Annotated in this window: 41 protein-coding genes; 13 read left to right on the plus strand and 28 right to left on the minus strand. The window is 43.9% G+C overall.

Annotated elements, in window-relative coordinates; translation table 11 throughout:
* Positions 1 to 90 precede the first annotated feature (90 nt).
* Genes HMPREF0671_RS08245 through HMPREF0671_RS08285 form a run of 9 tightly spaced genes read right to left on the minus strand, consistent with a single transcriptional unit; the run spans position 91 to position 7,738 of the window.
* On the minus strand, positions 91 to 1,188 hold the full coding sequence (locus HMPREF0671_RS08245) for a DegT/DnrJ/EryC1/StrS aminotransferase family protein (RefSeq protein WP_052052945.1): 1,098 nt from the start codon (positions 1,186 to 1,188) through the stop codon (positions 91 to 93).
* Positions 1,189 to 1,200: 12 nt separating this feature from the next.
* Complete coding sequence (locus tag HMPREF0671_RS08250) at positions 1,201 to 2,139, minus strand: GNAT family N-acetyltransferase (protein WP_036899336.1); 939 nt, start codon at positions 2,137 to 2,139, stop codon at positions 1,201 to 1,203.
* Complete coding sequence (locus HMPREF0671_RS08255) at positions 2,127 to 2,543, minus strand: FdtA/QdtA family cupin domain-containing protein (RefSeq protein WP_036899339.1); 417 nt, start codon at positions 2,541 to 2,543, stop codon at positions 2,127 to 2,129. Before HMPREF0671_RS08255 ends, HMPREF0671_RS08250 begins: the two co-directional genes overlap by 13 nt.
* Complete coding sequence (gene purT / locus HMPREF0671_RS08260; protein WP_369793972.1) at positions 2,540 to 3,697, minus strand: formate-dependent phosphoribosylglycinamide formyltransferase; 1,158 nt, start codon at positions 3,695 to 3,697, stop codon at positions 2,540 to 2,542. Before purT ends, HMPREF0671_RS08255 begins: the two co-directional genes overlap by 4 nt.
* A gap of 21 nt (positions 3,698 to 3,718) precedes the next feature.
* Positions 3,719 to 4,039 carry a hypothetical protein gene (locus HMPREF0671_RS08265; RefSeq protein ID WP_231725592.1) on the minus strand — a complete coding sequence of 107 codons (321 nt, stop codon included), beginning with the start codon at positions 4,037 to 4,039 and terminating at the stop codon, positions 3,719 to 3,721.
* Between the two features lie 5 nt (positions 4,040 to 4,044).
* Positions 4,045 to 5,193: a dTDP-glucose 4,6-dehydratase gene (gene rfbB / locus HMPREF0671_RS08270; RefSeq protein WP_036899342.1), complete on the minus strand. Its 1,149-nt coding sequence runs from the start codon at positions 5,191 to 5,193 to the stop codon at positions 4,045 to 4,047.
* A 47-nt stretch (positions 5,194 to 5,240) separates the two neighbouring features.
* Entirely contained in the window at positions 5,241 to 5,738 is a 498-nt protein-coding gene (locus tag HMPREF0671_RS08275) for a metallophosphoesterase (protein ID WP_036899344.1), read from the minus strand.
* A 1-nt stretch (position 5,739) separates the two neighbouring features.
* Positions 5,740 to 6,378: an AAA family ATPase gene (locus HMPREF0671_RS08280; protein WP_036899346.1), complete on the minus strand. Its 639-nt coding sequence runs from the start codon at positions 6,376 to 6,378 to the stop codon at positions 5,740 to 5,742.
* On the minus strand, positions 6,371 to 7,738 hold the full coding sequence (locus HMPREF0671_RS08285; RefSeq protein WP_036899411.1) for an MATE family efflux transporter: 1,368 nt from the start codon (positions 7,736 to 7,738) through the stop codon (positions 6,371 to 6,373). Before HMPREF0671_RS08285 ends, HMPREF0671_RS08280 begins: the two co-directional genes overlap by 8 nt.
* A 143-nt stretch (positions 7,739 to 7,881) precedes the next feature.
* On the opposite strand from HMPREF0671_RS08285, the gene HMPREF0671_RS08290 reads away from it, so the two are divergent.
* Genes HMPREF0671_RS08290 through xseB form a run of 3 tightly spaced genes read left to right on the plus strand, consistent with a single transcriptional unit; the run spans position 7,882 to position 10,787 of the window.
* A complete protein-coding gene (locus HMPREF0671_RS08290; protein WP_036899348.1) occupies positions 7,882 to 9,279 on the plus strand; it encodes a S8 family serine peptidase in 1,398 nt (465 codons plus the stop codon).
* Positions 9,280 to 9,300: 21 nt separating this feature from the next.
* Positions 9,301 to 10,596: an exodeoxyribonuclease VII large subunit gene (xseA, locus tag HMPREF0671_RS08295; protein ID WP_036899350.1), complete on the plus strand. Its 1,296-nt coding sequence runs from the start codon at positions 9,301 to 9,303 to the stop codon at positions 10,594 to 10,596.
* Positions 10,596 to 10,787 carry an exodeoxyribonuclease VII small subunit gene (gene xseB, locus HMPREF0671_RS08300; protein ID WP_036899352.1) on the plus strand — a complete coding sequence of 64 codons (192 nt, stop codon included), beginning with the start codon at positions 10,596 to 10,598 and terminating at the stop codon, positions 10,785 to 10,787. Before xseA ends, xseB begins: the two co-directional genes overlap by 1 nt.
* A 204-nt stretch (positions 10,788 to 10,991) precedes the next feature.
* On the opposite strand, the gene cls is transcribed toward xseB, so the two are convergent.
* The 10 genes from cls to HMPREF0671_RS08350 all read right to left on the minus strand — a co-directional run bounded on the left by cls (position 10,992) and on the right by HMPREF0671_RS08350 (position 21,008).
* Positions 10,992 to 12,416, minus strand: a complete 1,425-nt coding sequence (gene cls / locus HMPREF0671_RS08305) for a cardiolipin synthase (RefSeq protein ID WP_036899354.1) — start codon at positions 12,414 to 12,416, stop codon at positions 10,992 to 10,994.
* A 5-nt stretch (positions 12,417 to 12,421) separates the two neighbouring features.
* A complete protein-coding gene (locus tag HMPREF0671_RS08310) occupies positions 12,422 to 14,131 on the minus strand; it encodes a hypothetical protein (RefSeq protein ID WP_036899356.1) in 1,710 nt (569 codons plus the stop codon).
* A 59-nt stretch (positions 14,132 to 14,190) separates the two neighbouring features.
* Entirely contained in the window at positions 14,191 to 16,134 is a 1,944-nt protein-coding gene (dnaG, locus tag HMPREF0671_RS08315; protein ID WP_036899358.1) for a DNA primase, read from the minus strand.
* Between the two features lie 361 nt (positions 16,135 to 16,495).
* Complete coding sequence (locus HMPREF0671_RS08320) at positions 16,496 to 16,786, minus strand: helix-turn-helix domain-containing protein (protein WP_036899359.1); 291 nt, start codon at positions 16,784 to 16,786, stop codon at positions 16,496 to 16,498.
* Positions 16,787 to 16,788: 2 nt separating this feature from the next.
* A complete protein-coding gene (locus tag HMPREF0671_RS08325; protein ID WP_036899361.1) occupies positions 16,789 to 17,139 on the minus strand; it encodes a type II toxin-antitoxin system RelE/ParE family toxin in 351 nt (116 codons plus the stop codon).
* Positions 17,140 to 17,344: 205 nt separating this feature from the next.
* Positions 17,345 to 17,890, minus strand: coding sequence for an RsmD family RNA methyltransferase (locus HMPREF0671_RS08330; RefSeq protein ID WP_036899363.1), 546 nt, complete (start codon positions 17,888 to 17,890; stop codon positions 17,345 to 17,347).
* An 8-nt stretch (positions 17,891 to 17,898) separates the two neighbouring features.
* Positions 17,899 to 18,717: a DUF3822 family protein gene (locus tag HMPREF0671_RS08335; protein ID WP_036899365.1), complete on the minus strand. Its 819-nt coding sequence runs from the start codon at positions 18,715 to 18,717 to the stop codon at positions 17,899 to 17,901.
* The gene (locus tag HMPREF0671_RS08340) at positions 18,698 to 19,180 is read right to left on the minus strand and encodes a hypothetical protein (RefSeq protein WP_036899367.1); all 483 of its coding nucleotides are present in this window, start codon (positions 19,178 to 19,180) and stop codon (positions 18,698 to 18,700) included. Before HMPREF0671_RS08340 ends, HMPREF0671_RS08335 begins: the two co-directional genes overlap by 20 nt.
* Before the next feature lie 61 nt (positions 19,181 to 19,241).
* Positions 19,242 to 20,249: an A/G-specific adenine glycosylase gene (gene mutY / locus HMPREF0671_RS08345; protein ID WP_036899369.1), complete on the minus strand. Its 1,008-nt coding sequence runs from the start codon at positions 20,247 to 20,249 to the stop codon at positions 19,242 to 19,244.
* 351 nt (positions 20,250 to 20,600) lie between these two features.
* Positions 20,601 to 21,008 carry a DUF4332 domain-containing protein gene (locus HMPREF0671_RS08350; protein ID WP_036899372.1) on the minus strand — a complete coding sequence of 136 codons (408 nt, stop codon included), beginning with the start codon at positions 21,006 to 21,008 and terminating at the stop codon, positions 20,601 to 20,603.
* A gap of 416 nt (positions 21,009 to 21,424) precedes the next feature.
* Here HMPREF0671_RS08350 and HMPREF0671_RS08355 point away from each other — a divergent pair, with 416 nt between their 5' ends.
* The 5 genes from HMPREF0671_RS08355 to HMPREF0671_RS08375 all read left to right on the plus strand — a co-directional run bounded on the left by HMPREF0671_RS08355 (position 21,425) and on the right by HMPREF0671_RS08375 (position 24,373).
* Positions 21,425 to 22,264 (plus strand): MotA/TolQ/ExbB proton channel family protein, encoded by an 840-nt coding sequence (locus HMPREF0671_RS08355; protein ID WP_036899374.1) that lies wholly within the window; start codon positions 21,425 to 21,427, stop codon positions 22,262 to 22,264.
* On the plus strand, positions 22,261 to 22,782 hold the full coding sequence (locus tag HMPREF0671_RS08360; RefSeq protein ID WP_036899376.1) for a hypothetical protein: 522 nt from the start codon (positions 22,261 to 22,263) through the stop codon (positions 22,780 to 22,782). The genes HMPREF0671_RS08355 and HMPREF0671_RS08360 overlap by 4 nt, the downstream gene beginning before the upstream one ends.
* Positions 22,783 to 22,784: 2 nt before the next feature.
* Positions 22,785 to 23,318, plus strand: a complete 534-nt coding sequence (locus HMPREF0671_RS08365) for a biopolymer transporter ExbD (protein ID WP_036899378.1) — start codon at positions 22,785 to 22,787, stop codon at positions 23,316 to 23,318.
* Positions 23,315 to 23,779: a biopolymer transporter ExbD gene (locus HMPREF0671_RS08370; RefSeq protein WP_036899380.1), complete on the plus strand. Its 465-nt coding sequence runs from the start codon at positions 23,315 to 23,317 to the stop codon at positions 23,777 to 23,779. The genes HMPREF0671_RS08365 and HMPREF0671_RS08370 overlap by 4 nt, the downstream gene beginning before the upstream one ends.
* A gap of 93 nt (positions 23,780 to 23,872) precedes the next feature.
* Positions 23,873 to 24,373: an Lrp/AsnC family transcriptional regulator gene (locus HMPREF0671_RS08375; protein WP_036899382.1), complete on the plus strand. Its 501-nt coding sequence runs from the start codon at positions 23,873 to 23,875 to the stop codon at positions 24,371 to 24,373.
* Between the two features lie 3 nt (positions 24,374 to 24,376).
* Here the strand turns inward: HMPREF0671_RS08375 and HMPREF0671_RS08380 are convergent, their stop codons facing one another.
* Both HMPREF0671_RS08380 and HMPREF0671_RS08385 read right to left on the minus strand, forming a co-directional pair.
* Positions 24,377 to 24,862: a dihydrofolate reductase gene (locus tag HMPREF0671_RS08380; RefSeq protein ID WP_036899384.1), complete on the minus strand. Its 486-nt coding sequence runs from the start codon at positions 24,860 to 24,862 to the stop codon at positions 24,377 to 24,379.
* Entirely contained in the window at positions 24,852 to 26,246 is a 1,395-nt protein-coding gene (locus HMPREF0671_RS08385; RefSeq protein ID WP_036899387.1) for a hypothetical protein, read from the minus strand. The genes HMPREF0671_RS08380 and HMPREF0671_RS08385 overlap by 11 nt, the downstream gene beginning before the upstream one ends.
* Before the next feature lie 123 nt (positions 26,247 to 26,369).
* On the opposite strand from HMPREF0671_RS08385, the gene HMPREF0671_RS08390 reads away from it, so the two are divergent.
* The 3 genes from HMPREF0671_RS08390 to HMPREF0671_RS11800 are packed head-to-tail and all read left to right on the plus strand — an operon-like array spanning position 26,370 to position 27,893.
* Positions 26,370 to 27,014 (plus strand): DUF6249 domain-containing protein, encoded by a 645-nt coding sequence (locus HMPREF0671_RS08390; RefSeq protein ID WP_036899389.1) that lies wholly within the window; start codon positions 26,370 to 26,372, stop codon positions 27,012 to 27,014.
* A 5-nt stretch (positions 27,015 to 27,019) separates the two neighbouring features.
* A complete protein-coding gene (locus tag HMPREF0671_RS08395) occupies positions 27,020 to 27,562 on the plus strand; it encodes an RNA polymerase sigma factor (protein WP_036899391.1) in 543 nt (180 codons plus the stop codon).
* Positions 27,543 to 27,893, plus strand: a complete 351-nt coding sequence (locus HMPREF0671_RS11800; RefSeq protein WP_052052947.1) for a DUF5056 domain-containing protein — start codon at positions 27,543 to 27,545, stop codon at positions 27,891 to 27,893. Before HMPREF0671_RS08395 ends, HMPREF0671_RS11800 begins: the two co-directional genes overlap by 20 nt.
* On the opposite strand, the gene HMPREF0671_RS08405 is transcribed toward HMPREF0671_RS11800, so the two are convergent.
* The 5 genes from HMPREF0671_RS08405 to HMPREF0671_RS08425 form a co-directional block, all read right to left on the minus strand.
* On the minus strand, positions 27,890 to 29,947 hold the full coding sequence (locus HMPREF0671_RS08405; protein ID WP_036899416.1) for an OmpA family protein: 2,058 nt from the start codon (positions 29,945 to 29,947) through the stop codon (positions 27,890 to 27,892). The genes HMPREF0671_RS11800 and HMPREF0671_RS08405 overlap by 4 nt on opposite strands.
* A gap of 36 nt (positions 29,948 to 29,983) precedes the next feature.
* On the minus strand, positions 29,984 to 32,050 hold the full coding sequence (locus HMPREF0671_RS08410) for a DNA topoisomerase 3 (RefSeq protein ID WP_036899393.1): 2,067 nt from the start codon (positions 32,048 to 32,050) through the stop codon (positions 29,984 to 29,986).
* A gap of 73 nt (positions 32,051 to 32,123) precedes the next feature.
* The gene (locus HMPREF0671_RS08415; RefSeq protein ID WP_036899395.1) at positions 32,124 to 32,759 is read right to left on the minus strand and encodes a lactate utilization protein; all 636 of its coding nucleotides are present in this window, start codon (positions 32,757 to 32,759) and stop codon (positions 32,124 to 32,126) included.
* Between the two features lie 361 nt (positions 32,760 to 33,120).
* Positions 33,121 to 33,918, minus strand: coding sequence for a Cof-type HAD-IIB family hydrolase (locus tag HMPREF0671_RS08420; protein WP_197421719.1), 798 nt, complete (start codon positions 33,916 to 33,918; stop codon positions 33,121 to 33,123).
* A gap of 14 nt (positions 33,919 to 33,932) precedes the next feature.
* Positions 33,933 to 35,678 (minus strand): SGNH/GDSL hydrolase family protein, encoded by a 1,746-nt coding sequence (locus HMPREF0671_RS08425; protein WP_036899397.1) that lies wholly within the window; start codon positions 35,676 to 35,678, stop codon positions 33,933 to 33,935.
* Positions 35,679 to 35,858: 180 nt separating this feature from the next.
* Between HMPREF0671_RS08425 and HMPREF0671_RS08430 the strand changes: the two genes are divergently transcribed.
* Complete coding sequence (locus HMPREF0671_RS08430; protein WP_036899399.1) at positions 35,859 to 37,040, plus strand: MFS transporter; 1,182 nt, start codon at positions 35,859 to 35,861, stop codon at positions 37,038 to 37,040.
* 55 nt (positions 37,041 to 37,095) lie between these two features.
* On the opposite strand, the gene mnmA is transcribed toward HMPREF0671_RS08430, so the two are convergent.
* Together mnmA and HMPREF0671_RS08440 are read right to left on the minus strand one after the other, a co-directional pair.
* Complete coding sequence (gene mnmA, locus HMPREF0671_RS08435) at positions 37,096 to 38,172, minus strand: tRNA 2-thiouridine(34) synthase MnmA (protein WP_036899401.1); 1,077 nt, start codon at positions 38,170 to 38,172, stop codon at positions 37,096 to 37,098.
* A 90-nt stretch (positions 38,173 to 38,262) separates the two neighbouring features.
* The gene (locus HMPREF0671_RS08440; protein WP_082721674.1) at positions 38,263 to 39,606 is read right to left on the minus strand and encodes a DUF389 domain-containing protein; all 1,344 of its coding nucleotides are present in this window, start codon (positions 39,604 to 39,606) and stop codon (positions 38,263 to 38,265) included.
* A 498-nt stretch (positions 39,607 to 40,104) separates the two neighbouring features.
* On the opposite strand from HMPREF0671_RS08440, the gene HMPREF0671_RS08445 reads away from it, so the two are divergent.
* Positions 40,105 to 40,656 carry an outer membrane beta-barrel protein gene (locus tag HMPREF0671_RS08445; protein ID WP_036899403.1) on the plus strand — a complete coding sequence of 184 codons (552 nt, stop codon included), beginning with the start codon at positions 40,105 to 40,107 and terminating at the stop codon, positions 40,654 to 40,656.
* Positions 40,657 to 40,985 lie beyond the last annotated feature (329 nt).

Here is a 40,985-nt window from a genome sequence, read left to right on the forward strand (position 1 = left end):
ATATATACATCTACAAAAAACACTATATATCTTTTTAATATACCTCTTAAGATTTCAAAATTCTTATATTTCTTCTAGTCTCTTATTTCATTATTTAGGAGCGGAATTTATCACTTGAACCACCTCTTCCACCTCTTCATCACTTAAAGCGGGATGAAGGGGCAAGCTCAATTCTTGTCGATGAATCTGCTCGGTAATGGGGAAATCAAGTTGATTCCAATCTACATAACACTTCTGCCTGTGCGGTGGAATGGGATAATGAATCATAGTTCCAATGCCATGTGCCTGCAAATAGGCCTGTACCACATTACGCCCTTCGCATAATATAGGGAAAAGATGGTACACATTATCTGCTGATATACGCGGAATATGAATCCTTAAATGATTGATATGGGTCTCGTAAAAGTGGGCAATTGCCTTGCGACGCGCATTCGTTTCATCCAAATACTTCAGTTTTACCGACAGAACGGCAGCCTGAATCTCATCCATTCGGCTGTTCACGCCTTGATATTCAAATACATATTTGCGATTGCTACCATAGTTACCCAATGCCCGAATACAGTCAGCCAAGGCTTGGTTATCGGTCGTAACAGCCCCGGCATCACCCAAGGCGCCTAGATTTTTGCCGGGATAAAAGCTGTGTGCAGCTGCATCACCCAGCGAACCCGTCTTCTTACCATGCCATGTACACCCGTGAGCCTGCGCATTGTCTTCTATTAATAATAGGTGGTGTTGCCGACAAAGTTCGGCTATCCGAGCAGTATAAGCACATCGTCCATACAAATGTACGATAAGAATAGCTCGCGTATGAGAGGTAATGGATCGTTCAATAGCTTGCTCGTCTATCTGCAAAGTCTCTATATTCGGTTCTACCAAAACCGGTTTCAACCTGCAGCGTGTTATAGATAAAATTGAAGCAATATAAGTATTAGCGGGCACTATGACCTCATCACCCTCGCGTAATAATCCCAATTCGATATAAGCACGGAATATAAGCGTAAGCGCATCCAACCCATTGCCACACCCAATACAGTGTCGGCTACCGATGTATTCGGCATATTCCTCTTCAAACCGCCGCGTAGCTGTACCTTGCAAATACCATCCACTCTCTATCACGCAGTTGATAGCATGTCGAATTTCCGCCTCGTAAGGCGCATTCACATCTTTATATTGAAGAAATGGTATCATACTGCCGCGTATTTAAAGTTGCCACTCATACCAGTCATAACAAACGCCTCGACCACCAAAACCTTCTTTCTGAAAGATTAGTTTAGTATTCAGATAACTGCCAAGTTGCTCTGTTGATTTTCCAAAATCAAAATATGGTACGTCTTTGAATGTATGATGAATGAGTGTATCGAAAAGTAAGTCCAATGCTCCTAAAGCCTTACCGCTTGGTGAGGCTGATATATACTGACAATGAACGACTTGATTTGACACATAAACAAGGACACCTCCAAGTGTTTCATCGCCTAATTTGGCCACGAAAGCACGAATATTTCGAGGAAAAAAATCTTTAAGTCGGCGTATTTCTGCCAACGTGTGTACCGGTGTCGCATGATACTTTGATTGCAAATTGGCATTAAGTACATCCCAAAAGGAAGCCAAGTCTGTGGTTTCTTCTATCGTTACCTGATGTTGCAAAGCTTTGCGACTGCCTCGTCGGCGCAGTTCTGTAAATTTCAAATTCGTAGAAGATACGATGGTACTGGCTATATCGCGTGCCATCAACCGTGCTTTACAGACATGGACAAGTGCGTATAAATCTTCCTCGGAAGGTAGCCGGTGGTAAATCCACGGAATGGCTTTATAGACCACCCGATGAATATCTTCGCACTTCAAAAAGTCGTTGATACATTGAAAAATCTCACACACTGTCTCGGCAGTAGCTTGCCATTGGGTGAGCAAACCGCCATAAGTAAGTCCCTGATGAGAATAAAGCATGTCACCATCGCGATTGGCCGGTAACACGGCAAAGAGCTTGTTCTTTACATAAATCATCAAAGAGAAGTCGGAAAAACGGTCGCAATGATAATCCATATAGTCGCGCTCAAACAAGAAAGTGCCCTGCCGGGATGTCTTGACAAAGCCATCCCAAGCCTCTTTCATATCCGGACTATATCGCTTTATTTCAAACATTCCATGTAATTGATATATTCGTTGTACTCCCGAATATAGTCGGACTCCTCGAAAGGTTCAGAAGCCAGCACCAAGCATACGGCTCCTGAAGAAAACTTTTCGAGCGTACGCCAAACGCCGGTATCGACTAATAAGCCCTGATTGGGATTGTTCAAGAAATATGTTTTCTGCTCTTTCCCATTGTCAAGCACCACTTCGAACGAGCCACTCACGGCTACTATTAATTCTAGACACAGCTTGTGGGCATGCCCACCACGGCAGCCGCCACTCGGAATATCGTAAACCCAATAAACACGCTGTGGCACAAAAGGGAGGTTTTCGCCCTTTTGTGCCACAGTAAGATTGCCCCGAAGGTCTCTGATTTTTTGTAAATGAATGAGTTTACCTAGCTCCATGATGTTCATAATACAGTTGCTGCCAATCGCTTAGCCTTATCACGCAGGGCATCCATATCGCACCCTATCTCGCCATAACAAAGCACCACACCCATGCGACGGCCTACGTGCTGGTCGGGCTTTCCGAAGATACGAATACGTGTATGGTCTTCTTTCAACGCTTCAACTAGATTAAATTCCGGTGCATGGTCGGCTTCTTCTTTCGCCAAAACCACGGCCGAACAACCGTAATGTTCCAAGTGTATGCCGGCAATAGGAAGTCCCATAACGGCACGGAAGTGCAATTCAAACTCGCTCAAATTGGTGGTATGCCCCAATGTTACCATACCGGTATCGTGCGGACGGGGCGATAATTCAGAGAAGATAACCTCTTTGTCCTTAGTCAGGAAGAATTCTACGCCCCATATACCGGCTCCCGTCAACGCCTTAGTCACCTTGTCGGCCATCTCTTCCGCGGCTTTCAAAGCCTCATCGGGAATGGCATAAGGCTGCCAACTCTCGCGATAATCGCCACCTTGCTGCACATGTCCAATAGGCGGACAGAACAATGTGGGACCACTTTTTTGCGTTACAGTGAGCAACGTAAATTCACTTTCAAAGTGTATGAATTCCTCTATGATGATTTCTTTTACATCCCCTCGACTCCCTTCCATCGCATTGTGGAAAGCAGCATCGAGTTCTTCGTCGCCACGAACAATACTTTGACCATGCCCACTCGACGACATCAACGGCTTCACAACGCAAGGGAAACCTATCTCGTCGGCTGCCTGTTTGAACTCATCGTAGGTCTTTGCATAGAAATACTTGGCTGTACGAATGCCCAACTCCTTAGCTGCAAGGTCGCGAATAGCCTTACGATTCATCGTATAATTGACGGCACGGGCACTCGGAACGACCTGTATGCCTTGCTTTTCGAAGTCGAAAAGTCGCTCGGTACGGATAGCTTCTATCTCAGGAACGATGATATCAGGACGGTGTTTAGCTACCATGGCAGCCAAAGCATCACCCTCTAGCATGCTAAAAACTTCGCGTTCATCGGCTACTTGCATAGCCGGAGCGTTGTCATACTTATCACATGCTATTACATACTGGCCGGCACGCTTGGCCGCAATCGTAAATTCTTTGCCCAGTTCTCCTGAACCTAGCAGCATAATCTTCTTCATTGTCATGACGTTGTGTATAGGTTATTGAGGGTGTATCAAATTCTTTACCATCTGCCACTCAGGCGTAATGGCTAGTTGACGTAAATGTTTTGCTATCTGTGCAGCCAATTCTTCCATCGATATCTTGCGTTCATCGGCCAACGACTTCAACGTTTCTTGCCGATGACCGAAGATACCATAGAAATGAAGCAAGGTTTCTTCATCGTCCGCACTCAACAGGTGAAGAATGTGTTCTACGTAATGTGCTGTCTTATGACTGACACAATCGGGCTTCTTCCCCAATTGGATGAGGAAAGCATGAAGTTCCGCTCCCACCGTATCTATAGCATGCTTGTCTGCCATTATCGTTATCTATTGCCGTACATCTGTTCGTAGTACTTCTGGTAATCGCCACTGGTTACCTCTTGAATCCACTGTTGATTCTCTAGATTCCACTTGATAGTCTTCACGATTCCTTGTGCAAACATCGTCTCAGGATACCATCCCAACTCGTTCTTAATCTTGGTTGGATCAATGGCATAACGCTGATCGTGCCCTAAACGGTCAGATACGAAAGTGATTAAATCGTCGTTAATCCAATCTATACGAATCTCTCCGTTTTCATCAAGTTCCTGCTTCTTCAATACTTGACGGAGACTCTTGTCGTCCATCATCATATCGTGGATGGTCTTAATGGTCAACTTCACGATGTCGATATTCTTCATTTCGTTATGTCCACCCACATTATAGACCTCGCCGTCGCGACCTTCACACACGACCATATCAATGGCCTTGCAATGGTCTTCTACGTACAACCAGTCGCGAACATTATCTCCCTTGCCGTAAACCGGGAGTTTCTTGCCTTCCAAGATATTGTTGATGATTAATGGAATGAGCTTCTCCGGAAAATGATAAGGGCCGTAATTGTTAGAGCAACGAGTGATGGTTACCGGCATGTGGTAGGTATCATGATAAGCCATCACAAAGAGGTCGGCACTCGTTTTAGACGCACTATAGGGGCTATGAGGACACACAGGAGTCTCTTCGGTGAAGTATCCTTCGGCTCCAAGTGAACCATATACCTCGTCGGTAGCAACCTGATGGAATCGCTTACCGGGCTTCCAAACAGGATACCCCTGTTCGTCTTTGCCTGTCACCCAAGCACGACGAGCTGCATCAAGCAAGTTCTGCGTACCGAGAATATTAACAGATAAGAAGAGTTGAGGGTCTTCAATAGAACGGTCGACATGGCTTTCGGCAGCGAAATTGACCACATAATCGATATCATTTTCAGCAAAAAGCTTGTCGGCTAGTTCCCTATCGCGAATGTCACCACGCACAAAAAAGCAACGTTTATTGTCGATATCATCCTTAATAGTGCCCAAATTTCCGGCATAAGTCAGTGCATCCAAGATAATAATCTTGATGTCTTGATCTTTATATTTCTTGTCAAGCAGGTACTTAATAAAGTTTGCTCCAATGAAACCTGCGGCACCTGTAACGAGATAAGTCTTCATTATCTAAATCTTTAAATGATTATATAATAATATTATCGTTCCTATATTTACCCCTTGGTTCCTAACGTCACCACTTCGCAATCAGTAAATTTACTACCGTCAATGGCTAGTCTTACGATGGTACGGTCGTGATGCCAACCTTGCATCCCGGCTGCTCCGGGATTGATATGCAACAGATTGAGCGATTTGTCGAACTTCACTTTCAAGATATGCGAGTGTCCACTGATGAACAACTGTGGCGGAGAGGCATAGATAATCTTGCGAATCGACCAGTCGTAATTGCCCGGATAGCCCCCTATATGTTTCATCAACACATCCACATCTTCGCATTTAAAACGAAGCGTTTCGCGATACATCAAACGTAAATCGCCACCATCTATATTGCCACAGACGGCTCTCAATGGGCGAAAAGCAGCCAACCGGTCGGCCAATTCCGTTGTTCCGATATCACCGGCATGCCATATCTCATCGCAAGGTTCAAAATACTTCAAGTATTGATCGTCCCAATAACCATGCGTATCGCTGATGATTCCAATCTTCTTCATGCTATTCTGCAACCTCAGCTAGGTCGAAACGCTTGCGAATATAGTCGGCAATCAACTGCACAGTACCTTCTATTCCCAAATGAGACGAGTTGATACACAGGTCGTAGCAGGCACCATGCCCCCATTTCTTGCCCGTGTAATAGTTATAATATGATGCTCTTTCGTCTTCTTTATACTCTATCAACTTGCGTGCTTCTTCCTCTGTTAAGCCTTTACGATCGCATACTCTCCGTACACGCTCATCTATATCAGCTGTGATAAAGATGTTAACACTGTCTTTACGATCTCGTAATACGTAGTCGGCACAACGTCCTACAAACACACAACTGCCACTTTCGGCCGCCTTTCTGATGGCATCACTCTGGAATTGAAACAGACTTTCTTGCGAAATATTGTTTCGATAGAAGTTACTTTCACCTAAAATGGGCACGTGGGCATGAAATAATACACGCATAAAACCTTTCTGCTCATCATTCTGTTCAAAGAACTTTGCACAGAAACCACTCTCCTTTGCTGCCAAATTCAGGAGTTCCTTATCATAGAGCGTACACCCAAATTCCTTGGCTAATAGGTCGGCTATGATGCGACCGCCGCTTCCAAACTGCCGCCCGATATTGATGATGATATGCTTATTATTCATGTATAGAGTCGTTAAATTGCTTTTTGAATTTTCTCATATAGACAACCATAATCCACGCGGCCACCACAGCTGCAATGAAATCTGATGCCGGTAACGATGCCCATACGCCATTAACATCGTAGAATTGAGGCAATATGGCCAACAAAGGCAGCAGAAACAATAGCTGTCGAGACAGCGAAAGGAAGATACTAATCTTCACTTTGCCAATACATTGGAAGAATGTCGTCACCACCATTTGGTACCCGATAATCGGAAATACTAACATCGTGATACGCAAACCATGGACGGCCTTATCTATCAAAGAGAGGTCGGTCGTAAACATACGAGCACACATCTGTGGCAGGAACATGGCCACCAACCATCCCACAAAGGTGATAGCACTGGCAGCTAACACAGAAAGTTTCAGCACACGTAGCATTCTATCAAACTGCAATGCCCCATAGTTATAACCCGCAATGGGCTGCATACCTTGGTTAATGCCCATGACAAACATCACAAACACGGTTTCAATGCTGTTCGCTATGCCGTATGCGCCCACCGCCATGTCGCCTCCATAACGCACAAACTGGTTGTTCATAAAAATGACAATGATGCAAGTACACACGTTCATGAGGAATGGTGAAATACCTATCCCAATAATATTCCTCACCAAACTTTCTTTCAATCGATATATACCCCGCTTCAAATGTAGCAATTCATCTTTGTTGCTAAAGAGTTTCAATTGCCATACGAGTACAGTAGCTTGCGACAATACGGTTGCCAAAGCAGCACCGCGGATTCCCCAATGCCACCACCAAATAAAGACAACATCCAACAATACGTTCATCACCACCGTCATAATGGTGGCCATCATCGCCTTTTGGGGCTTGCCGGCAGCACGCAGCATGGCATTCATACCAAAATACATGTGTGTAAAAACATTACCCAATAGGATGATTTGCATGAAGCTTCGTGCATAAGGAATGGTTTGGTCGCTCGCTCCAAAAAATCGAAGAATAGGGTCAAGAAACAACAAACACACTATCGTCAAGAAGCATCCGACCATCAAATTCAGCGTTACAGTGTTGCCAAGAATATTCTCTGCCGAGTCATAATCGCGCTGTCCAAGCTTCACCGAAACCGCCGTAGACGACCCGATGCCCACCGCAGCACCGAAAGCTGCCGATAAATTCATAAACGGGAACGTGATGGCAAGCCCCGAAATAGCCATAGGCCCAACCACCTGTCCTATAAATATGCGGTCGATAATGTTGTATAACGAAGCTGCCGTCATCGCTATGATGGCGGGCAAAGCATATTGCCAAAGCAGCTTCCCCACCGGTTGGGTACCTAATTCGAGGGTAGCCGCCTTATTATCTATACCGGTTGTCATTGTTGCAAAGTTACAAAAAAATAACACACATGCTATCGTCCCTATGCGATTTTATTGAAAAAGCGATGTATTCTTTTGTGTTTCAAATGGTTTTAATTATTTTTGCAAGTCAAAATATCAGTAAAATAGGCATGAGAAAGTATTTATCGCTAGCGTTTATCATGATGATAACGAGCCTTCAGATAGCTGCAAAAGGCTACGAATCGCATAAGATTTCCTACCCCGGCGGTAAATGTTTTATGTTCAGAATCATACTTACCGATAAGCAAGGTACCCCTTTTTCTATCCTGCATCCGGAGGAATTCCTCTCGCCACGAGCCATTGCTCGCCGCCAACGACAGCATATTGCCATCGATTCTACCGATCTTCCGGTGAGTCCGGGCTATATTCAAACACTCAAAAATAATAGACTTGAGGTTGTTGGCAAAAGCAAATGGAACAATTCTGTACTTGTGCGTTGCACCAAAGTATCACAGATTGACTGCTTGAAAGGTCTCCCTTTCATCCGCGACATCCGCCACGTTTTCTCCTCACCCGACTCTATCGAGCCCTCCCAACGCGTCAATTTCAAGAAAGATTTCAACCGTTGGGACACCGTTTCGCACAATCCTTACGGCATGGCCGAGGAACAAATCAAAGCCATGAACGGTATTCAGATGCATCGAGCAGGCTATACCGGCAAAGACAAAGTGATAGCCGTACTCGATGCCGGATTCATGAATGTAGACCGAATCCCCATCTTTCATAACATCAAATTGGCTGGATTGGCCGACTTCGTGGTTCCCCGAAGCACAGATATATTCGCGGAATTAGACCACGGTACGATGGTTTTATCAACCATGGCAGCCAATCAAGCAGACACATACAGGGGAACCGCCCCCGACGCTTCGTACATGTTGATACGTTGCGAAGACCAATATACAGAGAGTTTAGCCGAAGAAGACTACTGGGCTGAGGCTGTAGAGTATGCCGACTCAGCCGGTGTAGACATCATCAACTCCTCACTGGGCTTTCATGAATTTGACGACCGCACCACTAGTCATACTTACCAAGAACTTGACGGCCAGCAAACACTCATCTCACATACGGCATCTATGTTGGCCGGCAAGGGTATTGTACTGGTCAACAGTGCTGGAAACGACGGTATGGGAACATGGAAAAAAATCAATTTCCCAGCCGATGCTACCGATATACTAACCGTAGGCTCCATCAGTCCCAACGGTCTTAATGCGGCTTTCAGTGCCGTTGGCCCAACGGCAGACGGGCGCATCAAACCCGACGTAATGGCTTATGGAAGTCCCACAACTGTCATTTCAGGACGTGGAACCATCATCAACGATATGGGCACCTCGTTCTCTGCTCCACTCATATCGGGTATGGTAGCTTGCTTATGGCAGGCACTTCCCGACAAGACTGCACTCGAAATCATCGATTTAGTACGCAAGAGTGGCAATAACTTCGTTCATCCAGACACCATCATGGGATACGGTTTGCCCGACTTCTGGAAAGCTTTCCAGTCAGGTAAATAACCCTTTTATTCTCTCATCTCTATGCAGCATACACTCACTTTATACGAACTCAACCAATTGGTACGCGAGACTATTGAGACAACCCTGTCTCGCGAATATTGGGTAGAAGCCGAACTGTCAGAGGCACGCGAGGTTCGTGGGCACTGCTACATGGAGCTGATACAGAAAGACAACGCCACCAATACGCCCATCGCTAGGGCTTCTGCCAAGTGTTGGAAGAACACATGGGCATACGTACGACCACATTTCGAGCGCATCACCGGCCAGCAAATCCATCCCGGCATGAAAGTTTTGCTCAAGGTCTACGCCAATTTTCACGAAGCATACGGTTTCTCATGGATTGTCACCGACATCAATCCGGAATACACCATGGGCGACATGGCACGTAAGCGCCAAGAAATTATACGACAACTACAACAAGAAGGGGTCTTCGATTTGCAACGCGAACTACGCATCCCCATGTTTGCTCAGCGCATAGCTGTTATCTCTAGTGCTGGAGCTGCAGGTTATGGAGACTTCTGCCATCAACTATCGGACAACGAATATGGACTGGCTTTCTACCCAACATTATTCACCGCGACCATGCAAGGAGAAGGGGTTGAGACGAGTGTCATCACAGCTCTCAACCTCATCTACCATCGATTAGACGATTTCGACGTTGTTGTCATTATCCGAGGTGGTGGTGCTACGAGCGATTTAAGCGGTTTCGACACATTGGCATTGGCCGAAAACGTAGCCAACTTCCCCCTCCCAGTCATCACCGGCATAGGACACGAACGCGACGAATCGGTGCTCGATATGATTTCGCATACACGCGTAAAGACACCAACGGCAGCCGCAGCGTTTCTCATCAACCACTTGGCTGAGGTGCTTATTCGCGTAGAAGAAGCCGAACAGACCATAGTTAAGACCATTGAGCGACGCATGGAAATGGAGCAAGTACGGCTTAGTCGACTCACAGACAAGATACCCATGCTCTTCTCATTGGTTAAAACGCAACAGTCGGCACGTCTCGATCGCCTCTATCAGCATCTGTCTCAACTCATGGAGCAGTCTGTTGCCGAAGCCAGTCATCGCATAGACCAACTGGCATTGCGACTCCATCCGGGTGCCGAGCGTAAACTTTTGCAAGGGCATCATCGCTTGGATATGTTGGCACAACGCGCCGAGGCCCTCGACCCAACACTATTATTAAAGCGCGGTTACAGCATCACCATTCACAACGGACGTACCGTTCGCAATACCAAAGTATTAAAATCGGGCGATGAAATAGAAACCCGATTCTATCAAGGAACCATCAAATCAATCATCAAATAATGGCAAAAGAAGATATTAAATACGAAGAAGCCGTACGACAATTGGAACAAATTGTGGCTCGCATGGAGAATAATGAACTTGACATCGACCACATGACCGAGCAACTCAAGCAGGCTCAAAAGCTCATCAAGCTGTGTAAGGACAAGCTAACCAAGACCGATGCCGAGATAAAAAAGGTCTTGGAGAAATAAAGAAAAAACATCTTGATTGATGAGAAAGTCTCTATGAGTTTCCTAATTTGCAACTCACAAACTCATAAACTAAAAAGTTTAAATCGCTGCAAAGGCCGAACAGACTTACTGCCTAAACCGAACAGCAATGCTGCAAAGGCCGAACAGACTTACTGCCTAAACCGAACAGCAATGCTGCAAAGCCCAAACAGTAACGTTGTCTCCTTACAGCAGTGGCGAGAGTAAGCGAATAATAGATTCCCAAAGTCGCAAGAGGAAAGGACGACGCATAAGCCTTTGTACCTTCTCAATGGGTACACATTGTTGCAAATCGTCTAAGAACACTTTCTTCATACGTAAAGCTAACGCGCTATCATAGAAAAAAGCATTTGATTCAAAGTTGTTTTCAAAACTACGGAAATCGATGTTTGAACTTCCACAACTACACAGGAAGTCATCGCTAACCAGCATTTTGGAATGGTTGAATCCTGCCTGATAAAGATAAACTTTTACCCCGGCTTCAAGCGTTTCCATCACATATGAGATGCTAGCCCATTCCACTAGCTTCGCATCGGTACGCATCGGAATCATCAATCTGACGTCTACTCCGGCCAAAGCAGCTGTTCGCATGGCAAAAAGAATGGGCTCGGTAGGTAGAAAGTAAGGCGTCTCCATGTACACATATCGACGGGCTTCGAGCAGAATACGCACATATCCCTGCATGATATCGGGCCAAGGTTGTACCGGACTACTGGTTACTATCTGCGCCAAACAGTTGTTGTCTATTCGCGAATCGGGCTCCGGATAATACGCATGGTCGGTTATTAATGTGCGATCAACGAAATACCAGTCTATCAAGAAAGCTTTTTGAATAGCATAGACAGCCCCTCCGACGATACGCAAATGGGTATCTCGCCACGGCATCTTATCCCCTTTAACATATCGAAGTGCAATGTTCATACCACCAATATACCCCACTCGACCATCAATGATGCAAAGTTTACGGTGATTGCGATAGTTTACTTTGCTACTAAAAAACGACAGAAACTTTACCGGCATAAACGAACGAGTGTCCACCCCGCCCTCTCTCATACGCTCAAAGAATCGGTTACGCGTCTTCCAACATCCCATATCATCGTAAACCAGACGCACTTCAACTCCTTGCCGAGCTTTATCTATCAGTACATCGGCAATAAGATTGCCCAGTGGATCGTCTTCTATGATATATGTATCTAGGTGGATATGATGCTCGGCAGTACCAATGTCTCTCAATAAGGATAGAAAAAACTGATAGCCATCGGTACAAATATCTACTTCATTATCTTTGAAGGGAAGCGACAGACTCTGATTGGTAAACAGCTTGATAAGCGCTCGATACGATTTTGGTAAACGTAAATCACGCTGTTCAGCAAACTCTAGCATGGAGCGTTTTGTCAACTGATCCAAGCTTCGTTGACTTATCATGCGTTCCTTTCTAGTATTCTGTCCAAGAAAAAAATAAAGGATTATCCCTACAATAGGCATAAAAGAAAGTACCAACACCCATGCCATTGTCTTGGCAGGTTGCCTATTGTCCATTAGTACTTTAATCATAGCAGCCACAACAACAAATGTGTAGACGACCAAAAATGCCCAATGAATGTAAATCATACCAGCTATCCTCCTGTCTTAATCTTTTGGATATAGGCCAATTCATTGATGGCAAAATCGCTATTTTCAGGGTCATCAAGCATCTTACGAAGCAACTTCTCGGCCTCATCATAGCGCTGTTTATCTATATAGACACTAGCTTTCCGACGATAGAGGAAGTTGATAAACGAAACTTCCATGTCGTTATGAGTTCGTCCACTAATGGCTTTTGTCCGTTCCATTTCCTGTAATAAGCCATCTATAACAATACTTGCCCTGAAATCTTTACCATTTACAAGACAGTTAACGTATTCTTCTGTGTACGTGATGCGCCGTTGTGGAAGCGTCATCTCCAAATAATAACAAACTCGCTGATACTGTTTTAATTCGCAATAGCAAAAACCTATAAGGTAAGAAACCTCAAAGAAAGCTTCTCGCATATCCTCTTTCAAAGTATCAAATTGCTGACTCATGGCTACATAAGCAGGCTCCAAAAGGAATAAAGCTTCGCAGAATCGTTTTTGATTAAAAAGAATTCGCCCCCGATAAGCATTGAAAGCCAATGCCGGCTCCATACATTTGGCAATCAATTTTTGCTCTTCCGACAAGTCATCAGTTTCTCCACGCTTAGTCTTTTCTATTGCTTCTTTCCACATATAACGGAACTCATCGAGTCGCTTCTTAGGATTTGTAAGGTCATAAGCAGCCAATACCGACACCACTTTAGGGGCATTATCATCACTTCCTGCCTTCACATCTGTTGTCATGGATAGCGGAAGTAAGGTCACGGTCATGCGAAAATAAAGAGAGTTATCAGCCTTTTTCTCCGATCGAACATGAATACTTACCGTACGTTCAGCAACGAGTTGACCGGTTGTCAAAAGCGAAACAGACAACAAAGCTTCATCTTGTAAGAAGTCATCCTTACCTATAATAGTAGATGCCGGAGCAAATTTTCTTATCTCGTCTGTCTCTTTGATAGTTCTCATCTCGCTTTCGCTAAAGATGCAAAGCGACATGGGAACAACCCCCGACAGCCCTAGTACAGAACTAAACAACTGTTCTAATGTAATGGGACACTCCTTTGTCTGTCGCCATCTCGGCCCTGCCACTTGGTGCTGAATCTCTTGTTCACGAATAAGGAAAGTTTCTCTGGCGAGCTCGGCATGTTTTCGTTCAAAGTCAAGACCAATAGCTTTGTTGCTGTCTTTAATCATTTTATCGATTCGACTCACAAAGTCACTCTGCCATCTAAACATATCTGTCATGGCACGCGAGAGTATTTTGACCGATGTTTGTTCGTTAATAAGCAATCCGGTTGTCATGTGCAAGTCCACAGAATTATCTTTCTCGTCAAGCGAATACACCATTTTGAGTGTCTCAGTATTCAGATTACACTGATTCATCAAGGCTCTTACCAAGTCCAAATATTCGGTCTTGGTGGTATAAAAGAATAAATAAGATAGTTGGATATAGGGAGAATTCTGCTCTATTTCTATACGGAAATGCCCACTCTGGAAATCATATTTAGTAATATCCTTGCCTTGTTCCTGCTTCCAAGTGAAATGGCAATTCAACTTCTTCAGGGCATTTGTCACCGTAATTTTGTTATCATCGTCGTGCTTTACGAACAATCCTTTGCCGGCATCGCGCCTTTTGCGCCATATCGGAAAGAATACAAAGGCAATGATATACAGTATTCCCCAAATGATAAAAAGATAAAATAAATCCGTCATACGTAATTACAAATATACATTTTTATTACATCTGACAGCAAGTTATATGCGTTAAAATGTCATAAGATGATGTTATTTCCGAGTTGACGAGCCAATGCGTTGCGTATCTCTTGCATATCCTTGTATTCCGCAAGCATCTTCATCATGCGTTCACTATCATTACCTACAGTGGCAATCTCACGTTTTAGGTCTTGCAATCGTTGCTCTACAAAATCCATACGGAAATCAAGTATCAAGTGCAACACCTTTTGTCGAAGACTCTCCTCATCCTCTACCACCTTATGACTTTCCGATAATATCACCTTGTCTTCGCTCATATCGGTGGCTATACGACTCATGTTAATATCGTGATGATGCACAAAATAAGGTTCAGCCTTAAATCCTTCATCCGCCTGATGTTCCACCGCTTCGGCCAACATACGATTAAACAACTCATCATGAAATTCCAAACCATCTTCCGATAAATTGTAGGCTACGAACTGAGACAGTGATAAATTGTGTACGTGACCATCTTCATCTTCCACATTATCATAGATGATACGCTCACCATATCGCACAATCAGCTGCATCAACATCTGCTCAACCTTAGTGCTTTGAGGCTGTATAATGAGGGCTGTAGATGTAGAAAGAGCCTCAGATACACCTATTTCTTCTCGTCTACGCTGCCGTTCTACTTCTTTTTTTTGCTCATCTCGCTCTTCCAAAATAAACCTGTTCATCGTGTTTATGAGCGTTACTTCATTGATACCCATACGTTGTGCACAGTCGTGCAAGTAGGTATCGCGCAGTATTTGGTTCTGTATCACCGAAATACTCTTCACGATTGAGTTGATAGCTTCCGAACGTTTCTGTGGATCAGTCTCGTTTTTCAAGAGCAAATCAGTCTTAAACTGGATGAAATCAGTCTGATGTTTCAAGATATAATCGTGGAAATCGGTCGCCGTATGTTGCCGTGCAAAGCTGTCAGGATCTTCCCCATTGGGCAACAAAAGCACTTTCAAATTCATTCCTTCGGCCAATAACATGTCCGTACCACGCAATGCTGCATGGATACCGGCGGCGTCTCCATCATATAATAAGGTAATATTCGAGGTGAAACGGTGCAGCGTATGAATCTGATGGACACTCAAAGCTGTACCCGAATTGGCCACTACGTTCTCAATACCACATTGATGCATGGAGATGACATCGGTGTAACCTTCCACCATATATACCCTATCTTCCTTAGCAATAGCTTTCTTTGCTTGGTAGATACCATAGAGTTCGTGGTCTTTATGATAGATATCCGACTCCGGAGAGTTGACATATTTCTGATTCACTCCTTTCGTCCTAGAGTCCAATACGCGTCCTCCAAAGCCTACTATCTTGCCGTTCACACCTACCCAAGGGAAAATTACTCGACCGGCATAACGGTCGATAAGTTCCCCTCGATCATTGCGATAACAGATACCTGTACTCAATAAATACTCATCACGATAGCCTTTATTACGTGCAGCAGTGGCCAATGCGTGACGGTCATTGGTATCATAACCCAACTGAAACTTCTTGATAATGTCATCGCGGAAGCCACGACTACGGAAGTATTGCATACCGATAGCCACACCGTCTACATGATTATGCAGCACATCATGGAAGTAGTTGGCAGCCCACTCGTTCATAATGAACATACTTTCACGTTGACTTTGCTCACGTTTTTCTTCGTCAGAGAGCTCTCGTTCTTGTATTTCAATATGGAATTTCTTAGCCAACCAACGTAGCGCTTCAGGATATGTCATCTGCTCATGTTCCATGATAAAACTCACAGAATTGCCACCCTTGCCACAACCAAAACAATGACATGTCCCACGAGAGGGCGATACATAGAACGAAGGAGTCTTCTCGTTGTGGAACGGACACAACCCTTTGAAGTTGCTACCACTCTTACGCAACGTCACAAATTCGGATACTACGTCTACGATATTCGCAGCATCTTTGATTCTTTCAACTGTTTGTCTATCTATCATGTTTAGGAAATACAAGGGCAAAAACAAGTTCCCTTTTTAACTTTTACAAAGATAATGCAAACGAGCGCAATGAAAGTTAACTTTCAAATTGCCGAGTGCAGCTTAGCTTCTACAAAGATAATATAAAGCACACTAAAATCAAAGGGTTTACTTTTATTTATTTACCATATCTGCACACAAACATCCTAAACGGCAAGTAGTTCCCATTCATTTCATATATTACTTACTAATAGCTGCTTACGGGATAGAAAGGAACTCTAGAAAATTGTTTTGGTTGTTCCATATAACAATGGTTTATAACCGCAGTTTACTTGAATCAAACGATACACTCAGTTTCTAAGATTCTGCCTTTTCTTGGCTATCACACTTGTATTTGGATATTAAGCTTTCCACCCAACCCACGTTCTACAATATCAAAGAGGGTTTTAAGTGTTATATTCCCGCCATCGTTCTCTACTTTCGAGATGAATGTACGTTTCTTATCCACACGTTCGGCTAATTGGCTTTGCGTCATACTCTGTTTCTCACGCGCTTCTCTTATCTGTATACCTATCCGCAAAGCCTCTAATTCATTTTCTATACGCGTTCTTTCGAGCGTACCAACTTCACCATAATATTTATTCTTGATTTCATCTAATGTCATTGTTTTCATAATTACCTTTCCTCCTCTGACTTCTCTTTAAAATATTCTTTCATCAACTTCTCGGCACGTTTTATTTCCTTGCTTGGTGTTTTTTGCGTTTTCTTTTGAAAACCGGAAAGAAGAACTACCAATTTGTTTCCATCAAAGAAACAGAATATACGAAATATATTATTTCCAAGTTGTACACGTATCTCAAATAGTCCGTCAGTCCCCTCCATATATTTAAGGTAAGTAGAGGGAATACGTTCCATCCATTCTATTATATCAAGGACTTTAATAATCTTATCGCGCACCTTCTGAGTCTGTGCAGCAAAGAACTTATCAAAATAGTCTTTATATGTAATAACCGTCCTTTGCTTCATATCACAAAGGTAATTTAAAAATTACATATTAGCAAATAAAAAGCCAATTATTTACTCCATGTACTTAGCCTCATGTAGTAAAAAGAACAGCTAAACAACATTCGTATTCTACACTTTATTCTCTTTACCCATTGACAAGAAACATAAGTAAACCTACCGTCATAAACTGGATATGTAACGATAAAATTAAAAACTCACAAACATATTATTCTTCACCTCTCATTTTAAAGATAGAGAAGTTCACACTGCCGTAAGCGCGATGCTCTACAAAACAAGGATGAGCCGAAAAATCATTGTGTTTACCATGCTCAAAAACAAATATCCCCCCCTCAGCAAGCACCCCCTGCTGCAACACGAGGTCGGGAATCGTCTCTAAATGAGGCAAACTATAAGGCGGGTCGGCAAAAATAAAGTCGAATTGTTGATGACATTTCTTCACGAAACGAAATACATCACCACGCACAAGAATATCTTTATCGGTACCCAATTTTTGAAAACACTGGCGAATAAAGTTGGCATGGTCACGATCGGCCTCCACACTGACCACCTGACGACAGCCACGCGACACCAATTCCAAGGATATACTGCCTGTCCCGGCAAACAGGTCAAGAGCACTGGCATCCTCGAAATCCATGTATCCTTGCATCACATTGAAGATATTTTCTTTTGCAAAATCGGTCGTAGGACGCGCCTTGAACGAACGCGGTATTTCAAAATGACGACCTTTATAGATTCCTGTGATGATTCTCATAATCTTCTTTACCTTCCTTTTAAGAACAATACAACCATATCAAGTGGTATTCCTTTGATTTTCGTAATAGCAGCTCGATTGAATTCTGCCGATGCTGTCATCACATGAACCTTTTGCAAATAGCGGCGCAAGTTTGCTAATAAATCTTCTTGATCAGGTATTCCTCCCATCAACAGGAGTTCATCGCCACGCACATCGAACCCCATCTGCTGCCATGCATACAACAGAAAATAAGCTGAATCACGTGAGTTTCCGGCATCAAAAGAGTTGCAAAACTTGAATCGTCCCTGCGCAAAACTGAACACATCAAGCCTCCCGTCGTGGAAATAACCATAGAGTTTGCGCCATGCACCGGTCTGACTGCGACGATACAAATAGCTCCACATGGGTTGTACAATAGGCATATAACGGATGTCGGCGAAGTGATCATCGAGCACCAACTTCAAATCTTTATTGATGGAATAGAGCGCCACAGCATTGATAACCGGCAACACGCTGTGCAGCACACAGTCGTTCTCGCTATTCGTAAACGTATAGTGATAGAGCGATTCCATCGCTTCCTCTTGGAATTCTTCCAACGGTATCATCAACACAGGAGTGTCTATCATTACCTGCGCTTTCTTATATCCTTGTTCAAGAATTGCGTTTTCGCGGAAAGCCTCACGCAGATTGGCAGCCGTCGAGATGCCACTACGCATGATATACGGTTCGTACACCAACTTATCAGTAGCCTTTGAATCGACCACAGCAATCGAAAGTGAGTGTTTGGTGATACGTAGTGTCACACGTCCGGTGACGTTTGGATGTTTATTCCCAATTTCCTGCATTGTTGTTATCGGTTGTGATGTCGCCAATCTTTAGTCCGGGATAGCGTCCCGCAGCATTGGCTTCTTCGATTAAATTGGTTATACTATAGGCATCAAGTCCTTGCAGATACTGCCCATAAGTGGCTCCACACTCCATGAGCGGAATCTGTCTGCCAGTTTTACCGAGTGCCATGGAAACCGTCAATGAGAAGCGTTGCCCACCTGAAAAAGGAATATAAGAGAGACTGTCCGCCAACAATCCGGCATCAGTCAACTGCTTAAAGCTGCCCGCATACACTCGATGTAAACGTCGGTATTGCATCTCTGCCTGCCTTATCTTCAAGAGTCGTTGCTTCACCACAAGCTCGCGTTGTTGCTGTTCGCGCTTGAATCGAACGGGCGCATTTACACTTAAAAAGCATAATACGGCCAACGCCAGTACACAGCACATCAATATATGGTTGCTCTTGACTTTCGGTTTCATCTTGTATGCAAAGATAGTAGAAATCAAAGACAAACGGAAATTTATTTCAAATAACTTCCTCCTACCGCCTGTCTATCGCTTCAAAGAGAATTTCGATGAGCCGTGGCAATGCGTATTGGCCAATATCCGACTCCTCAATCCACCGATAGTCGGCAGGTAACTGAGGTTGTAAATCGACTTCAAGGAAATAAAAATCAGCATAGAGTATACGATGGGTAAGCACGTGCTTCACCTGTTTGCATAGCTGTTTGCCCGTTGGCAAACCGACAGCCTGCACCACATCTAAAGTTGGCGGTTCCCACAATCCTTGCCAAATATCCCCCTTACCGCGCCTGCGAATACACGTTTTGCCTTGCCAACGTAGATAAACATAACTCATTTGTCGTTCCGTCACCTTGACCGTCTTGAGTTTCACGGGCAGCGATTCCACCTGTCCTGTGCGCAAAGCCTCACATGTTTCGTTGATAGGACAGAGCAAACAGCGGGGCGATTGTGGGGTGCACTGGATGGCACCAAAGTCCATAATGGCCTGATTGTAAGTAGCAGCTTGGTCGGACGGAAGCAAGTCTTGCGCCATTGCAGCAAACAGTTTTTTGCCCTCAGTAGAATTGATAGGCGTGGAAATGCCGAAATATCGAGCCAACACACGGTACACGTTGCCATCAACTGCGGCCACCGGAAGCCCGAAAGCAATAGACCCTATAGCTGCAGCAGTGTAATCGCCGACACCCTTCAATCGCTTGATTTCCTCCAAAGTTTCGGGGAAACGTCCCAACTCCACTATCTGTTTGGCAGCAGCATGCAGGTTGCGAGCGCGACTATAATAGCCTAATCCTTGCCACAATCGCAACACCTCGTCTTCATCAGCAGCCGCCAAGTCAGCCACAGTAGGGAATCGTTGCATAAATCGCAACCAATAATCAAGTCCCTGTTGAATACGCGTTTGCTGCAAAATTACCTCACTGAGCCAGATAGCATAGGCATCTCGCGTCTCTCGCCAAGGCAGCGACCGACCATTTTCCCGGTACCATTGCAACAGAGTATGGGCAAAAGCGTGTTGTCGTTTCATACACACAAAAGTATGATTTTCTTTTGAAAGCCACGCATTTTCTCCCTCCTTTTATTCCACAACAACATATCATAAGCCGACCGAACACCTCCTCCTTGTATTCAGAAAAGACCGTGATAAAACCATACCTAGCCTACTTATGACATCCAACTCGTTTACCTGTCAACTCGTCTACTTGTTAATCAGGTTACTGCAGCGGCTCATCAGCTTTCCTGCCTCGTCTCTTCAACAAAACAGCAAAGGCTCTGCAGCATTGCTGTAGAGCCTTTGCAATCAATCAAGTAAGGGATAGGGGTGCACCTAGAACGATGTTTCCATCTTGTAATCTCGGCACACCCCAAAGCTAATACCCTAATATTCTAATGTCGTAGGCAATTCCTTTGCCTGATCAATCATCTTCTGTAATTCAGTAACCGAAGGGACACGGTTGCATAGATTCTTCTCATTATTGGTGGCTTCCAACTTGGGTTGCAAGTTCTCAGCTACTCTATGGCGGAACTCCTTCACGGTATCTACCCCTGCAGCTTCGAGCAATTCTGCAAATTGAGGACCCACTCCATTGATACGGAAAAGGTCAGCGTGGTTGGTCCACTTCAATATTAATTTATCGGATATACCAGTTTCTTCGGCCAAAGCTTTGCGTCCTGCGGGTTTCGTACACTTCTCCAACAACTGCTCAACAGTCTTGATTCCGGCAGCTACCAGCTTCTCGCCATAAACAGAACCTACTCCTTCGATGTCTTCAATTTTATAACTCATATCTCTAATTTAAATAGTTAAACAATTCATTTCATACTCCTTTGCATCAGAGACTTTCGCAAAGAAAGGCTATTTCCAATACACTCCAAATGTTTTGTCACTATTTTTTTGCCCCATAACGAAGTTCTTGTCTGCCAAGGAAGGTTTTAAACAAATTTATGACACCCCATCTTGTCGGTCTATACCAAAATATGTACCTTTGAAAGCTGATTGAAGGGGTGCTGTCAAAGACATATCCTACTTTTTTAAAAGGAAGATATTCATAAATTGCATCAGTCTCGTATAGAGACGGTAGGTCTACTGTCTCTCTCAGTGATAGTGCAGTTTATATACGATTCTATACGAGCCAGACGGTATATACACCGTCTCTACAATTAGAATATTCCCTCTATTTTAATATACAACCATTTAAAATAATGAAGAAACAGATAACCAAGATACTCATTTGCATACTCGTCACAGGTATGACCTGCACCATAGCAAATGCAGAAAGCCGCGTTGTTACACCAGAAAAAACAGATACCGCTGCGGCCACACTAGACTCTCTATCCATGGGTACAGACAGTGTGGCGGATGCAGGTGGATTTGTCGTCGAATCGGCAGCAATGGAAGAAGCGCCTCAAGGATTGCACCAGATGCTCAAAACCAAGTTCATTGAGGGTAACGCTGGATTTATGTCGCTCGTGGCATTGGCCTTGGTCATCGGTTTGGCATTTTGTATTGAGCGTATTATCTACCTGAGTTTGTCGGAAATTAATGCCAAGAAATTCATGGCAGACCTTGACGCACTAATTGCCGAAGAAAAGATAGAAGAAGCCAAAAAACTCTGCCGAGACACACGCGGACCGGTTGCTTCCATCTGTTATCAAGGCTTGGAACGCATCAACGAAAGCATCGGTAACGTGGAACGGTCGGTTGCTTCATACGGTTCGGTACAGGCTGCGAACCTCGAAAAAGGTTGTTCTTGGATTACATTATTCATTGCCATAGCTCCTTCGCTAGGCTTTTTGGGAACCGTTATCGGCATGGTAATGGCCTTTGACCAAATACAAATGGCAGGCGATATTAGCCCTACCATCGTGGCATCGGGTATGAAGGTGGCGCTCATTACAACCATCTTCGGTATTATCGTAGCGCTGATTCTACAGATTTTCTACAATTATATCCTCTCGAAAATCGAACATTTAACGGCTCAAATGGAGGAGTCGGCCATTACATTGCTTGATGCTGTGATGAAATACAAGTTGAAACGATGAAGTGGAAGTGGAGTCATCTTAAAACAATGAGCACCGAGCGAATATCTCAACGCGTGCTCTATGTGCTGACAGGATTGGCTGTCGTGGTATTCGGTCTGTTCTATCTGATAGGATTCGATCGACCTTTCGACGACGATTCCAACTTCAATGCCCCCTTGTTCACCGACTTACTCATGGTGTATGCCGCTATATTGCTTGTCGGAACGCTTGTATTGGCCGGACTGGCCATGGTAAAAACGGTCAAGATGATGCGTGCAACAGAAAACAAGGTGGTCAACAATATCCCCGTGGGACGTATCCGGCGTTACGGAATAATAGCACTTGGCGTGGTTATCTTGCTGTCATTGGTGCTGAGTTCTGGTAATCCGATGACCATTAACGGTCATGTATTCGATGACTTTGTAGCTCTGAGAGTGGCCGATTTGCTGATTTATACATCGCTATTCCTACTATTGGCAGCCATCGCAGCAGTCATCTTCGGCATGACACGCTATCGTCGTGAGAATCAATTGAAGTAAACATGTTCAGCCATCGCAAACATAAAGTCCCGGAACTGAATACCACATCAACAGCCGATATTTCATTCATGTTGCTGATATTCTTCCTTGTGGCTTCGTCAATGGACGTAAGCAAGGGACTTTCGCGCGTACTTCCGCCAATAGATAAGCAGGCAGAAGCGATGGAAACAAGTGTAGACAGCAAGACGATGATGGCGCTGAAAGTGACAGCCCGTAATCAGTTGACAATAGACGGAAAGCCTGCCGACATACGCACACTGCACCAACGAGTAGGCACCTTCCTTCAAACTAGAAAAAGAAATCATCTTATTTCACTGGACGTAGACCCAGTTTCAAGTTACGACACCTATTTTAATATACAGAACGAATTGGCAGTTGCCTACCGCATTTGGCGCAACCAAGCCGCCTTGAGCATATATCATAGAAGCTACGAACAGTGCTCTCCGCAGCAAAAAGACCAGATACGCACTATCTGTCCGCAACGTATTGTGGAAGCAGAACATACTGCTGACGCAGGGAAAGGAGGACAACCATGATTTATCGCAACCATCATCGTGGCATTCCGGGGCTGAATACAGCCTCCCTACCCGACCTGATTTTCACCGTGTTATTTTTCTTTATGATAGTGACACACATGAGAAAGCTGACCGTAAAAGTGAAATATAGAGTGCCACAAGGTACGGAATTGACCCGATTGACAAAGAAATCAGCTGTGAGTACCATCTATGTTGGCCGCCCTGTATCGGCAGATGGGGTGACCACAGAGGCTGGTACACGTCTGCAACTGAATGATAAGGTGATTACAATCGGTGAAATTGTAGACTACTTATCGGCCGAGAAAAACCGAATGTCGAGCGAAGACCGTACACTTATGACGATATCGTTGCGAGCCGATAGGAACACTCCGATGCACATCATATCGGAAGTTAAACAAGCATTAAGACAAGCAGATGTACGTAAAATCAACTATTCTGCAACAAAAAAGAATAGTAAATAATTAAAAAATCTAACGATTTAAAACAAAACTGTAATTAAAGTTGCAAAACTCATACATTCGTATTAACTTTGCAACCAAATTAAAAAATAATCAATGTCACATCATCATTTGGACTCACTAGACAAGAAAATCCTTCGTCTTGTTGCTGAAGATGCTCGCATTCCATTCTTGGAAGTAGCACGAGCATGCAACGTTAGCGGAGCAGCTATTCATCAACGTATGCAGAAACTCGCTAATGTAGGAGTATTGAAGGGCTCACAGTACATCATTGAGCCTGAGAAAATTGGGTATGAGACCTGCGCCTATGTAGGACTATATCTGAAAGATCCGGAGTCGCACGACAAAGTAATAGCCGCCTTGAAGAAGATTCCTGAGGTGGTAGAATGTCATGCTACAACCGGTGCTATGGACTTGTTTATCAAGCTATATGCGCACAACAACCATCATCTGATGCAGATTATCCACGACAAGTTACAACCTTTGGGCTTGGCACGTAGCGAGACTACCATCTCGTTCAGCACTCCCATAGACCGTCAGTTGCCTATCACGAATTTCCCACAGACTGCAGAAGACGAAGAGGAAGACGAGGTATAAAAATTATACACGGACATATTCTAAGAAAGCGAAGGCGTAATGAGCGTCTTCGCTTTTTTCGTATTGAGAGATGGAGACGAGTTTAAAATCAGATTCAAACAGTGGGAAAAAAGTATCTGCATACATCGGTCGGTCGTCAACAATGGTGAGATAGAGACGTTGCGCCATCCCAATAGTCTGCTCATAAAGTTCAGCTCCACCTATTATATATATATACTCATCTTCCGCACAATGCTCCAATGCCATCTCTAATGAGGCATATACCTCGCTATCGGGCAAAGTTTGAAGCTGTCGGGAAAGCACAATATTGCGTCGACCGGGCAATGCACCGTGGGGTAAAGAGTCGTAAGTGCGTCGTCCCATAAGGATGGTATGCCCCATGGTAAGCTGTTTAAACCGAGCCATATCAGCTTTGATATGGTAGAGTAATTGGTTGTTCAGCCCGATAGCTCGATTTTTTGAAAGACAAGCAATAATATTAATCATCATGTAGATAGATGGCGTGAGTGTTCTCTTCGGGAATATGGCTGCTCTTGATACGCCACTCTTGCGGATAAAGATTGTTGGCTCGGTTACCTATATTCTTCACAAATCCGAGGGGAAAATACTGATACGTGAGCAACACAAACCCTCTTGGCGTATCCGACGGCAACATAATGGCTTCCTTACGAAGATAAGATAAGGCGGTCGACTCGTCAATCTCAACACGCGGAAAAGCGTCTTGACAGAGCGCAATATTCAACGCCAACGACTGGTCAGGGATGATGTCCCGTCCTTTTTGTGTACCAATCGTTACACCGGCATGAATCACTTTCAAGGCTTTTACGGCCAAAGAATAAAGCCCATACCATGCCGTTGGAATGGCACGAACCTGTCCTTTATTCTCTACAAAAGCAAAATCGCCTTGCAACCAATGCTCTATTCCTTTGACAGTATCATTCTTCTTGGGAGCTTTTTGCTGTTTCTTATTCGCTTCATCAGCCTCTACGGGCTTACGGAGCACGGCCATAAAGAGGCCTTCACTACGCGTTTTACCCGGAATAAAACGATACATAGGGCGGTCATCTACCAACGAACCTGTGATATTCCAATCATCATTAATTGCAACAGGGAGTATTTCGGCTTCCAATTCGGCGATGATAGCATTCACATTCTCTTCATCTTCACGGCTGTTAAAGGTGCAAGTGGAATAGATGAGCAATCCTCCCGGCTTCAAACAAGGCCATATATCGCGAATAATATCAAGCTGCAGAGTTTGGCATTTATCCACATTCTGTAAGCTCCATTCACCGATTGCACCCTCATCTTTGCGAAACATGCCTTCTCCGGAACATGGTACATCGGCCAAAACAACGTCAAATGAGATACCCACCTTACGATAATCACGCGGATAGTTATTGGTAACGATGCAGTCAGGATGACCAAATTTTTGTATATTCTCAGCCAGAACATTAGCTCTAACATGCATCGGCTCATTGCTGAAAAGTACACTTCCGGCTGGTAAAGCGGCTCTGGCAACGGTCGATTTGCCTCCCGGAGCAGCACAAAGGTCCAACATAGTAACCGGCCGATGAATATATTGGCGCATCACGAGGTCTAAAAACATAGATCCCGCTTCCTGTACATAGTAGGCACCGGAATGAAGTAAGGGGTCAAAAGTGAAGTTTGGACGCTCTTGAAGGTACACTCCTTGCTCACACCAAGGCACTTGCCCATCGGCCAAAGGAACAGAAACATTGTACCCACTGGTCTTCAAAGGGTTCAAACGAATGCTTGTCGGCGGCGTATCTTCAAGCCCTTTTTGGAGTATTTGATATAATTCATCTCCCATCAGGGTACGTGTATGCTGCTCAAACTCTTGTGGTAAATTCATTCTCTGCGCTTCTTTTCGTGCGAAAATAGGTATAATTTCCCGCATTACCAACTTTTTTTATTACTTTGCAACCAAAAGAGTTGTTCTGTCGTCTAACTATCAGAAAAAGAACAAAAAAGCTATATGAAAAAGTATCTTATCGCAATTACAATGATGTTAGCAGTAGGTACAGCCGTGCTTCCGGCCGCTCCAAAACATCGACACCAACATCAATCCACGCTCGTTGCGCCCACCGACAGTGCCAAACAAGGTATTGAGGCTTACTCAGATACCACATCTGTCACAGCAGAAGCAGTCGACTCAACAGACAGTTATTACTCTGTGGCGCCGAATTCTGCCGAAGATGATGATTCCAACATATCTCCCTTTGAACGTACAATGTCCAAACCTTGGTTCATCATCCCCGCTATTTTCTTTGGATTCTTAATCGCCATAGCCCCCTTTCTCCTATTCGCATGGGTCATCTATTACCTCATTAAGCGTCATAATGACAAGATTGCACTGGCTGAAAAGTCTATGGCTATGGGACAACCTTTACCCGAAGTGATACGCACTGCGACCAAAACAGATAACGAATATCAATGGCAACGCGGCATACGTAACTGCTCTATCGGCCTTGGATTAGCACTTCTATTTGCTTTCTTGGGCGCAAAAGAGTTGGTAGGTATCGGATTTTTGATTCTATGTATGGGTGCCGGACAAATGTTGATGGCTCGTACACGTGCTAGAAAAGACCAAAACGACCATTTCGAAGACCAATCCTTGTAAAGCCGGTGAAAGCACTTGACGACATCTCTCTCGTTACGCAGGTGGCTGTTTTCCACAACCGTAAAGCCTTCGACAGACTCGTTGTGAAATATCAGTCACCTATACGGCGTTTCTTTCTGAACCAAACGATGGGAGACAGTCAGCTTAGTGATGACCTAGCACAGGATACTTTCTTAAAAGCCTACACACATATTACGCAGTTTCAAGGCACAGCCAACTTCTCGACATGGCTCTATCGCATTGCCTACAACACTTTCTACGACTACGTAAGACGTAATAAAGCGACCGAGGAGTTGGATATTCCGAGTGTCAACAAACGTAACTCGGAGTCAATGAATAACAATTTAAGAATGGATATTTACCAAGCTTTGGCCATTCTCTCACCTTCAGAGCGCACTTGCATCACCTTGCAATTGATGGAAGGACAAAGCATTGAGCAGATAGCAAAGATTTCGGGAATGGCTGAAGGCACCGTAAAGTCCCATCTATCTCGCGGAAAACAGAAACTCACAACTTATCTTAAACAGAATGGATATGACGGAAAATGATGATAAACTACTCATACAGTTCTTCGAAGAAAACCGCCAAGAAATAGAAGATAGAGGCTTTTCGAGGCGCGTCATGAGACAAGTACCGAAGCATTCGCTTTGGTTCAACCGACTATGGACAGCATTTTGGTCATTGGCCGGAGCCACCCTATTCATCCATGCCGATGGATTCAAATGGTTCAAAACATTCTTTACCAACCTTAGCGGTGACCTTTCGGGCACCTTCGTGTCGCTTTATACGTCGGCAACCATCTCGCCGTTGTACGTCTATATCGGCATTATGACCCTTGTCATTGTGGGGTGTTACAACGTCGTAACCAGCGAATATTAGAAATAGAAATCATCATCTGAGACCTTTTCAGTGGCTTTCTTCATATTCTTCTCTGCATCTTCTTTGAGTTTTCCTTGCTCATCCAGCAGACCGTAAGTGGTTCGTAGCACACGGAATTCCGTGCGTCTATTGAGTTGATTGCATATCTCTTGTTGTGCTTTATCCATTGTTTTGATAAAGTCTTCGGTCAATACATCACCCACTTTCAACCATGCATACTTCTCCACATTCTTCCTCTTAACCATCTTGGGTTGCGATTTCCCGTAACCAACGGCCGTCAAACGGTCTTTGGCAATACCGCGACTGATGAGATAATCCACCACCGTTTGCGCACGACGTTGTGACAAATCCCTGTTATATTCGGCACTTCCACGATAATCACAATGCGCTGCTAGCTCAATGATAACGTGCGGATTTTGATTCAACAAACCTACCAACTCGTCCAAAGCTTTCGAAGATTCGGGACGAAGGGTGGCTTTATCCAAGTCATAGAAGATATTATCTATAAGCACAGGAGCCGTAATCGAAGCCAAAGGGAACTGCAATATGTACTCTTTCGACTCTTCCACAGTCCCCGTACTGAGCGCTTCTTGATGATTCAGATAGCCCTTACACGTTGCCAACATCACATAGTCTACATTCGGCTTCAGCGTTTCCGTGAACGAGCCATCTCCTTTTACACTTAGTTTCTTATTTGTTCCATCGTTTCCTACCAAATAAACTTGTGCGGCAGGAAGCTCATATCCATCCATCTCATATACCCATCCTTTCATCGTCTGAGTAATTTCCGGATTCTCAAACGAGTAGATATGATCCCATCCATGCCCATCATTGCGATTGGAAGAGAAATATCCACGATTGTGATTTCCTTCAAACGTCATCCCGAAATCATCTTCTTGACTATTTAACGGATAGCCGGGATGCTCCAACACATAACCTTTCTGCCGGTCGGGATGGGCGATATAAATATCCAATCCTCCCATTCCCGGATGCCCATCTGACGAAAAATACAAGTCGCCATTGGGGCGGAACGTAGGGAATTCCTCGTTTCCGGGGGTATTGATGGGCTCACCAAGATTCTCCACCCCCCCCATTCCATTGGCTGATAAACGCACGCGCCAAATGTCAAGTCCGCCTTTTCCTCCCGGCATATCAGACGTAAAATAGAGCCATTCGCCATCAGGCGAGATGGCAGGATGAGCAAAAGCCGACAACGTATCCCTACTAATGTTGAGCACTTCAGCCTTACTCCAATTGGCATCTGAACGATTAGAGGTCACAAGCTGAGCATAACGAGACGACGACGGACTCGTCGTACACTGCGTGAGATACATCACTCGGCCATCGGGAGAGAAGCAACAAGCTCCTTCATCATAAGCGGTATTCAAGCTACCACCCGCCACTTCGGGTTTACTCCACTTCCCTTTATCATCTTTCTGTGAAAAGAAAATATCGCCGGGCTTCGTTCCTGTGATACCACTCAATTCGTTTCCAACCGCATCACTACGCGTAGACGTGAAATAAAGTTGGTCGTAATTGTCACCAAAAAGCATGGGAGAATAGTCGTCACGGCGAGAGTTGAATAAGTCGACACGACGCACTCGATACCTACTACCATCTTTTTTCCATTGTAAAGCATGCTGTGCCGAGAACAAACCATTGCGTGCCAACACATCATCGGGCAACGTATCGAGTACCAATTGAAACTCTGCGGCAGCCGCTTTATAATCTCCGATTTTCAATAGTTGCCGCGCTAAGGAAAGACGCGTGTGTATATTACCTTTCCCATAACGCAATGCATTGCGATAAGCCGATGTAGCTCGTGATGCCTCATTTATCTTTTCGTAGCACACCGCCATCTTCAAGGCTCGCTCGCCTCGCTTAGTTCGGTCTTTTGGAGGGGTTTTCTGGTAAGCTGAGCGAAACTCTCTGGCAGCATCATGATACTCCCCTAGCGCCAAATAAGTCTCACCTCGGCGCATGTTTCGATCTACCCCGCACGATAAACACAGGGCTGCAAAAAATAATATATATGGAAAAAACTTTCTTTTCATGTTGATGTCAATCAACAACATCAACGCAATAAAAGCCTATTTATTGTCAAAAGGAAAACGGAAAGTACAACCACTCTTCCAGTTACTGCATCCATAAGCAGCCTTCCCTTTTATGATTTGTCCCTTTCCACACACCGGACAAACCTGCCCGATAATGCTGTCATCGGCCTTCAAGCTAGCTTGTTGTGCAGTCGATTCTTTCTTTGAAGCACGTTTCTTTCTTGGCTTAGCTTCGGTTTTCTTAGTAGTTGAGGCCTTCTTGGCAGGCTTTTCATCCACCGTCACCGTTACTCTTCGCATGCTATTATCGCACAGTACGTTGTAGACAATTGCTGAAATCTGCTCTTTCAACTCATTGATAAATTGCCCAGCATCATACTTTTGGTGCTCTATATCGCGCAATTTCTTCTCCCAAATACCCGTCAGTTCACAACTCTTCAGCAGTTCTTCGTGAATTGTATCAATTAATTCGATACCTGTAGGAGTTGCTACCAGTCGCTTACGTTCCCTCCGTATGTAGTGTCGTTTGAACAAAGTTTCGATAATTCCGGCACGAGATGAGGGACGACCGATACCGTTCTCTTTCAAAGCAGCACGCAGTTCCTCATCTTCCACAAACTTTCCAGCAGTCTCCATAGCCCTCAACAGCGACGCTTCATTATAATACGGTGGAGGTGTAGTCGATTTTTCCGTCAGTGTAGGTGTATGTGTTCCGCTCTCCCCTTTCACGAATGTAGGCAGCGTTCGTTCCTCATCTTCTTTCTTATTCTCGTCTTCTTCCACAATTTGTACATCCTTTGTATACACCGTACGCCACCCCGGAGAGAGGATTTCTTTACCCGTTGCCTTGAATTCTATATCGTCTACCTTGCCTAATACTGTCGTAGTAGAAAACTTACAATCGGGATAAAACACACTGATAAACCGTTTGGCAATAAGATCGAACACGTTTTGTTCCAACTGAGTAAGCCCACTCGGCACCACACCGGTAGGAATAATAGCGTGGTGGTCGGTCACTTTCGACGTATCAAACACCTTCTTCGACTTCATCAACTTCTGCCCACCGATGGGTTTTATGAGCGATGCATAGACTGGTTGCGAATCTATTTTCGTTTGAAAAAGACCATTTAAGATACTTGGACATTTCGGATAGATGTCGTCACTCAGGTATTGTGTGTCTACACGCGGATAGGTAGTATATTTCTTTTCATACAAACTCTGAATGAGGTTGAGCGTCATCTCGGCCGAATACCCAAACTTACGGTTACACTCTACTTGCAAAGAGGTAAGATCAAACAAATGAGGTGGAGCCTCAGAACCTTTCTTCTTGGTAACATCCATAACTACGAACGGCTTACCATCTATAACAGAAAAGGCCTGTTCGCCTTCTTCTTTCGAAGTAAACTTGCCTTTAGTGGCAGTAAACTGAGTATCCCTATAAATCGTAGCTAGAACCCAATAAGGTTCAGGTTTGAAGTTATCGATTTCTTTCTGACGGTTCACAATAAGCGCCAAAGTCGGTGTTTGTACTCTTCCGATACTCAAAACTTGGCGGTTCTGCCCATATTTCAACGTATAAAGCCGCGTAGCGTTCATGCCCAACAACCAATCCCCGATGGCTCGCGAAAGCCCTGCTAAATAGAGAGGTTGATAGAGTTGTTGGTCTTTCAAGTCGGCAAAACCTTGTTTGATGGCCTCATCGGTCATAGAAGAAATCCACAATCGCTTCACCGGGCACTTCACTCCGGCTTTTTGCATCACCCATCTTTGTATCAATTCTCCCTCTTGTCCGGCGTCACCACAGTTGATAATCTCGTCGGCCTGTTGGTAAAGTCGCTCCACAATCTTAAACTGTTTGCGAATACCATCGTCTTCAATAACTTTTATACCAAATCGCTCCGGTATCATAGGGAGTGCAGCTAAACTCCAATGTTTCCAATTTTCATGGTAGTCATTGGGCTGTTTCAGTTCGCACAAGTGACCAAAAGTCCACGTAACTTGATAGCCATTACCCTCCATATAGCCATCTTTTGAGGAGTTGGCACCAAGGATTCGGGCAATGTCTCTAGCCACACTGGGTTTCTCTGCAATACAAACAATCATGCGTTTTCGTTATGGAATTGTTAGGCAAAGGTACAAAGAAAATCCGAAAACAGACAGAGACAACATGCTAGTTTCAATAACCTATCGGTTCGGGAGTAAGCAATACAATATGCCGATGGGCTGGATGCGACATACGTTGAATCGTGATATAATTGCAAATGGAATCGGGCGACTTGCAGTCGTGGCACATACCGTCTACTTGACAAGGTGTCTTGAAATCGAAACGAGCCATATTGGTAGGTGCAGCCGTAGACCGAGCGCGTTTCATCGCAGCATCCACGTCCTGACAAACTTTATTCAAACTCACTACAAGTATGACATGGTCTGCCCCCCACATGATAGCAGCTACACGGTTACCATTACCATCTACATTGACAAGCACGCCATCTTCGGTCATGGCATTGACGCTGGCCAAATAGAAATTACATTCAAAAGCATTGCGATAAATGCGCATTTTATCTTCCTGCGTAGTCACATCGTCACGATCATACACCTCATAGTTTCCATTCTTAAGCATCATTGTGATGCCTGTATCTCGAATAGACATAGAGCCACCCCATGACACTGAACTACCTTGAGGGATGAGTTGGCGTACCTGTTGTAACAAACTTTCGCGGTCGGAACAATAATATGCGTCGTAATGACGACGTTGAAGATTCTTAATCAACTTGTCGGCTAATCGCTGATTTCTTAATTCTTGAGTTGTCATGTTTTTGTATCTGATGTTAGCAACAAAGTTAATCATTTGGCAGGAAAGATGAGACGAAATCATCAGGAAAACACCTTTTGTCTCCAACTCGGTAACCTATCAATCGGAAAATATCAACACTTAGGAGCAACCAAGAAACTTATAAACTCAAGAAATATAAGAAGTCATCCTCCACCTCATCTACTTGTTTCCTCGTTTACTGGTCAACTACCAGACTGCCAAGCCCTTGCAGCAATGCTGCAAAGGCTAAACAAAAAAACTGCGGAGGCTTGGCAGCATTGCTGTTGAGCCTCCGCAGTAAATTATAAAAGAATGGATAAAATGACAAATTAACTGGTTAACCGGTTCAAGAATGCCACAGTTACACCAACCCTAAGTGTATCAAAGCCTTCGAGAAGCCATCATCGTCGACATCGGCCGTAACATATTGAGCCTCAGCCTTGACATAATCGGCCGCATTCCCCATCGCCACTCCGATACCGGCACGCTTAAGTATGGGTATATCATTGCCACCGTCGCCCAGCGCAACCGTATGGTTGATATCGAAGCCTTCGCTCTCTGCCATGCGTTCCAAGCCGTATCCTTTATCTATATGTCCTGCCGTGATGTCAATAAATTCAGGATGCCAACGTCCCGGCTCACAACTTTTAAGTTGCGGAATCAATCGGGCTTCCTGCTCAGCCGTGACAAACGGAGTCATCTGCAAAATAGGTTCGCCCTTGATATCATCCATTGTGAGGTCGAAGTTCAAAGCATCCACCTTCAAATCATCGCAGAAAATTCGCTTTACGCAAGGCTTGTTGTTATAGACAACGAGTGCTTGCTTACTAACCATAATAACGGCATAGTCCTGTCGGTCGGCATCAGCCAGCTGCGTACAAACATCCTCTTCAGCAATGGCATTGATGTTAACAAGCTTGTCACCCACGAAACAATGGGCACCATTAGTGGTGATATAGCCATCTATTAAATGGCTGATAGCACCAAGATTGGTAATGATAGGCACCGGACGCCCCGTAGATATATAGAAGCGATGACCGTTTTGGCGGGCAGCAGTGATAGCTTCTACAGCAGAACGAGGTATCTCGTGGGTAGTGAAACTGACGAGAGTACCATCTATATCAGAGAATATGGCGTATTTATCTTTTATCTTCTTCAATTTGAAAAACAGTTTTATCTAAGGAAATCTTGGTAAACCCGCGCAATGCGTTCATATCCTTGGGCATTAGGATGGAGTCCATCTACAAACAAAGATTCATCAATATGCCCATCAGGTGTCGTAAGTTGCTTGGTCACATCAACCACATCCACATCCGTATGGTTGGACAATCGCGCTTGTAATAAGTCGTTGAGATGTTGTAAGCGAGCCTCCTGTCCACGACGAGGATAGATTTTTACGACGTGAATGCAAGCTTGTGGCTGCAACTTCTGAATGAGATTGACCAAACCTTCGATACCATCTACAATCTCTTCATCGGTGTTATAGCCAATATTATTCGTCCCGGCCATCATGAAGATGTGGCGCGGTGAGATGTTATCAAGTTCTCCATGATAGAGTCGCCAAAATATGTTTTCAATGCGATCCCAACCATATCCCAAATTCGTCACCTTGCGCTTACCAAACAATTTCTTCCATGCTTTATCGCCACGATGTATAGGTGCAGCAGGTTCTCCAGCCCAATAATGCGTAATAGAATTACCGATGAGTACCACATCGGGCTTTACTTGGCGATTACGCTGCATGATTTCATAATGACGCTGCGACCAGTTGTAAAAGGCTTGGTCGCGAGTTTGGCGCACCGGCATGAACTTCTTCATCGGTTGATAATCCAATATCTCAGAGATCTTTTTCGTATATGCTTCGGCATAATGGCGCATTCCAATATCGTTGGCATGCACTCCATCAATCTGAGAATCTAGATCTGAATTAACGCCTAACTCGTCCTTGGTCAGATAGTACAGTCCTTTCACTCCTTCACGTTGCAACTGTAAATAAGCAGCTTTAAGTCGACTGTTCAGCAACTCTACTTCCTTCTTCTCTGAATGAACGACTAGATAGTTGTTATAACCGCAATGCTCAACAAGTAGAATGGGGGCATCCGATTTGCTACGAAGCGTATTTACCCCCTCTCGCAAAAGGTTCATGATAGAATCATTAGCCGTCATATTGGGCATACAATCAATGATGAAAAGACGAGCATTGATTTCTGAAAGAGCATTGAACATTGCTTTTTCAAGACGACCATTGCCCGAAAAAGCCAAATTATAAAGGGGTAAATCGAGTTGACGTTGTACTATATTCGTCCAAGCCATACCCGGACGAGAAGCTGAAGCGCCTTGACCAATAGACGTACCATATACTACGATGGGACGTTCTGTGGATGTTGGCAAGAATTCAAACTTGCTATTCTGTGGCACACCAATCTGGAGTGAGTCGACAGTATTATAAAGTGGGAGATATAAACGATACTCACGCCAAAGTCCACCGGGATAAGTCAAGCCACGATAATGAAAGTCTACCGACTGAGAAGAAATACGATTGTTGGCAAAACATGAACAAGGAAGCGGAGTTCCATCCTCATCAAAAGAATAAAGATCAACTCCACTCGTAGCTATTGTCACCACATTAGGCAACTGTAATGGGCCGGATACCTTATAATGAATATTGATTTCAGGGGCATCACTGATGAATTCTATATAAAGACCGGCATTGTTTTGTGACAAATTCCACAAAGGTTTGCGCAACGAGGGTTTGAAACGTTCGGGCATACGTTGGTAACTTTTGCCGATTTCAGCATTCCATGCACGCCCTTGAATCAGCAGAGTGTCACCACTAACAGGTGAATACCATTTTGTTTGAGCAGCTCCTGAAAATGTCAAAAGAACCAAACAAACAAGTGAAGTAAAAAGTCTTTTCATGATTAAAGTTCATTTTCTTTGTCGCAAAGATAATGCTTTTCCGACTTATAAACATTATATTTTAACACGTATTCACCGCATTAAACAACTTGACAATGCCTACATGTATAAAATACAAAGCCATTCCTACCCTCTGTCTACGAATAATTGACTACTTTTGTCCTATATAACAAGGACGATATGAAAGAAAAACTATGGAATGGTAACTACCTAAAAGCGATGGTAGCCAATTCAATGATATACTTCGCATTCTACATATTGACACCTCTACTGCCTATCTTTTTAAGCGAACGATTTGGTGCTACGAAGGATATCATTGGCATTATACTGTCTGGCTACACCATTGCTGCCCTGCTCACGCGCCCCTTCTCCGGTTTCATCGTAGACAGTTTTTCGCGCAAAAAGGTGCTAGTGATATGCTTTGCACTATTTTTCGTCTTCTTCGGAGGATACATCGCAGCTTCGACTTTGCTCATGTTTGCCATCATCAGAACTCTGCATGGCGGACCATTCGGAGCTGTAACAGTGGCTAACAGCACGGTAGCCATCGACGTTTTACCATCGAGTAGGCGTAATGAAGGAATTGGATTCTATGGTTTAAGCAATAATCTTGCCATGGCGATAGCCCCTTCTGTAGGCATCTACATCTATAAATATCTGCAAGATTTCACCATTCTTTTTTGGATAGCATTATTCTTTGCGTTGATAGGATTGTGGGTTGCGTCGTCTATTCAAGTCCCAACAAAGCAGATAGTACGCCGTAAAAGACAATTATCCTTAGACCGTTTCTTCCTCATTAGAGGTTGGTTAATGGCAGTCAACATAGCCTTCTTCGGATTCTGTTTTGGCGTTTTGAGCAACTATTTAGCTATTTATAGCAAAGAAACAATGGGTATTACCGGTGGCACAGGAACCTATTTTGCCATCTTATCTATAGGACTCTTCGCATCAAGATTGCAAGGAGCAAAAGCTTTACGACGTGGTTTGCTGACACAAAATGCAGCCGAAGGCATGTTACTATCAATGGTTGGATACACGCTCTTTGCCGCTTTTCCCAATGTAATCGGTTATTATGGGTCGGCCATCCTCATCGGATTAGGCAATGGACACATGTATCCTGCATTTCTCAATATGTTCATCGCTGTAGCCAGACATGATGAACGAGGTACTGCTAATTCCAGTATTCTCACGTCATGGGATGCCGGTTTCGGGATTGGAATATTACTTGGAGGAGTCGTTGCCGAATATTTAGGCTATTCAGCAACCTTTTGGATGGTCGCCATCGCACAAACTTCAGGCGTCATCTTATTTTTTACAGCTACCAAAAAGTTCTTTGAACAGCATAAAAGAGAGGAAGAATAGTTTCCTTAGAAAACTCGTCTTATCTTTATCATACAGAATAATCGCAAGAAGAACCTTACACCGTTATCTCTCCGCTACCAAAACAACGATGATGGTTTTCATCGTAAACCACACAGAATTGTCCCGGTGCCACACCATGAATAGGCTTCTCTGCACGCACCAAATACATTCCGTTATCCATCTTTTCCATCACAGCTGGATGGTATTCGGGAGTATGACGAATCTTAAATGTGACCATTTTCATTTCCACGGGCTTCGTCAAGAAATGGAAATCATGCACCTTAAACTCTTGCTTATAGGCAGTCTTAGGATCATACCCCTTACTCACATAGAGCACATTCTGCTCTACATCTTTCTTCACAACGAACCAAGGACCACCTCCGAAACCCAATCCGTGGCGCTGACCGATGGTATGAAACCACAGTCCACGGTGTGTTCCTATCTTCTTACCGGTCTCTAATTCGAGTACATCGCCTTGCTTTTCGCCTAGGTAACGACGCAAATATTCGTTGTAATCTATCTGTCCAAGGAAGCAGATACCCTGCGAATCCTTTCTTTTAGCATTGATAAGATGCTCTCGTTCGGCAATCTGTCGAACCTCATCTTTTACATAATGTCCGATTGGGAAGATGGCTTTCTTCAGTTGCCAATCGTATATCTGAGCCAAAAAGTCGGTTTGATCTTTCACCGGGTCGGGACTTGTAACAAGCCATTTCTCCCCATCTATAATTTCAGTCTGTGCATAATGCCCCGTAGCAATGAGGTCGTAGTCGTGTCCACGCTTCTCATCGAAAGCACCAAACTTTATCAGTCGATTACACATCACATCGGGATTGGGCGTATAGCCAGCCTTCACCTTGTCCATAGTGTACTTGGTTACTTGGTTCCAATACTCATGATGGCAGTCTATAACTTCCAATTTTAGGCCGTAACGAGCTGCTACTGCCGTTGCCATTTCCAAATCTTCTTCCGATGAGCAATCCCATTCTTCCTGCTCTTCCGGTCCAATTTTGATATAGAAACAGTCGGGCTTCAGTCCCTTAGTGGCCAATTCATAGACCACTACACTGCTGTCTACGCCGCCCGAAAGCAGCACAGCTATCCGCTTATCCTTGAGTTCTGATAAATCCATGGTGCAAAGATACTAATTTCTCGAGGCTTCTGCAATCTATCTATAAGATTCTATAGAAGGCTATTACAAGAATACTTTCTTCTCCATCTCTTATTCATAGAGCACCTTTAAATTCACTCCGCCGGTAGATTGATTACCTAAAACAGACTTTCCAATTCTATTTTCAATCCAAGTTTTCAACTTTTCTCTACTCATATCCGGCATTCTTTTCGTGGTTCCAACAACGGCTATAATCAGCCTTTGAGGCTTAATGGTATCAGCACTCACCTCTAACGAAGAAGACATACTTAAACTATGAACCTCCGGAAACAATATATGCATTTCGCTACACATCTGTTTACTCAGCCTTTCATACCGCGTATATTGCTCTAGTTTTCCCGTCAATTCCTCGTTTTCTTGCGTTTGCTTCTCTAACAACTGTACTTTCTCAGACTCAGTATCCGTAGCTTGTAAACCTGCGACAGCCCGTAAACTATCTGATACAGAGCCTTGAATTAACTTCAATTTATATCCAGTCAATGCCGGATAGGCTATCATCGACTGCTTAGCCAATGCTATCACGGAGTCACTCAATGTCTTACCGACTACCACAACACGCAAAGTACTGTCAGCTCCTACATTACTTGTCACCACCTGCGAACCCTCCCAACGTAACCGGTCGTGTACAAAAGAGTTTACTTGTGTCTTGAAATAGCTCTCTCTAACGATGTTCCATGTCATGAAAGCAGCCGGTATCATCGTTACAACAATGATTCCAACTATCCAGCGTTGTACGATGGTGGCACGGCGGTCATTATCAAATGTACGGGGTGTAAACTTCATGAAACGCACTCCAATCCATGTTGCCGACGCTATAAAAACGGTATTGATAAAATACAAGAAGAAAGCTCCGGCAAAGTAGGCTAGATTCCCCGAAGCAATACCAAAGCCTGCAGTACAAAGCGGTGGCATTAAAGCTGTGGCAATAGCAACACCCGGTATCACATTTCCCTTATCTTTAATACTCAACGCTATCACCCCGGCCACACCACCAACAAAAGCTATCAACACGTCGTACAACGTAGGTGAAGTACGTGCCAACAACTCCGATTGCACTTCATGATAAGGTGATAACATAAAAAAGATGGTGGCAGTAGCGATACTAATAATTGTAGCTACCAGATAATTCTTAAACGCCCGGCGCAGTAACAAGAGATCGCGAATCCCTACAGCCAACCCCATGGCAATAATAGGTCCCATCAATGGAGATATAAGCATGGCTCCGATAATAACGGCCGTAGAATTTACGTTGAGTCCTAACGATGCTATGAAAATAGCACAGATAAGAATCCAAAGCGAAGCCCCTTTAAAAGAGGCACCTCCGGATATACGTTCTATGGTCTCTTCACGACTGCTTAAGTCGTCTTTCAAATTAAAATAGTCTTGAATATTCATTTTGTATTACGTTATTTTACAAAGATAACGCACACGAGCGCAATGAAAGTTTACTTTCAATTTGCCGAGTGCGGCTTAGCTTCTACAAAGATAACGTTTTTTCATCTCATACACATCTATTCATTATCTTATTATGATTTTAGACTACATTCTTAATAAAATAAGCAGTAACAACCGTCCACTCTCGGCCTATATTTATTATTTTGTATTCAAAACCAATTATATACACCATGAATACAAACAACTGTATCATCACAAACGGATTAGCACATGCAAGAAAATCTACTTGCATGGCGATTCTATTTATTCCAAGCCGTGATATGATAAAGACTGTTTATCTCTGTTAATATCCTTAAACTACAGTTTATATATAATAAGGTGCAATACCTCGTATCAGTGTTTTTGTGTTAAAAAACATATTTCTCGTGTAACATCTATCGCTTTTTCATCGTCTTGTAGACAGTATTTACAAAACAATAGGATTAATTTTTAAGGATTATGAAAAAGAAAATTATGATGGCTTTTGCAGCTGCATTGATAGCTGTTTCAGCAAACGCACAAGTGTATTTAGGTGGTAACTTTGGTATCGCATCTTCTAAATTGGCAGGTGGCGAAAGCGTTACTACGTATGCGGTGTTGCCCGAACTGGGTTACAATGTCAACCGCGACTGGGCTGTAGGTACCACTGTCGGCTTCGGAAAGGGCGACCCTGTCTCTATCGAAGACAACAGCAGAAACTACATCACCGTATCTCCGTATGCACGTTATACATTCTTCCACAGCAAGATGGTCAACGTATTTGTTGATGGTGGCTTTGGTTATACACACTACAACAACGCCGGTACTGCTGCTCCTTCTATCAATGAGTGGAACGTAGGTGTAAAACCGGGTGTGGCATTAAACCTGAATCCGAAGTTCAGCTTTGTGGCTCACGCAGGTTTCTTGGGCTGGAAATCACAGAAATACGACGGTGCCGACAAGAGCAGCAATGCTTGGGGAGCCAATCTCGACGGCAACAACGTAACACTAGGTTTCTACTATAACTTCTAATATTCAATCAGAAAAGCTTATAAAGGTCAAAGAGAGGGCATACCAAATCCCTCTATAAACAAAATATGAGCAAAATATAAGAATCGAGATGAAGTCTTAGCTTCATCTCGATTCTTTATTTATAGGAGTAATACCTTCTGATACTAAAACAATAAAATTACCAAATTCTTCAACTGATATATAACTACATTATTGACTATAAAAAACGTTTAACTCATCATAAAGGCAAAAAGATACACATTACCCGTAAAAATATACTAAAGAAACGCGGATGATGGCGGTATCAATATATTAGGAGGAAGAACTCCTGAATCATCAGATGACTTGAG

Origin of the sequence: Prevotella sp. S7 MS 2, assembly GCF_000762865.1 — a bacterium.
Taxonomy (GTDB): domain Bacteria; phylum Bacteroidota; class Bacteroidia; order Bacteroidales; family Bacteroidaceae; genus Prevotella.

Excerpts from the sequence above, each read along its gene's own strand:
- HMPREF0671_RS08245 (WP_052052945.1), bottom strand. The coding sequence starts at position 1,188 with ATGATACCATTTCTTCAATATAAAGATGTGAATGCGCCTTACGAGGCG.
- HMPREF0671_RS08250 (WP_036899336.1), bottom strand. The coding sequence starts at position 2,139 with ATGTTTGAAATAAAGCGATATAGTCCGGATATGAAAGAGGCTTGGGAT.
- HMPREF0671_RS08255 (WP_036899339.1), bottom strand. The coding sequence starts at position 2,543 with ATGAACATCATGGAGCTAGGTAAACTCATTCATTTACAAAAAATCAGA.
- purT (WP_369793972.1), bottom strand. The coding sequence starts at position 3,697 with ATGAAGAAGATTATGCTGCTAGGTTCAGGAGAACTGGGCAAAGAATTT.
- HMPREF0671_RS08265 (WP_231725592.1), bottom strand. The coding sequence starts at position 4,039 with ATGGCAGACAAGCATGCTATAGATACGGTGGGAGCGGAACTTCATGCT.
- rfbB (WP_036899342.1), bottom strand. The coding sequence starts at position 5,193 with ATGAAGACTTATCTCGTTACAGGTGCCGCAGGTTTCATTGGAGCAAAC.
- HMPREF0671_RS08275 (WP_036899344.1), bottom strand. The coding sequence starts at position 5,738 with ATGAAGAAGATTGGAATCATCAGCGATACGCATGGTTATTGGGACGAT.
- HMPREF0671_RS08280 (WP_036899346.1), bottom strand. The coding sequence starts at position 6,378 with ATGAATAATAAGCATATCATCATCAATATCGGGCGGCAGTTTGGAAGC.
- HMPREF0671_RS08290 (WP_036899348.1), top strand. The coding sequence starts at position 7,882 with ATGAGAAAGTATTTATCGCTAGCGTTTATCATGATGATAACGAGCCTT.
- xseA (WP_036899350.1), top strand. The coding sequence starts at position 9,301 with ATGCAGCATACACTCACTTTATACGAACTCAACCAATTGGTACGCGAG.
- xseB (WP_036899352.1), top strand. The coding sequence starts at position 10,596 with ATGGCAAAAGAAGATATTAAATACGAAGAAGCCGTACGACAATTGGAA.
- cls (WP_036899354.1), bottom strand. The coding sequence starts at position 12,416 with ATGATTTACATTCATTGGGCATTTTTGGTCGTCTACACATTTGTTGTT.
- HMPREF0671_RS08310 (WP_036899356.1), bottom strand. The coding sequence starts at position 14,131 with ATGACGGATTTATTTTATCTTTTTATCATTTGGGGAATACTGTATATC.
- dnaG (WP_036899358.1), bottom strand. The coding sequence starts at position 16,134 with ATGATAGATAGACAAACAGTTGAAAGAATCAAAGATGCTGCGAATATC.
- HMPREF0671_RS08320 (WP_036899359.1), bottom strand. The coding sequence starts at position 16,786 with ATGAAAACAATGACATTAGATGAAATCAAGAATAAATATTATGGTGAA.
- HMPREF0671_RS08325 (WP_036899361.1), bottom strand. The coding sequence starts at position 17,139 with ATGAAGCAAAGGACGGTTATTACATATAAAGACTATTTTGATAAGTTC.
- HMPREF0671_RS08330 (WP_036899363.1), bottom strand. The coding sequence starts at position 17,890 with ATGAGAATCATCACAGGAATCTATAAAGGTCGTCATTTTGAAATACCG.
- HMPREF0671_RS08335 (WP_036899365.1), bottom strand. The coding sequence starts at position 18,717 with ATGCAGGAAATTGGGAATAAACATCCAAACGTCACCGGACGTGTGACA.
- HMPREF0671_RS08340 (WP_036899367.1), bottom strand. The coding sequence starts at position 19,180 with ATGAAACCGAAAGTCAAGAGCAACCATATATTGATGTGCTGTGTACTG.
- mutY (WP_036899369.1), bottom strand. The coding sequence starts at position 20,249 with ATGAAACGACAACACGCTTTTGCCCATACTCTGTTGCAATGGTACCGG.
- HMPREF0671_RS08350 (WP_036899372.1), bottom strand. The coding sequence starts at position 21,008 with ATGAGTTATAAAATTGAAGACATCGAAGGAGTAGGTTCTGTTTATGGC.
- HMPREF0671_RS08355 (WP_036899374.1), top strand. The coding sequence starts at position 21,425 with ATGAAGAAACAGATAACCAAGATACTCATTTGCATACTCGTCACAGGT.
- HMPREF0671_RS08360 (WP_036899376.1), top strand. The coding sequence starts at position 22,261 with ATGAAGTGGAAGTGGAGTCATCTTAAAACAATGAGCACCGAGCGAATA.
- HMPREF0671_RS08365 (WP_036899378.1), top strand. The coding sequence starts at position 22,785 with ATGTTCAGCCATCGCAAACATAAAGTCCCGGAACTGAATACCACATCA.
- HMPREF0671_RS08370 (WP_036899380.1), top strand. The coding sequence starts at position 23,315 with ATGATTTATCGCAACCATCATCGTGGCATTCCGGGGCTGAATACAGCC.
- HMPREF0671_RS08375 (WP_036899382.1), top strand. The coding sequence starts at position 23,873 with ATGTCACATCATCATTTGGACTCACTAGACAAGAAAATCCTTCGTCTT.
- HMPREF0671_RS08380 (WP_036899384.1), bottom strand. The coding sequence starts at position 24,862 with ATGATGATTAATATTATTGCTTGTCTTTCAAAAAATCGAGCTATCGGG.
- HMPREF0671_RS08385 (WP_036899387.1), bottom strand. The coding sequence starts at position 26,246 with ATGAATTTACCACAAGAGTTTGAGCAGCATACACGTACCCTGATGGGA.
- HMPREF0671_RS08390 (WP_036899389.1), top strand. The coding sequence starts at position 26,370 with ATGAAAAAGTATCTTATCGCAATTACAATGATGTTAGCAGTAGGTACA.
- HMPREF0671_RS11800 (WP_052052947.1), top strand. The coding sequence starts at position 27,543 with ATGGATATGACGGAAAATGATGATAAACTACTCATACAGTTCTTCGAA.
- HMPREF0671_RS08405 (WP_036899416.1), bottom strand. The coding sequence starts at position 29,947 with ATGAAAAGAAAGTTTTTTCCATATATATTATTTTTTGCAGCCCTGTGT.
- HMPREF0671_RS08410 (WP_036899393.1), bottom strand. The coding sequence starts at position 32,050 with ATGATTGTTTGTATTGCAGAGAAACCCAGTGTGGCTAGAGACATTGCC.
- HMPREF0671_RS08415 (WP_036899395.1), bottom strand. The coding sequence starts at position 32,759 with ATGACAACTCAAGAATTAAGAAATCAGCGATTAGCCGACAAGTTGATT.
- HMPREF0671_RS08425 (WP_036899397.1), bottom strand. The coding sequence starts at position 35,678 with ATGAAAAGACTTTTTACTTCACTTGTTTGTTTGGTTCTTTTGACATTT.
- HMPREF0671_RS08430 (WP_036899399.1), top strand. The coding sequence starts at position 35,859 with ATGAAAGAAAAACTATGGAATGGTAACTACCTAAAAGCGATGGTAGCC.
- mnmA (WP_036899401.1), bottom strand. The coding sequence starts at position 38,172 with ATGGATTTATCAGAACTCAAGGATAAGCGGATAGCTGTGCTGCTTTCG.
- HMPREF0671_RS08440 (WP_082721674.1), bottom strand. The coding sequence starts at position 39,606 with ATGAATATTCAAGACTATTTTAATTTGAAAGACGACTTAAGCAGTCGT.
- HMPREF0671_RS08445 (WP_036899403.1), top strand. The coding sequence starts at position 40,105 with ATGAAAAAGAAAATTATGATGGCTTTTGCAGCTGCATTGATAGCTGTT.